The 57203-nt window shown below is 41.8% G+C and carries 60 protein-coding genes, 2 pseudogenes and 2 other annotated features (1 of these 64 running past the window's edge); of the genes and pseudogenes, 56 read left to right on the top strand and 6 right to left on the bottom strand.

Annotated features, from left to right (window positions below):
- Positions 1-21: 21 nt before the first annotated feature.
- Positions 22-399 (top strand): YwiB family protein, encoded by a 378-nt coding sequence (locus SOR_RS06055; RefSeq protein WP_002875584.1) that lies wholly within the window; start codon positions 22-24, stop codon positions 397-399.
- A gap of 24 nt (positions 400-423) precedes the next feature.
- Here the strand turns inward: SOR_RS06055 and SOR_RS06050 are convergent, their stop codons facing one another.
- Together SOR_RS06050 and SOR_RS06045 are read right to left on the bottom strand one after the other, a co-directional pair.
- Entirely contained in the window at positions 424-1506 is a 1083-nt protein-coding gene (locus SOR_RS06050; protein ID WP_000850571.1) for a DEAD/DEAH box helicase, read from the bottom strand.
- The gene (locus tag SOR_RS06045; RefSeq protein ID WP_000915869.1) at positions 1503-2480 is read right to left on the bottom strand and encodes a Gfo/Idh/MocA family protein; all 978 of its coding nucleotides are present in this window, start codon (positions 2478-2480) and stop codon (positions 1503-1505) included. Before SOR_RS06045 ends, SOR_RS06050 begins: the two co-directional genes overlap by 4 nt.
- A gap of 156 nt (positions 2481-2636) precedes the next feature.
- On the opposite strand from SOR_RS06045, the gene SOR_RS06040 reads away from it, so the two are divergent.
- From SOR_RS06040 to rpmA, 4 genes are all read left to right on the top strand, one after another.
- Complete coding sequence (locus SOR_RS06040; RefSeq protein ID WP_001238357.1) at positions 2637-3323, top strand: YoaK family protein; 687 nt, start codon at positions 2637-2639, stop codon at positions 3321-3323.
- 64 nt (positions 3324-3387) lie between these two features.
- Positions 3388-3508: a sequence feature (ribosomal protein L21 leader region), on the top strand.
- Positions 3509-3542: 34 nt separating this feature from the next.
- Positions 3543-3857, top strand: coding sequence for a 50S ribosomal protein L21 (gene rplU / locus SOR_RS06035; protein ID WP_000109141.1), 315 nt, complete (start codon positions 3543-3545; stop codon positions 3855-3857).
- A gap of 15 nt (positions 3858-3872) precedes the next feature.
- Positions 3873-4217 (top strand): ribosomal-processing cysteine protease Prp, encoded by a 345-nt coding sequence (locus SOR_RS06030; protein WP_000613703.1) that lies wholly within the window; start codon positions 3873-3875, stop codon positions 4215-4217.
- 16 nt (positions 4218-4233) lie between these two features.
- Entirely contained in the window at positions 4234-4527 is a 294-nt protein-coding gene (gene rpmA, locus SOR_RS06025; protein WP_000916509.1) for a 50S ribosomal protein L27, read from the top strand.
- A gap of 145 nt (positions 4528-4672) precedes the next feature.
- On the opposite strand, the pseudogene SOR_RS10350 reads toward rpmA, so the two are convergent.
- A pseudogene (locus SOR_RS10350) lies at positions 4673-4768 on the bottom strand (AraC family transcriptional regulator); the annotation flags it as partial.
- Between SOR_RS10350 and SOR_RS06020 the strand changes: the two are divergent.
- The 16 genes from SOR_RS06020 to SOR_RS05945 all read left to right on the top strand — a co-directional run bounded on the left by SOR_RS06020 (position 4761) and on the right by SOR_RS05945 (position 18348).
- The gene (locus SOR_RS06020) at positions 4761-5669 is read left to right on the top strand and encodes a LysR family transcriptional regulator (protein ID WP_001025727.1); all 909 of its coding nucleotides are present in this window, start codon (positions 4761-4763) and stop codon (positions 5667-5669) included. The pseudogene SOR_RS10350 and the gene SOR_RS06020 overlap by 8 nt on opposite strands.
- The gene (lspA, locus tag SOR_RS06015; RefSeq protein ID WP_000745689.1) at positions 5666-6133 is read left to right on the top strand and encodes a signal peptidase II; all 468 of its coding nucleotides are present in this window, start codon (positions 5666-5668) and stop codon (positions 6131-6133) included. Before SOR_RS06020 ends, lspA begins: the two co-directional genes overlap by 4 nt.
- Positions 6117-7016, top strand: coding sequence for an RluA family pseudouridine synthase (locus SOR_RS06010; protein ID WP_000403232.1), 900 nt, complete (start codon positions 6117-6119; stop codon positions 7014-7016). The genes lspA and SOR_RS06010 overlap by 17 nt, the downstream gene beginning before the upstream one ends.
- 100 nt (positions 7017-7116) lie before the next feature.
- Complete coding sequence (proB, locus tag SOR_RS06005; RefSeq protein ID WP_000875727.1) at positions 7117-8226, top strand: glutamate 5-kinase; 1110 nt, start codon at positions 7117-7119, stop codon at positions 8224-8226.
- A gap of 9 nt (positions 8227-8235) precedes the next feature.
- Positions 8236-9498, top strand: coding sequence for a glutamate-5-semialdehyde dehydrogenase (locus tag SOR_RS06000; RefSeq protein WP_000255288.1), 1263 nt, complete (start codon positions 8236-8238; stop codon positions 9496-9498).
- A 3-nt stretch (positions 9499-9501) separates the two neighbouring features.
- On the top strand, positions 9502-10299 hold the full coding sequence (gene proC, locus SOR_RS05995; protein WP_000689687.1) for a pyrroline-5-carboxylate reductase: 798 nt from the start codon (positions 9502-9504) through the stop codon (positions 10297-10299).
- Between the two features lie 120 nt (positions 10300-10419).
- The gene (tmk, locus tag SOR_RS05990; RefSeq protein WP_000033369.1) at positions 10420-11058 is read left to right on the top strand and encodes a dTMP kinase; all 639 of its coding nucleotides are present in this window, start codon (positions 10420-10422) and stop codon (positions 11056-11058) included.
- The gene (locus SOR_RS05985; RefSeq protein ID WP_000808197.1) at positions 11055-11945 is read left to right on the top strand and encodes a DNA polymerase III subunit delta'; all 891 of its coding nucleotides are present in this window, start codon (positions 11055-11057) and stop codon (positions 11943-11945) included. The genes tmk and SOR_RS05985 overlap by 4 nt, the downstream gene beginning before the upstream one ends.
- A gap of 145 nt (positions 11946-12090) precedes the next feature.
- Positions 12091-12408, top strand: a complete 318-nt coding sequence (gene yabA, locus SOR_RS05980) for a DNA replication initiation control protein YabA (protein ID WP_000358229.1) — start codon at positions 12091-12093, stop codon at positions 12406-12408.
- 2 nt (positions 12409-12410) lie between these two features.
- Positions 12411-13289 (top strand): 16S rRNA (cytidine(1402)-2'-O)-methyltransferase, encoded by an 879-nt coding sequence (gene rsmI, locus SOR_RS05975; RefSeq protein ID WP_001166864.1) that lies wholly within the window; start codon positions 12411-12413, stop codon positions 13287-13289.
- 133 nt (positions 13290-13422) lie between these two features.
- A complete protein-coding gene (gene trmFO / locus SOR_RS05970; RefSeq protein ID WP_000083710.1) occupies positions 13423-14757 on the top strand; it encodes a methylenetetrahydrofolate--tRNA-(uracil(54)-C(5))-methyltransferase (FADH(2)-oxidizing) TrmFO in 1335 nt (444 codons plus the stop codon).
- Between the two features lie 83 nt (positions 14758-14840).
- Positions 14841-15578, top strand: a complete 738-nt coding sequence (gene pyrH, locus SOR_RS05965; RefSeq protein WP_000002996.1) for a UMP kinase — start codon at positions 14841-14843, stop codon at positions 15576-15578.
- A 7-nt stretch (positions 15579-15585) separates the two neighbouring features.
- Positions 15586-16143 carry a ribosome recycling factor gene (gene frr / locus SOR_RS05960; RefSeq protein ID WP_001262235.1) on the top strand — a complete coding sequence of 186 codons (558 nt, stop codon included), beginning with the start codon at positions 15586-15588 and terminating at the stop codon, positions 16141-16143.
- Between the two features lie 59 nt (positions 16144-16202).
- A complete protein-coding gene (gene cvfB / locus SOR_RS05955) occupies positions 16203-17057 on the top strand; it encodes an RNA-binding virulence regulatory protein CvfB (RefSeq protein WP_001095427.1) in 855 nt (284 codons plus the stop codon).
- A gap of 8 nt (positions 17058-17065) precedes the next feature.
- Positions 17066-17281, top strand: a complete 216-nt coding sequence (locus SOR_RS05950; RefSeq protein WP_001232089.1) for a YozE family protein — start codon at positions 17066-17068, stop codon at positions 17279-17281.
- Between the two features lie 80 nt (positions 17282-17361).
- Positions 17362-18348, top strand: coding sequence for a PhoH family protein (locus tag SOR_RS05945; protein WP_000658194.1), 987 nt, complete (start codon positions 17362-17364; stop codon positions 18346-18348).
- A gap of 44 nt (positions 18349-18392) precedes the next feature.
- On the opposite strand, the gene ald is transcribed toward SOR_RS05945, so the two are convergent.
- Entirely contained in the window at positions 18393-19511 is a 1119-nt protein-coding gene (ald, locus tag SOR_RS05940; RefSeq protein WP_000904695.1) for an alanine dehydrogenase, read from the bottom strand.
- A 176-nt stretch (positions 19512-19687) separates the two neighbouring features.
- Between ald and SOR_RS05935 the strand changes: the two genes are divergently transcribed.
- From SOR_RS05935 to SOR_RS05830, 22 genes are all read left to right on the top strand, one after another.
- Entirely contained in the window at positions 19688-20257 is a 570-nt protein-coding gene (locus tag SOR_RS05935) for a GNAT family N-acetyltransferase (RefSeq protein ID WP_000443901.1), read from the top strand.
- A gap of 66 nt (positions 20258-20323) precedes the next feature.
- Positions 20324-20974, top strand: a complete 651-nt coding sequence (locus SOR_RS05930) for a helix-hairpin-helix domain-containing protein (RefSeq protein ID WP_000387358.1) — start codon at positions 20324-20326, stop codon at positions 20972-20974.
- Positions 20958-23198: a DNA internalization-related competence protein ComEC/Rec2 gene (locus tag SOR_RS05925; protein WP_000942376.1), complete on the top strand. Its 2241-nt coding sequence runs from the start codon at positions 20958-20960 to the stop codon at positions 23196-23198. The genes SOR_RS05930 and SOR_RS05925 overlap by 17 nt, the downstream gene beginning before the upstream one ends.
- A gap of 72 nt (positions 23199-23270) precedes the next feature.
- Positions 23271-23402: a sequence feature (ribosomal protein L20 leader region), on the top strand.
- A 15-nt stretch (positions 23403-23417) separates the two neighbouring features.
- Positions 23418-23948: a translation initiation factor IF-3 gene (gene infC, locus SOR_RS05920; protein WP_000848184.1), complete on the top strand. Its 531-nt coding sequence runs from the start codon at positions 23418-23420 to the stop codon at positions 23946-23948.
- A 32-nt stretch (positions 23949-23980) separates the two neighbouring features.
- The gene (gene rpmI / locus SOR_RS05915; protein ID WP_001125942.1) at positions 23981-24181 is read left to right on the top strand and encodes a 50S ribosomal protein L35; all 201 of its coding nucleotides are present in this window, start codon (positions 23981-23983) and stop codon (positions 24179-24181) included.
- A 51-nt stretch (positions 24182-24232) separates the two neighbouring features.
- Complete coding sequence (gene rplT / locus SOR_RS05910) at positions 24233-24592, top strand: 50S ribosomal protein L20 (protein WP_000124830.1); 360 nt, start codon at positions 24233-24235, stop codon at positions 24590-24592.
- Positions 24593-24767: 175 nt separating this feature from the next.
- Complete coding sequence (locus tag SOR_RS05905; protein WP_000635030.1) at positions 24768-26432, top strand: molecular chaperone HscC; 1665 nt, start codon at positions 24768-24770, stop codon at positions 26430-26432.
- 13 nt (positions 26433-26445) lie between these two features.
- Positions 26446-29217 (top strand): J domain-containing protein, encoded by a 2772-nt coding sequence (locus SOR_RS05900; RefSeq protein ID WP_001028662.1) that lies wholly within the window; start codon positions 26446-26448, stop codon positions 29215-29217.
- Between the two features lie 97 nt (positions 29218-29314).
- The gene (gloA, locus tag SOR_RS05895; protein ID WP_000157150.1) at positions 29315-29695 is read left to right on the top strand and encodes a lactoylglutathione lyase; all 381 of its coding nucleotides are present in this window, start codon (positions 29315-29317) and stop codon (positions 29693-29695) included.
- Positions 29696-29941: 246 nt separating this feature from the next.
- Positions 29942-30742 carry a dihydroorotate dehydrogenase electron transfer subunit gene (locus SOR_RS05890; protein WP_013670242.1) on the top strand — a complete coding sequence of 267 codons (801 nt, stop codon included), beginning with the start codon at positions 29942-29944 and terminating at the stop codon, positions 30740-30742.
- On the top strand, positions 30705-31691 hold the full coding sequence (locus tag SOR_RS05885; RefSeq protein WP_162097466.1) for a dihydroorotate dehydrogenase: 987 nt from the start codon (positions 30705-30707) through the stop codon (positions 31689-31691). Before SOR_RS05890 ends, SOR_RS05885 begins: the two co-directional genes overlap by 38 nt.
- Before the next feature lie 110 nt (positions 31692-31801).
- Positions 31802-34054: a glucosaminidase domain-containing protein gene (locus SOR_RS05880; RefSeq protein ID WP_000832912.1), complete on the top strand. Its 2253-nt coding sequence runs from the start codon at positions 31802-31804 to the stop codon at positions 34052-34054.
- A 168-nt stretch (positions 34055-34222) separates the two neighbouring features.
- Positions 34223-35257, top strand: a complete 1035-nt coding sequence (locus tag SOR_RS05875; RefSeq protein ID WP_000735444.1) for a DNA/RNA non-specific endonuclease — start codon at positions 34223-34225, stop codon at positions 35255-35257.
- Between the two features lie 94 nt (positions 35258-35351).
- Entirely contained in the window at positions 35352-36278 is a 927-nt protein-coding gene (locus SOR_RS05870; protein WP_001269449.1) for an aldo/keto reductase, read from the top strand.
- Positions 36279-36377: 99 nt separating this feature from the next.
- Positions 36378-36614 carry a DUF2829 domain-containing protein gene (locus SOR_RS05865; RefSeq protein ID WP_000141913.1) on the top strand — a complete coding sequence of 79 codons (237 nt, stop codon included), beginning with the start codon at positions 36378-36380 and terminating at the stop codon, positions 36612-36614.
- Positions 36607-37305: a 3-oxoacyl-ACP reductase gene (locus SOR_RS05860; protein ID WP_000167099.1), complete on the top strand. Its 699-nt coding sequence runs from the start codon at positions 36607-36609 to the stop codon at positions 37303-37305. The genes SOR_RS05865 and SOR_RS05860 overlap by 8 nt, the downstream gene beginning before the upstream one ends.
- A 10-nt stretch (positions 37306-37315) precedes the next feature.
- Positions 37316-37816: an NUDIX hydrolase gene (locus SOR_RS05855; RefSeq protein ID WP_000403330.1), complete on the top strand. Its 501-nt coding sequence runs from the start codon at positions 37316-37318 to the stop codon at positions 37814-37816.
- Positions 37794-38696, top strand: coding sequence for a putative PEP-binding protein (locus tag SOR_RS05850; protein WP_001245873.1), 903 nt, complete (start codon positions 37794-37796; stop codon positions 38694-38696). Before SOR_RS05855 ends, SOR_RS05850 begins: the two co-directional genes overlap by 23 nt.
- Positions 38638-39078, top strand: coding sequence for an ASCH domain-containing protein (locus tag SOR_RS05845; RefSeq protein ID WP_013670241.1), 441 nt, complete (start codon positions 38638-38640; stop codon positions 39076-39078). Before SOR_RS05850 ends, SOR_RS05845 begins: the two co-directional genes overlap by 59 nt.
- A gap of 120 nt (positions 39079-39198) precedes the next feature.
- Positions 39199-41745, top strand: coding sequence for a M1 family metallopeptidase (locus tag SOR_RS05840; RefSeq protein ID WP_001149134.1), 2547 nt, complete (start codon positions 39199-39201; stop codon positions 41743-41745).
- Between the two features lie 109 nt (positions 41746-41854).
- On the top strand, positions 41855-42529 hold the full coding sequence (gene ciaR, locus SOR_RS05835) for a two-component system response regulator CiaR (protein ID WP_000590641.1): 675 nt from the start codon (positions 41855-41857) through the stop codon (positions 42527-42529).
- Positions 42519-43856, top strand: a complete 1338-nt coding sequence (locus SOR_RS05830; protein WP_013670240.1) for a sensor histidine kinase — start codon at positions 42519-42521, stop codon at positions 43854-43856. The genes ciaR and SOR_RS05830 overlap by 11 nt, the downstream gene beginning before the upstream one ends.
- A 64-nt stretch (positions 43857-43920) precedes the next feature.
- On the opposite strand, the gene SOR_RS05825 is transcribed toward SOR_RS05830, so the two are convergent.
- Positions 43921-44205, bottom strand: a complete 285-nt coding sequence (locus SOR_RS05825) for a DUF3270 domain-containing protein (protein ID WP_001276163.1) — start codon at positions 44203-44205, stop codon at positions 43921-43923.
- A gap of 384 nt (positions 44206-44589) precedes the next feature.
- On the opposite strand from SOR_RS05825, the gene SOR_RS05820 reads away from it, so the two are divergent.
- From SOR_RS05820 to deoD, 9 genes and pseudogenes are all read left to right on the top strand, one after another.
- Positions 44590-45645 (top strand): ABC transporter permease, encoded by a 1056-nt coding sequence (locus SOR_RS05820; RefSeq protein WP_000280276.1) that lies wholly within the window; start codon positions 44590-44592, stop codon positions 45643-45645.
- Positions 45646-45658: 13 nt separating this feature from the next.
- Positions 45659-46339, top strand: coding sequence for an ABC transporter ATP-binding protein (locus SOR_RS05815; protein WP_000209233.1), 681 nt, complete (start codon positions 45659-45661; stop codon positions 46337-46339).
- Positions 46340-46464: 125 nt separating this feature from the next.
- The gene (locus SOR_RS05810; RefSeq protein WP_000411175.1) at positions 46465-47394 is read left to right on the top strand and encodes a peptidase U32 family protein; all 930 of its coding nucleotides are present in this window, start codon (positions 46465-46467) and stop codon (positions 47392-47394) included.
- A 105-nt stretch (positions 47395-47499) separates the two neighbouring features.
- Positions 47500-48183 carry a ribose-5-phosphate isomerase RpiA gene (gene rpiA / locus SOR_RS05805; RefSeq protein WP_000429270.1) on the top strand — a complete coding sequence of 228 codons (684 nt, stop codon included), beginning with the start codon at positions 47500-47502 and terminating at the stop codon, positions 48181-48183.
- 23 nt (positions 48184-48206) lie between these two features.
- Complete coding sequence (locus SOR_RS05800; RefSeq protein ID WP_000033125.1) at positions 48207-49418, top strand: phosphopentomutase; 1212 nt, start codon at positions 48207-48209, stop codon at positions 49416-49418.
- A gap of 1 nt (position 49419) precedes the next feature.
- Positions 49420-49975: pseudogene (locus SOR_RS05795) on the top strand (DUF1697 domain-containing protein); the annotation flags it as partial.
- The gene (locus tag SOR_RS05790; protein WP_000143359.1) at positions 49976-50785 is read left to right on the top strand and encodes a purine-nucleoside phosphorylase; all 810 of its coding nucleotides are present in this window, start codon (positions 49976-49978) and stop codon (positions 50783-50785) included.
- Positions 50786-50787: 2 nt separating this feature from the next.
- Complete coding sequence (locus tag SOR_RS05785) at positions 50788-52071, top strand: chloride channel protein (RefSeq protein WP_000904386.1); 1284 nt, start codon at positions 50788-50790, stop codon at positions 52069-52071.
- Positions 52072-52466: 395 nt separating this feature from the next.
- Positions 52467-53177, top strand: coding sequence for a purine-nucleoside phosphorylase (deoD, locus tag SOR_RS05780; RefSeq protein WP_000022091.1), 711 nt, complete (start codon positions 52467-52469; stop codon positions 53175-53177).
- A gap of 32 nt (positions 53178-53209) precedes the next feature.
- On the opposite strand, the gene pavA is transcribed toward deoD, so the two are convergent.
- Positions 53210-54865 carry an Rqc2 family fibronectin-binding protein PavA gene (pavA, locus tag SOR_RS05775; protein WP_000006759.1) on the bottom strand — a complete coding sequence of 552 codons (1656 nt, stop codon included), beginning with the start codon at positions 54863-54865 and terminating at the stop codon, positions 53210-53212.
- A 104-nt stretch (positions 54866-54969) separates the two neighbouring features.
- Here pavA and ybeY point away from each other — a divergent pair, with 104 nt between their 5' ends.
- The 4 genes in view from ybeY to mutM are tightly spaced (at most 48 nt apart) and all read left to right on the top strand, a layout consistent with a single transcriptional unit that may run on beyond the window.
- Positions 54970-55467 carry an rRNA maturation RNase YbeY gene (gene ybeY / locus SOR_RS05770; RefSeq protein WP_000275165.1) on the top strand — a complete coding sequence of 166 codons (498 nt, stop codon included), beginning with the start codon at positions 54970-54972 and terminating at the stop codon, positions 55465-55467.
- Entirely contained in the window at positions 55448-55843 is a 396-nt protein-coding gene (locus tag SOR_RS05765; RefSeq protein WP_000378179.1) for a diacylglycerol kinase family protein, read from the top strand. The genes ybeY and SOR_RS05765 overlap by 20 nt, the downstream gene beginning before the upstream one ends.
- Positions 55844-55859: 16 nt before the next feature.
- Positions 55860-56759: a GTPase Era gene (gene era / locus SOR_RS05760; RefSeq protein ID WP_000143281.1), complete on the top strand. Its 900-nt coding sequence runs from the start codon at positions 55860-55862 to the stop codon at positions 56757-56759.
- A gap of 48 nt (positions 56760-56807) precedes the next feature.
- Positions 56808-57203 carry the 5' end (the start) of a DNA-formamidopyrimidine glycosylase gene (gene mutM, locus SOR_RS05755; RefSeq protein ID WP_001114614.1) on the top strand. The gene runs 429 nt beyond the window's last position, so 396 of the gene's 825 nt are visible here — the first part of the coding sequence; it begins with the start codon at positions 56808-56810; its stop codon lies off the right edge, out of view.

Raw genomic sequence — 57203 nt, 5'->3', positions numbered from 1 at the left:
AGACAAGAAAGAGGATTTGATGTGAAGATTCGGATGCGCAATACGATTCAGTTTGATGAACAGTTGGAAGTCATAGACCAACTTTATGACGTGGAAGTGCGTGAAAAGGGCGATTATAGCTATCTGCTTTTCTACAATGAGGAGAAGGAAAAAGTGGTTCTCAAGTTTCATGAAGAAGAACTGGTGATGACCCGTTTCTCGAGTCCCAAAACTATCATGCGTTTTCTAAAGGATAGCGATAGTTTAGCCTATATTCCTACACCTATGGGCATGCAGGAATTTATCATTCAAACGAATCACTATGAACTGGATGGGCAAAAGATTGAATTAGCCTATCAACTGCAAAACCAAGAGGGACACCCCTTTGCCAGCTATCAATTAGAAATTACTTGGGGATAAGAAAAAGGTTGGCGGTAGCCAACCTTATTTGATATAGAGTTCTTTATTTTTTAGGACAATTTCACGCACGCTTGCAAATTTTTTGAGTTTTTTAAGTTCTTCAGGATGGGTTACCAGAGTGATAACATAGCCTTCTTTACCCATGCGACCTGTACGGCCAGCACGGTGGGTATAGGTTTCCATATCTCTAGGGACGTCGAAGTTGACAACACATTCCAAGCTATCAATGTCAATACCACGAGCCAGAAGGTCAGTTGCAAGGAGCAGGGTTAGCTGCTTATCTTTAAACTTTTCTAAGATAACTTTTCTAAATTTCACATTGACATCGCTAGCGAGGGAAACAGCTAAGATATCGCGATACTGTAGTTTTTCCTCCGCACTTCCAAGATCTGATAGGCTATTAAAGAAAACTAGTCCTCGGAAATCCTCTACATGAGCCAATTTTCGTAGCATATCAACGCGGTGACGTTGGTCTACCTGCATGTAGAAATGTTGAATGTTGTCTAACTTTTGGTCAGAGAGATCAATGGTGCGCGTGTTTGGTGCAATCTTTTCTTGGTCAAACTTGGTCGTCGCACTCATGTAGATGAGTTGGTGGTCACGAGGTGCGTAGTGGGTGATTTTCTCAACAAAGTGAATCTGAGAATCATCGAGCAATTGGTCAAATTCATCCAGAATGATGGTTTCTACATTCATCATCTTGATCTTTTTCAATTTAATCAACTCAAAGATACGGCCAGGAGTACCGATTAGAATTTCTGGTCCTTTTTTGAGGCGTTCAATCTGGCGTTTCTGACTCGAACCTGATAAGAAGAGCTGAGCAGTTAAGCCGATAGCCTCTGACCACGTTTTACATACATCAAAAATCTGTCCAGCTAGTTCTGTATTTGGTGCTAGGATCAAGAGTTGCTGGGCTTTTTTCTTTTGTAGTCTGAGAAGACTTGGCAGGAGGTAAGCTAGGGTCTTACCAGTTCCTGTTGGGCTCACTCCTAGGAGGTTTTCTCCAGCTAGTATAGGCTCAAATAGTTGAGTTTGAATGGGGGTAAATTCTTGGAAACCGAGTTGGTCACTCAATTCCTGCCATTCAGTCGGTAGTTTGGTTTTCATTTTTCTGCCTCAAATCTAATGCCAGCAGTCTGGCGCATGGTATACAGTAAATCATGAACAGAGCCTGCATCATCCAGCCAGTTCTGGTAAAGTGTCTGGTCTGGTTGCTGGATCATCTGAGCAAACGCAGCAACTTCCTCAGTCATCGTATGAGAAGCCTGTTGGATAGGGAGCTGAACTTGATTTCCTTGGTGGTTGGTAAAAATAGCTGAACGGATATGCTCAATCGTGTTGAGGGTCAAGGTTCCATCTGCTGTATAAATCTCGCAAGGAAGATTGGAAGTGATGTTTTTCCCAGCCTTGATATGAACTTGATAGTCTGGGTAGAAGAGGATACCATCTCCATTTAGGTCAATGCTATTGTCAAGCTGTTGAGCCTGATAGGTCGCGTCCTGAGCTTTTCCAAAGAGGCGAATGGCAGCGTAGAGGGGATAAATCCCCAAGTCCATAAGGGCTCCACCAGCAAAACGATCTGAAAAGACATTTGGCGTCTGTCCAGCCAATAAGTCAGGCATCTTGGAAGAATACTTGGCATAATTGAAATCTGCTCCCAACACTTGCTTGTCTGCTAAAAAGTTTTTGATAGTAGTAAAAGCTTCCTCGTGGTAGTTTCGTGCTGCTTCAAAGATAAAACAATTATTTTTCTCAGCTGTCTGTCTCAAATCCAGCCACTCTTGTGGCTGAGTGACAGCTGGTTTTTCAAGAATGACATGCTTGCCAGCAGACAAGGCAGCCTTTGCTTGAACAAAATGCAAGGAGTTTGGACTGGCGATATAGACCACATCAAAAGAAGATTTAAAGAAGTCTTCTACTTGATCAAAGAGTTGGATATCCTGATAGCGGGAAGCAAAGGTTGCGGCTGTTTCTAGTTTTCTAGAATAGACAGCGACCAGCTGGTATTCTCCGCTGGCATGGGCTGCTTCTATGAAATGATAGCTGATAGCTCCTGTTGCGATAACACCTAATTTAAGCATAAATACTCCTTTTCCGACTTCAAATCCTTCCTTCATTATAACATAGAAAAGAAGGACTATCCAACAGATGGTAAAAATTTTCAAATGGGCTACGCATTTTTAGGAGAAAGTGGTACAATATTGAAATGAGTAAATGAAACTGAATTGGGAGAGAAAATGAGATTATTACCAATAAGAAAAATATCACGTCAGTCTAAGCGACTAGCGCTTTTTTTGACTTTTTGTGCAGGATATGTCGATGCTTATACCTTTATCGTGCGAGGGAACACCCTTGTCGCTGGACAGACTGGGAATGTGGTTTTTCTTTCTGTAGGACTTATTCAACAAAATGTATCGGACGCCAGTGCCAAAGTAATGACCTTGTTTTCCTTTATGATGGGTGTCTTTTTTCTGACATTGTATAAGGAAAAACTACGAATTGTTAAAAAGCCGATTTTGTCCTTGATTCCACTTGCAGTCTTGTCCCTAATTATAGGCTTTGTGCCGCAAACGGTTGATAATATCTATCTCGTACCGCCCTTGGCCTTTTGTATGGGACTGGTGACAACTGCTTTTGGAGAAGTGTCAGGGATTGCCTATAATAATGCCTTTATGACAGGGAATATCAAACGTACCATGTTGGCTTTTGGAGATTATTTTCGGACCAAGCATACGCCTTTTCTACGAGAGGGCTTGATTTTTGTTAGCTTGCTTAGCAGTTTTGTCTTCGGAGTTGTTTTTTCAGCTTATTTGACGATTTACTATCAGGAGAAGACAATTCTAGGTGTTCCTTTTATGATGAGTATCTTTTACTTCAGCATGCTTTTTGCTTTTTGGAGGAAAAAAGGGAAAGAAAAAGCTTAATTTTAATTGATTTCACTTGTAAGAAAAAAGAAGATATGCTATACTTGAAGAGTTGACTATGCACAGTCCTGTGCAACCGCACGAACATCGTTTGCTCGTTGTATAACAAATTTAAATTTTGTTATACTTAGAGCTCTTCTTTTAAGTGGTTCGTCCCACGATGCTAGGCGAGTCTTCACAATAATACGGGGAAACCCTAAAAATCATAGGAGGTGCATAATGAGCACATACGCAATTATCAAAACTGGCGGAAAACAAGTTAAAGTTGAAGTTGGTCAAGCAGTTTACGTTGAAAAATTGAACGTTGAAGCTGGTCAAGAAGTTACTTTTAACGAAGTTGTTCTTGTTGGTGGTGAAAACACTGTTGTCGGAACTCCACTTGTTGCTGGAGCTACTGTAGTTGGAACTGTTGAAAAACAAGGAAAACAAAAGAAAGTTGTTACTTACAAGTACAAACCTAAAAAAGGTAGCCACCGTAAACAAGGTCACCGTCAACCATATACAAAAGTTGTCATCAACGCGATCAACGCTTAATTTTAAGGAGAACACATGATACAAGCAGTCTTTGAGAGAGCCGAAGATGGCGAGCTGAGGAGTGCGGAAATTACTGGACACGCCGAAAGTGGCGAATACGGCTTAGATGTCGTGTGTGCATCGGTTTCTACGCTTGCCATTAACTTTGTCAATTCCATTGAGAAATTTGCAGGCTATGAACCAATCTTTGAATTAAACGAAGATGAAGGCGGCTATCTAAAGGTTGAAATACCAGCGGATCTTCCTTCACACCAGAGAGAAATGACCCAGTTATTCTTCGAATCATTTTTCTTAGGTATGGCAAACTTATCGGAGAACTCTTCTGAGTTCGTCCAAACCAGAGTTATCACAGAAAACTAACACGGAGGAAAACATTATGTTAAAAATGACTCTTAACAACTTGCAACTTTTCGCCCACAAAAAAGGTGGAGGTTCTACATCAAACGGACGTGATTCACAAGCGAAACGTCTTGGAGCTAAAGCAGCTGACGGACAAACTGTAACAGGTGGATCAATCCTTTACCGTCAACGTGGTACACACATCTATCCAGGTGTAAACGTTGGACGTGGTGGAGACGATACTTTGTTCGCTAAAGTTGAAGGCGTAGTACGCTTTGAACGTAAAGGTCGCGACAAGAAACAAGTTTCTGTTTACCCAATCGCTAAATAAAAAGGTCCAGTGAACCTTTTTATCCCGAGCCTTGAAATGAGAAGGCGAGGAAGCTAGAAGTAGCATTAAATAAGGCTTTCCGAGTTTTCGGAGAGCCTATTTTTTTGTTTTGATACCCATTTTGAATTTAATAGAGAATAGTTAGATTTAAACTTGCGATGGACACTTTTTTCTTTTTTGGAAAAATTCTGAAATATGGTATAATGAACAGATAGAGAAGTTGGGGGTAAAAGATGAACATTCAACAATTACGCTATGTTGTTGCTATTGCGAATAGTGGTACTTTCCGTGAAGCTGCTGAAAAGATGTATGTTAGTCAGCCGAGTCTGTCTATTTCTGTGCGCGATTTGGAAAAAGAGTTAGGCTTTAAAATTTTCCGTCGGACGAGTTCGGGAACGTTTTTGACCCGTCGTGGTATGGAATTTTATGAGAAAGCGCAAGAATTGGTCAAAGGATTTGATGTTTTTCAAAATCAATATGCCAATCCTGAGGAAGAAAAGGATGAATTTTCTATTGCCAGCCAGCACTATGACTTCTTGCCACCAACCATTACGGCCTATTCGGAACGTTATCCTGATTATAAGAACTTTCGTATTTTTGAGTCTACTACAGTTCAAATATTAGACGAAGTAGCCCAAGGGCATAGTGAGATTGGAATTATCTACCTCAACAATCAAAATAAAAAGGGCATCATGCAACGGGTTGAAAAGCTTGGTTTAGAAGTTATTGAACTAATTCCTTTCCAGACTCACATTTATCTTCGTGAAGGACATCCTTTAGCAGAGAAAGAAGAACTGGTCATGGAGGATTTGGCTGATTTACCAACCGTTCGTTTCACTCAAGAAAAGGATGAGTACCTTTACTATTCAGAGAACTTTGTCGATACCAGTGCTAGCTCCCAGATGTTCAATGTGACCGACCGTGCTACTTTGAATGGTATTTTGGAGCGGACGGATGCTTATGCGACTGGGTCTGGATTTTTGGATAGTGACAGTGTTAATGGCATCACAGTTATTCGTCTCAAGGATAATCTAGATAACCGCATGGTCTACGTCAAACGTGAGGAAGTGGAGCTTAGCCAAGCTGGGACTCTTTTCGTTGAGGTTATGCAAGAATATTTTGATCAGAAGAGGAAATCATGAAAAAAAGAGGAATAGTGGCAGTCATTGTACTGCTTTTGATTGGGCTGGATCAGTGGGTTAAAGCCTATGTTCTCCAGCAGATTCCACTGGGTGAAGTGCGTTCGTGGATCCCCAATCTCGTTAGCTTGACCTATCTACAAAATAGAGGAGCAGCCTTCTCTATGTTACAAGACCAGCAGTGGTTTTTTGCTATCATTACCTTGGTTGTCATGGCAGGTGCCATATGGTATCTACATAAGCACATGGAGGACTCTCTCTGGCTGGTTTTTGGACTGACTTTGATCATCGCGGGAGGCCTGGGTAACTTTATTGACAGAATGAGTCAAGGTTTTGTGGTGGATATGTTTCACCTAGACTTTATCAACTTTGCGATTTTCAATGTTGCTGACAGCTATTTGACAGTTGGTGTCATTGTTTTATTGATTGCAATGCTTAAAGAGGAAGTAAATGGAAATAAAAATTGAAACTGGTGGGCAACGTTTAGACAAGGCCTTGTCAGAACTGACAGAATTGTCACGCAGTCTCGCTAATGAACAAATTAAGGCTGGACAAGTCTTGGTGAATGGGCAAGCCAAGAAAGCCAAATACACTGTCCAAGAGGGGGATATCGTCACCTACCATGTGCCAGAACCAGAGGTTTTAGAGTATGTGGCTGAGGATATTCCGCTCGAAATTATCTACCAAGATGAGGATGTAGCCGTCGTCAACAAACCTCAAGGGATGGTGGTCCATCCGAGTGCCGGTCATACTAGCGGAACCTTGGTCAATGCCCTCATGTACCATATCAAGGACTTGTCAGGTATCAATGGAGTTCTCCGACCGGGCATTGTTCACCGCATTGACAAGGATACGTCAGGTCTCCTCATGATTGCTAAGAATGACGAGGCACACTTGGCACTTGCCCAAGAGCTAAAAGATAAGAAGTCTCTACGTAAATACTGGGCAATTGTTCACGGTAATCTGCCAAATGATCGTGGTGTCATTGAAGCACCGATTGGTCGGAGCGAAAAAGACCGTAAGAAACAGGCTGTGACTGCTAAAGGGAAGCCAGCTGTGACCCGTTTTCAAGTCTTGGAACGCTTTGGAGATTATAGTTTGTTAGAGTTGCAACTAGAGACAGGACGTACCCACCAAATCCGTGTCCATATGGCTTATATCGGTCATCCAGTCGCTGGTGATGAGGTCTATGGTCCTCGTAAGACACTTAAGGGACATGGGCAATTTCTCCATGCTAAAACTCTAGGTTTTACCCATCCGAGAACAGGTGAAACCTTGGAGTTCACAGCAGATATTCCAGAGATTTTTAAAGAAACGCTGGAAAGATTGCGTAAAACTGAGAATAGATAAAAGAGTTGAGATGCCTTGTCTCAACCTTTTTATTTCAAGTCTTTTCTATTTTAAAGCATTCGTGTTATAATGGATAAATATGAAGAATCGGAGTGAGAATATGAAGTACAAACGAATCGTCTTTAAGGTGGGGACTTCGTCGTTGACAAATGAAGACGGGAGTTTATCAAGAAGTAAAGTAAAGGCAATTACCCAACAATTGGCTATGTTGCATGAGGCTGGACATGAGTTGATTTTGGTGTCATCTGGGGCAGTTGCCGCTGGATTTGGTGCTTTAGGTTTTAAAAAACGGCCGACCAAGATTGCAGATAAGCAGGCCTCGGCCGCAGTAGGACAAGGTTTGCTCCTAGAAGAATACACAACCAACCTCCTCATGCGCCAAATCGTCTCCGCACAAATCTTGCTGACTCAGGATGATTTTGTAGATAAACGTCGTTATAAGAATGCCCATCAGGCCTTATCTGTATTGCTTCATCGTGGTGCCATTCCCATCATCAATGAGAACGACAGTGTCGTTATTGATGAGCTCAAGGTTGGGGACAATGATACTCTGAGTGCTCAGGTAGCGGCTATGGTGCAGGCAGACCTTTTGGTTCTCTTGACGGATGTGGACGGTCTCTATACTGGAAATCCCAACTCAGATCCAACAGCTAAACGTCTTGAGAAAATCGAGACTATCAATCGTGAGATTATTGATATGGCTGGTGGAGCAGGTTCGTCAAACGGTACTGGGGGCATGCTGACAAAAATCAAAGCTGCAACTATTGCGACGGAGTCAGGGGTGCCAGTCTATATCTGCTCGTCCCTGAAATCAGATGCCTTGATTGAGGCGGCGGACGAGACCAAGGATGGTTCCTTCTTTGTTGCGCAAGAGAAGGGTCTTCGTACCCAGAAACAATGGCTGGCCTTCTATGCTCAAAGTCAGGGAACGATTTGGGTAGATGGTGGAGCTGCAGAAGCACTTTCAGAAAACGGAAAAAGTCTCCTTTTATCAGGTGTGGTAGAAGTGGAAGGGAACTTCTCTTACCATGATATTGTTACAGTAGCAGATAAAGAAACAGGTCAATCTCTTGGAAAGGGACGTGTCCAATTTGGTGTCTCAGCCCTAGAAGATATGCTCCGTTCTCAAAAAGCTAAGGGAGTCTTGATTCACCGTGATGACTGGATTTCCATCACTCCTGAAATCCAGCTGCTCTTTACAGAATTTTAGAGGTGAAAAATGGTAAGTACACAAGAACAATTTGAACAAGTACAGGCTGTTAAAAAGTCAATCAACACTGCTAGTGAAACTGTGAAAAACCAAGCCTTGCTAGCCATGGCTGATCAGTTATTGGCAGCTACTGAGGAAATTTTAGAGGCAAATGCCCTTGATATGGAAGCGGCCAAGGGGAAAATCTCAGATGTTATGCTAGATCGTCTTTATTTGGATGCAGGGCGAATCCAAGCTATGGCAAGAGGAATTCGTGAAGTGGTTGCTTTACCAGATCCCATTGGTGAAGTCTTAGAAACAAGTCATCTTGAAAATGGCTTGCTTATCACCAAGAAACGTGTGGCTATGGGTGTTATCGGTATTATCTATGAAAGCCGTCCAAATGTGACGTCGGATGCAGCTGCCTTGGCTCTCAAGAGTGGAAATGCAGTCGTTCTTCGTAGTGGCAAGGACGCCTATCAAACTGCCCATGCTATTGTCACAGCCTTGAAGAAGGGCTTGGAGACGACTACCATTCATCCAGAGGTGATTCAACTAGTGGAAGACACCAGCCGTGAAAGTAGCTATGCTATGATGAAGGCCAAGGGCTATCTAGACCTTCTCATTCCTCGTGGAGGGGCTGGCTTGATTAATGCCGTGGTTGAAAATGCTATCGTGCCCGTTATCGAGACAGGAACTGGAATTGTCCATGTCTATGTGGACAAGGATGCCGATGAAGACAAGGCTTTATCTATCATCAACAATGCTAAGACCAGTCGTCCTTCTGTCTGCAATGCTATGGAGGTTCTGCTGGTTCATGAAGACAAGGCAGCAGATTTCCTTCCTCGCTTGGAGCAAGTTCTGGTTGAGAATCGAAAAGAAGCTGGGTTGGAACCAATTCAATTCCGTTTGGATAGCACGGCAAGTCAGTTTGTTTCAGGTCGAGCAGCTGAGGTCCAAGACTTTGACACAGAGTTTTTAGACTATGTTCTCGCTGTTAAGGTTGTGAGCAGTTTAGAAGAAGCGGTTGCGCATATTGAAGCCCACAGTACCCATCATTCGGATGCCATTGTGACTGAAAATGCTGAAGCTGCAGCTTACTTTACAGATCAAGTGGACTCAGCAGCGGTTTATGTCAATGCCTCAACGCGTTTCACTGATGGAGGCCAATTTGGTCTTGGATGTGAGATGGGGATTTCTACTCAGAAACTGCATGCGCGTGGGCCTATGGGCTTGAAAGAGTTGACCAGCTACAAGTATGTGGTTACTGGTAACGGACAGATAAGGGAGTAAGAGATGAAGATTGGATTTATCGGTTTGGGGAATATGGGAGCTAGCTTGGCTAAGGCTGTTGTGCAGGCCAAGACGGGTGCTCAGATTCTCCTTGCCAATCGTAGTCAAGCAAAAGTAGATGCTTTCATTACCAACTTTGGTGGTCAGGCTTCCAGCAATGACGAAATCTTCGCAGAAGCAGATGTGATTTTTCTAGGAGTTAAGCCTGCTCAGTTCTCAGACTTGCTTTCTCAATACCAGACCATCCTTGAAAATAGAGAGAGTCTTCTTTTGATTTCCATGGCGGCTGGATTGACTTTGGAAAAACTAGCCAAATTTTTACCGAGTCACCACCGAATTATTCGCATCATGCCCAATACTCCAGTGGCTATCGGCCAAGGAGTGATTAGTTATGCCATGTCAGCAAATTGTCGTGCTGAGGACAGGGAACTCTTTTGTCAGCTTCTAGTCAAGGCTGGTCTCTTGGTTGAACTTGGGGATGGCTTAATAGATGCTGCGACAGGTCTTGCAGGTTGTGGACCAGCTTTTGTCTATCTCTTTATCGAGGCTTTGGCAGATGCGGGTGTACAGACAGGATTGCCACGAGAAATGGCTTTGAAAATGGCAGCTCAAACAGTAGTTGGCGCTGGACAAATGGTCCTTGAAAGTCAGCAACATCCTGGAGTATTGAAAGACCAAGTTTGTAGCCCAGGAGGTTCGACTATCGCGGGTGTAGCAAGTCTGGAAGAACATGCCTTTAGAGGTACCGTCATGGACGCAGTTCATCAAGCCTACAAACGAACACAAGAATTAGGTAAATAAGAGGTTGGATGACTCCCAGCCTCTTTTATGCTCTTTTGAAATCAGAAGACGCAAAAAGATTGTCACAAAAACCTATTTTTTTGATAGAATAGAAAGTAGAAAAAAAGAAATGAGTTAGACATGTCAAAAGGATTTTTAGTCTCTCTTGAGGGACCAGAGGGAGCAGGAAAGACCAGTGTTTTAGAGGCTCTACTCCCAATTTTAGAGGAAAAAGGAGTAGAGGTGTTGACGACCCGTGAGCCAGGTGGAGTCTTGATTGGAGAGAAGATTCGGGAAGTGATTTTAGATCCAAGTCATACTCAGATGGATCCTAAAACAGAGCTTCTTCTCTATATCGCCAGTCGCAGACAGCATTTGGTAGAAAAAGTTCTTCCAGCTCTTGGAGCTGGTAAGTTGGTCATTATGGACCGTTTCATCGATAGTTCTGTTGCCTATCAGGGATTTGGTCGTGGCTTGGATATTGAAGCTATTGATTGGCTCAACCATTTTGCGACAGATGGCCTCAAACCCGATTTGACGCTCTATTTTGACATTGAGGTGGAAGAAGGGCTGGCTCGCATTGCTGCGAATAGCAATCGCGAGGTCAATCGTTTGGACTTGGAAGGCTTAGACTTGCACAAAAAAGTCCGTCAAGGCTACCTTTCTCTTCTGGACAAAGAAGGAAATCGCATTGTCAAGATTGATGCCAGTCTTCCCTTGGAGCAAGTTGTGGATACAACCAAGGCGGTCTTGTTTGACAGAATGGGATTGGCAAAATGAAACAAGAACAACTAAAGGCTTTGCAACCAGAGCAGTTTGACCGCTTTATCTGTATCCTAGAACAAGACCAGCTCAATCACGCCTATCTCTTTTCAGGTTTCTTTGGAAGTTTGGAAATGGCGCAATTTTTGGCTAAAAGTCTTTTCTGTACGGATAAAGTAGGCGTTTTACCATGTGAGAACTGCCGAAACTGCAAGCTGATTGAACAGGAAGAATTTCCCGATGTTACCTTGATTAAGCCAGTCAATCAGGTCATTAAGACAGAACGCATTCGGGAATTGGTGGGCCAGTTTTCCCAAACAGGGATTGAAAGCCAGCAACAGGTCTTTATTATCGAGCAGGCGGAAAAAATGCATCCCAACGCAGCCAATTCTCTGCTTAAGGTCATCGAAGAACCTCAGAGTGAAGTTTATATTTTCTTCTTAACCAGTGATGAGGAAAAAATCTTGCCGACAATCCGTAGTCGGACCCAGATTTTCAACTTTAAAAAGCAAGAAGAAAAGCTCATCCATCAATTAGAACAAGCAGGTCTGGTCAAGAAAAAAGCGACTCTCTTAGCCCAGTTTTGTCAATCACGAGCTGAAGCTGAAAAGTTGGTCAATCAAGCAAGTTTTTGGACCTTGGTGGATGAAAGTGAGCGCCTGCTGACTTGGTTAGTAGCCAAGAAAACAGAGAGTTATTTGCAGGTAGCCAAATTAGCTAGTTTGGCAGATGACAAGGAAAAACAAGATCAGGTCTTGCGAATCCTCGAAGTGCTCTGTGGACAGGATCTCTTGCAAGCAAGAATTCGACAGATTCTGCAAGATTTGCTAGAAGCTAGAAAAATGTGGCAAGCCAATGTTAGCTTTCAAAATGCCATGGAATATCTGGTCTTGAAAGAAATATAAACTCATACTCTTCGAAAATCAAATTCAAACCACGTCAACGTCGCCTTGCCGTACTCAAGTACAGCCTGCGGCTAGTTTCCTAGTTTGCTCTTTGATTTTCATTGAGTATTAAAAATGAACGATATAGAAAGGAAAGGGCTGGTTTATGGATAAAAAAGAATTATTTGACGCGCTGGACGATTTTTCCCAACAGTTACTGGTGACCTTGGCCGATGTGGAAGCCATCAAGAAAAATCTCAAGAGCCTGGTAGAGGAAAATACAGCTCTTCGCTTGGAAAATAGTAAGTTGCGCGAACGCTTGGGCGAGGTGGAAGCAGATACTCCCGTCAAGGCTAAGCATGTTCGTGAAAGTGTCCGCCGAATCTATAAGGACGGGTTTCACGTTTGTAATGATTTTTATGGACAACGCCGAGAGCAGGACGAGGAATGTATGTTCTGTGATGAGTTGTTATATAGGGAGTAAGCATGCAGATTCAAAAAAGTTTTAAGGGACAATCTCCCTATGGCAAACTTTACCTAGTAGCAACGCCGATTGGCAATCTAGATGATATGACCTTTCGTGCCATCCAGACTTTGAAAGAGGTGGACTGGATTGCGGCTGAGGACACGCGCAATACAGGGCTTTTGCTCAAACATTTTGACATTTCCACCAAGCAGATTAGTTTTCATGAGCACAATGCCAAGGAAAAAATTCCTGATTTGATTGGTTTCTTGAAAGCAGGGCAAAGTATTGCTCAGGTTTCTGACGCGGGTCTGCCTAGCATCTCGGACCCTGGTCATGATTTGGTCAAGGCAGCTATTGAGGAAGAAATCGCAGTTGTTACCGTTCCAGGTGCCTCTGCAGGGATTTCGGCCTTGATTGCCAGTGGATTGGCGCCACAACCACATATCTTTTATGGTTTCTTACCGAGAAAATCAGGTCAGCAAAAGCTATTTTTCGACTCGAAAAAAGATTATCCAGAAACTCAAATTTTCTACGAATCGCCCCACCGTGTAGCGGATACGCTGGAAAATATGCTAGCAGTTTACGGCGACCGCTCGGTGGTCTTGGTTAGAGAATTAACCAAAATCTATGAAGAATACCAACGAGGAAAGATCTCTGAATTGCTAGTAAGCATCGCTGAAACGCCACTCAAGGGCGAATGCCTTCTCATCGTTGAAGGTGCAAATCAGGATGTGGAGGAAAAGGACGAGGAGGACTTGTTCTTAGAAATTCAAACCCGTATCCAGCAAGGCATGAAGAAAAATCAAGCCATAAAGGAAGTTGCAAAACTCTACCAGTGGAATAAGAGTCAGCTCTACGCTGCCTACCACGAATGGGAAGAAAATCAAGAAAATGACTAAACAGGGAAGTTTGCCTTCTTCCCTTTTTTTGTTATACTAGTAAAAGAAAAATTAGAAAGATTTGTGGGTGTCAAACAGTCTAGTAGCTTGTTTTTATTTGGACTTAGTTTCCACCCAAAGAGGTATTAGTGTCGTGTCTCAATCTTATATCAATGTTATCGGAGCAGGTTTGGCAGGTTCTGAAGCAGCCTACCAAATCGCAGAACGTGGTATTCCAGTTAAACTCTATGAAATGCGTGGTGTCAAGTCAACACCCCAACACAAAACAGACAATTTTGCTGAATTGGTTTGTTCCAATTCCTTACGTGGGGATGCTTTGACCAATGCAGTTGGGCTTCTCAAGGAAGAAATGCGTCGCTTGGGTTCTGTTATCTTGGAATCTGCTGAAGCTACACGTGTTCCTGCGGGCGGTGCCCTTGCGGTGGACCGTGACGGTTTCTCCCAAATGGTGACCGAAAAAGTAGCCAATCATCCTTTGATTGAAGTGGTTCGCGATGAAATTACAGAACTGCCAACTGATGTTATTACAGTTGTGGCTACTGGTCCTTTGACTAGCGATGCTCTAGCTGAAAAGATTCATGCCCTTAATGACGGTGATGGTTTCTATTTCTACGATGCGGCAGCACCTATTATCGATGTCAACACCATCGATATGAGTAAGGTCTATCTCAAATCTCGTTATGACAAGGGAGAAGCGGCCTACCTCAATGCCCCTATGACCAAGCAAGAGTTTATGGATTTCCATGAAGCCTTGGTCAATGCAGAAGAAGCACCGCTCAATTCTTTCGAAAAAGAAAAGTACTTTGAAGGTTGTATGCCGATCGAAGTCATGGCTAAGCGTGGTATTAAAACCATGCTTTATGGTCCTATGAAACCAGTCGGTCTGGAGTATCCAGATGATTACACAGGCCCTCGTGACGGAGAATTTAAAACACCGTATGCTGTTGTCCAGCTTCGTCAGGATAATGCGGCTGGTAGCCTCTACAATATCGTCGGTTTCCAGACCCACCTCAAATGGGGAGAACAAAAACGTGTCTTCCAAATGATTCCAGGTCTTGAAAATGCTGAGTTTGTCCGTTATGGGGTCATGCATCGTAATTCTTACATGGATTCACCAAATCTTCTGGAGCAAACCTATCGTTCTAAGAAACAGCCAAATCTCTTCTTTGCTGGTCAAATGACGGGTGTGGAAGGCTATGTTGAGTCAGCAGCATCAGGCTTAGTTGCGGGGATTAACGCTGCTCGCCTCTTTAAGGGTGAAAGTGAAGCTATCTTCCCAGAGACCACAGCGATTGGAAGTCTGGCTCATTACATCACCCATGCGGACAGCAAACATTTCCAACCAATGAATGTCAATTTTGGGATTATCAAGGAATTGGAAGGCGAGCGTATCCGTGATAAAAAAGCTCGTTATGAAAAAATTGCAGAGCGTGCTCTTACCGACTTAGAAGAATTTTTAACGGTCTAATTTTTTTCAAAGAATTGCTCATGATACTATAAAAATCTTAGAAATTGTGATAAAATAGGTAGGATAAAAAAAGGAGAGTAAAAATGGCGAATCCCAAGTATAAACGTATTTTAATCAAGTTATCAGGTGAAGCCCTTGCCGGTGAACGTGGCGTAGGGATTGATATCCAAACAGTTCAAACAATCGCAAAAGAGATTCAAGAAGTTCATAGCTTAGGTATCGAAATTGCCCTTGTTATTGGTGGAGGAAATCTCTGGCGCGGGGAACCTGCTGCAGAAGCAGGAATGGACCGTGTTCAGGCAGATTACACTGGAATGCTTGGGACTGTTATGAATGCTCTTGTGATGGCAGATTCATTGCAACAAGTTGGTGTCGATACGCGTGTACAAACAGCCATTGCCATGCAACAAGTGGCAGAACCTTATGTACGTGGACGTGCTCTTCGCCACCTTGAAAAAGGCCGTATCGTTATCTTTGGTGCCGGAATTGGTTCGCCTTACTTCTCAACCGATACAACAGCGGCCCTTCGTGCAGCTGAAATCGAAGCGGATGCCATCCTTATGGCTAAAAATGGCGTAGATGGTGTTTACAATGCCGATCCTAAGAAAGACAAGACAGCCGTTAAGTTTGAAGAATTGACCCACCGTGACGTTATCAACAAAGGTCTTCGTATCATGGACTCAACAGCTTCAACCCTCTCTATGGACAACGACATTGACTTGGTTGTCTTTAACATGAACCAACCAGGAAACATTAAACGTGTCGTATTTGGTGAAAATATCGGAACAACAGTTTCAAACAATATCGAAGAAAAGGAATAAGAAAATTATGGCTAATGCAATTGTAGAAAAAGCTAAAGAGAGAATGACCCAGTCTCACCAATCACTTGCTCGTGAATTTGGTGGTATCCGTGCAGGTCGTGCCAATGCAAGCTTACTAGACCGTATCCACGTAGAATACTATGGAGTAGAAACTCCTCTTAACCAAATCGCTTCAATTACCATTCCAGAAGCGCGTGTCTTGTTGGTAACACCATTTGACAAGTCTTCATTGAAAGACATCGAACGTGCCTTGAACGCTTCTGATCTTGGTATTACACCAGCTAATGACGGTTCTGTGATCCGCTTGGTTATCCCAGCTCTTACAGAAGAGACTCGTCGTGACCTTGCCAAAGAAGTGAAGAAGGTCGGTGAGAATGCTAAAGTGGCTGTCCGCAATATCCGCCGTGATGCTATGGATGAAGCTAAAAAACAAGAAAAAGCAAAAGAAATCACTGAAGACGAATTGAAGACTCTTGAAAAAGATATTCAAAAAGTAACAGACGACGCTGTGAAACACATCGACGACATGACTGCCAATAAAGAAAAAGAAATCTTGGAAGTCTAAAAATAAACAGAAAAACTCAGTTGGCATTGCTGGCTGAGTTTTATTCGAAAGAAGGAAATATGAATACAAATCTTGCAAGTTTTATCGTTGGACTCATCATCGATGAAAATGACCGTTTTTACTTTGTGCAAAAGGATGGTCAGAGTTACGCCCTTGCCAAGGAAGAAGGTCAACATACAGTAGGGGATACGGTCAAAGGTTTTGCCTATACAGATATGAAGCAAAAACTCCGCTTGACAACCTTAGAAGTGACTGCCACTCAGGACCAATTTGGCTGGGGAACCGTAACAGAAGTTCGTAAGGACTTGGGTGTCTTTGTCGATACCGGTCTACCTGACAAGGAGATTGTAGTGTCACTCGATATCCTCCCTGAGCTCAAGGAACTCTGGCCTAAGAAAGGTGACAAACTCTACATCCGTCTTGAAGTGGACAAGAAAGACCGAATATGGGGACTCTTGGCATATCAAGAAGATTTCCAACGTCTGGCTCGTCCTGCCTACAACAACATGCAGAACCAAAACTGGCCAGCTATTGTTTACCGTCTCAAGCTGTCAGGGACCTTTGTCTATCTGCCAGAGAATAATATGCTTGGTTTCATTCACCCAAGTGAGCGCTACGCAGAGCCACGTTTGGGGCAAGTGTTAGATGCGCGTGTTATCGGTTTCCGTGAGGTGGATCGTACCTTGAACCTCTCCCTCAAGCCACGTTCCTTTGAAATGTTGGAAAATGATGCCCAGATGATTTTGACTTACTTGGAAAGCAATGGCGGTTTCATGACCTTGAATGATAAGTCGTCTCCTGAGGACATCAAGGCAACCTTTGGTATCTCTAAAGGTCAGTTCAAGAAAGCACTCGGTGGCTTGATGAAGGCTGGCAAAATCAAGCAAGACCAGTTTGGTACAGAGTTGATTTAGGGAGGCTTATGAGAAAATCATTTTACACTTGGCTCATGACCGAGCGCAATCCTAAAAGTAATAGCCCAAAAGCCATCTTGGCAGACCTCGCTTTTGAGGAGTCATCTTTTCCAAAACACACGGATGATTTTGATGAGGTGAGTCGCTTTTTGGAGGAGCATGCCAGTTTCTCTTTTAACCTAGGAGACTTTGACGCCATCTGGCAAGAATACTTAGAACACTAGAGACAATGAGATGAGGCTAGTATTTTATTGTTCTCTTTGCTATAATAAAAAGAAATAAACGGATTAGAGAGGTTCTTTATTTGAAGGAACATTCAATAGACATTCAACTAAGTCATCCAGATGACTTGTTCCATCTTTTTGGTTCCAATGAACGCCATCTTCGTTTGATGGAAGAAGAGCTTGATGTGGTGATTCATGCTCGTACGGAGATTGTCCAGGTTTTGGGAGAAGAGACTGCCTGTGAGGAAGCCCGTCAGGTTATCCAGGCTTTGATGGTCTTGGTGAATCGGGGGATGAGCGTTGGCACGCCAGATGTGGTGACTGCGATTAGCATGGTCAAAAACGATGAAATCGACAAGTTTGTCGCCCTTTACGAAGAAGAAATCATCAAAGACAACACTGGGAAGCCTATCCGTGTCAAAACCTTGGGTCAAAAGCTTTATGTGGACAGTGTTAAACAGCATGATGTGACCTTTGGAATTGGGCCAGCAGGGACAGGGAAGACCTTTCTTGCAGTGACCTTGGCAGTGACTGCCCTTAAACGTGGTCAAGTCAAGCGAATTATCCTCACTCGTCCAGCAGTGGAGGCAGGTGAGAGTCTAGGATTTCTTCCAGGTGATCTTAAGGAGAAGGTGGATCCTTATCTTCGACCTGTTTATGATGCCTTGTATCAGATTTTAGGAAAAGACCAGACCACCCGTCTCATGGAGCGTGAAATCATTGAAATCGCGCCCCTTGCCTATATGCGTGGACGGACCTTGGATGATGCTTTTGTCATTCTCGATGAGGCGCAAAATACGACCATCATGCAGATGAAGATGTTCTTGACGCGTTTAGGATTTAATTCGAAGATGATTGTCAATGGAGATATCAGTCAGATTGACCTGCCGCGTAATGTTAAGTCCGGTTTGATTGATGCCCAAGAAAAGCTTAAGAACATTCACCAAATCGACTTTGTTCATTTTTCAGCTAAGGATGTGGTTCGTCATCCAGTTGTCGCTCAGATTATCCGGGCTTATGAACCAGCTCCAGTTAAGGTTGAAGAAAAGAACCAAGAAACAGAATAACAAAAAAAGCAGTTCAGATGTGAACTGCTCTTTTTAATGAGTGTCTAGTTATAAACAAGTTCGTCGATAGAAGTATGATCTTTATCGAGGCCTTGAGCAACTGGGAGGCTGGTCAAGTAACCTTGATAAGTGGTAACACCTTGACGCAAGCCCTCATCTTCAGCAATTGCTTGTGCGAATCCTTTGTCAGCCAATGCTTCGATATAAGGAAGAGTGACATTGGTTAGGGCGATAGTAGAAGTACGGGCGACCGCACCAGGGATATTGGCAACGGCATAGTGGAGAACGCCGTATTTTTCATAGACAGGTTCATCGTGCGTTGTCACACGGTCAGCTGTTTCAATAACACCACCTTGGTCAACGGCAACGTCAACGATGACAGAGCCTGGACGCATTTGTTTGACCATCTCATCTGTCACCAATTTCGGAGCCTTGGCACCAGGGATGAGAACTGCACCAATCACCACATCAGCATCTCTCACACTTGCTTCGATGTTGAATGAATTAGACATAAGAGTTTGAATTTGGTTTCCAAAGACTTCTTCTAGTACCGAGAGACGCTTCGCACTGATATCTAAAATAGTCACTTGAGCACCAAGACCAAGGGCGATGCGGGCAGCATGTGTACCGACGACACCACCACCGATGATGGTTACTTTTCCTTTTGGAACACCTGGTACACCACCAAGTAAAACACCAGAGCCACCAGCTTGCTTAGTAAGGAAGTGAGCTCCGATTTGAACAGCCATACGACCTGCAACCTCACTCATAGGAACGAGGAGCGGTAGTTGTCCTTGATTGTCACGAACAGTTTCATAGGCAATTCCTGTTGTTTTTGCTGTTAACATAGCATCTGCTAATTCTGGTGTAGCGGCCATGTGCAAGTAGGTGAAGAGGAGAAGATCGTCGCGCAAATAACCGTATTCAGAAGCTAGTGGTTCTTTTACTTTCACGACTAACTCGGCAGCCCATGCTTCTGCAGCAGTAGCGACAATCTCAGCTCCTTGCTTTTGATAGTCCGCATCAGTAAATCCTGAACCGAGACCAGCATTTGATTCGATGAGGACACGATGCCCGCGACTGACTAAACTATGGACGCCAGCAGGAGTGAGGGCAACACGGTTTTCATTATTTTTAATTTCTTTTGGGATTCCGATTAACATAGAGATAACCTACCTTTCAATTGACAATCTTGTTTTGGTTGTCACATTCCAGTTCATAAATCAAAAATGTGATGGTTTTATTGTATATGAAACCGCTTCAAAAATCAAGAAAAACTTGTCATTCAAATTTATTTATGCTAGACTAGTGAGAATCAAGCTCTAATGGAGGGAAAAGTATGGAATCAATACTTGTGAATTTTGCCCAGTATCTATCTATAGAAACGGAGCGTTTATTGCTCCGACCTGTAACCTTGGATGATGCGGAAGCTATGTTTGAGTATGCATCAGACAGAGAAAATACACGCTACACTTTTCCAACAAATCAAAGCCTAGAAGAAACCAAGAACAACATCGCTCAGTTCTACTTGGCTAATCCCTTGGGACGGTGGGGGATGGAACTAAAAAGTAATGGCCAGTTTATTGGAACTATTGATTTGCACAAGATTGACCCCATTCTCAAAAAAGCAGCTATTGGCTACATTATCAATAAAAAATATTGGAATCAAGGATTGACGACAGAAGCCAATCGCGCCGTGATTGAGCTCGCTTTTGAGAAGATTGGAATGAACAAGTTGACCGCTCTTCACGATAAAGACAATCCCGCATCAGGAAAGGTCATGGAGAAATCAGGTATGCGTTTTTCCCACGAAGAATCCTATGCCAGAATGGATAATAAAGAACCAGGTCGAATTATCACAAGGGTTCATTATGTCTTGACTAAGGAAGACTTTTTTGCAAATAAATAAGCAGTTGAAAAGATTTTTCAGCTGTTTTTTTCTTTCTCTTGCGAATAACTTAAGAGAGGAGAAAATATGGAAGCAATTATCAAGAAAATAAAAGAGTATAAAATCATTGTCATCTGTGCTGTTTTAGGTTTGGCCTTGGGCGGATTTTTCCTACTAAAGCCAACTTCACAAACACCTGTCAAGGAAACGAATTTGCAGGCTGAAGTCGCAGCTGTTTCAAAGGATTCATCATCTGAAAAAGAAGTGAACAAGGAAGAAAAGGAAGAATCTACTGAACAAGATCTAATCACAGTAGATGTCAAGGGTGCCGTTAAATCACCCGGGATTTACGATTTGCCAGTAGGAAGTCGGGTTCACGATGCAGTTCAGAAAGCTGGTGGATTGACAGAGGAAGCAGACAGCAAGTCGCTTAATCTCGCTCAGAAAGTCAGTGACGAGGCTCTTGTCTATGTTCCAACCAAGGGAGAAGAAATAGCTAGTCAGCAGGCTACCTCTGGAACGTCTCCTTCGACAAGTAAAGATAAGAAGGTCAATCTCAATAAAGCTAGTCTGGAAGAACTCAAGCAGGTCAAAGGCTTGGGAGGAAAACGAGCTCAGGATATTATCGACCATCGCGAGGCAAATGGCAAATTCAAGTCGGTAGATGAATTAAAGAAAGTCTCTGGCATTGGCGCTAAGACCATAGAAAAGTTAAAAGACTATGTTACAGTGGATTAAGAATTTCCCTATCCCCCTAATCTATCTGAGCTTTCTGTTACTCTGGCTTTACTATGCCATTTTTGGAGCGTCCTATCTCGCACTGCTAGGTTTTGTTTTTTTGCTTGTCTGTCTCTTTTTCCAATTTCCTTGGAAATCGGCTGGTAAAGTTTTAGCGATTTGTGGAGTCTTTGGCTTTTGGTTTTTGTTTCAAAATTGGCAACAGACACAAGCTAATCAAAACCTAGTGGATTCTGTTGAAAGGGTACGGATTTTACCAGATACTATCAAGGTCAATGGAGATAGTCTGTCCTTTCGGGGCAAGGCTGACGGTCGTACCTTCCAAGTTTACTATAAACTCCAGTCCGAGGAGGAGAAAGAGCACTTTCAAGCCTTGACAGACCTTTATGAGATTGAACTAGAAGGAAAACTTTCCGAGCCAGAAGGCCAGAGAAATTTTGGTGGATTTGACTACCAAGCCTATCTGAAGACTCAGGGGATTTACCAGACACTGACTATTAAGAGCATCCAGTCACTTAAACAGGTTAGCAGTTGGGATATAGGTGAAAACCTATCGAGTCTACGTAGAAAGGCTATTGTTTGGATTAAGAGCCATTTTCCCGACCCTATGCGTAACTACATGACGGGGCTCTTGCTGGGACATTTGGACACGGACTTTGAGGAGATGAATGAGCTCTATTCCAGTCTTGGAATTATTCATCTTTTTGCCTTGTCGGGTATGCAGGTGGGCTTTTTCATGGATGCCTTTAAGAAACTTCTCTTACGATTGGGCTTGACCCAAGAAAAGTTGAAGTGGCTGACTTATCCCTTTTCTCTTATTTATGCTGGTCTGACAGGATTTTCAGCATCGGTCATTCGCAGTCTCTTGCAAAAGTTACTGGCCCAACATGGCTACAAGGGTTTGGATAATTTTGCCTTGACGGTCCTTGTCCTCTTTATCATCATGCCCAACTTTTTCTTGACAGCAGGAGGAGTCTTGTCTTGCGCTTATGCTTTTATCTTGACCATGACTAGCAAAGAAGGCGATGGGATCAAGGCTGTTGCCAGAGAAAGTTTGGTCATTTCTTTGGGAATATTGCCCATTCTATCCTTTTATTTTGCAGAATTTCAGCCTTGGTCTATTCTTTTGACCTTTGTCTTTTCCTTTCTGTTTGATGTAGTATTCTTACCACTTTTGTCTATCTTATTCATTCTGTCTTTTGTTTACCCAGTCACTCAGCTTAACCTTGTCTTTGAATGGTTGGAGGGCATCATTCGCTTGGTATCGCAGCTGGCAAGCAGACCACTGGTCTTTGGTCAACCCACCGCATGGCTTTTGATTCTTCTCTTAGTTTCATTAGCCTTGGTCTATGACATGAGGAAAAATGTCAAAAGACTAGCAGGATTCAGTCTCTTTATCGTGGGTCTCTTTTTCTTGACCAAGCATCCACTTGAAAATGAAATCACCATGCTAGATGTGGGGCAAGGTGAAAGTATTTTCCTACGGGATGTGACTGGTAAAATCATTCTCATAGATGTCGGTGGCAGGGCAGAGTCTGATAAGAAAATCGAAAAATGGCAAGAAAAGGCGACGACCAGCAATGCTCAGCGCACCTTGATTCCCTATCTAAAAAGTCGAGGAGTAGATAAGATTGATCAGCTGATTTTGACCAACACAGATAAAGAACATGTTGGAGATTTGCTGGAGGTGACCAAGGCTTTCCATGTCGGGGAGATTTTAGTATCAAAAGGAAGTCTGACACAGAAGGAATTTGTAGCGGAACTAGAAGCAAGTCAAAACATGGTACGTAGTGTGACAGCTGGGGAGAATTTCTCGATTTTTGGGAGTCAGTTAGAAGTCCTATCTCCAAGGAAAATTGGAGATGGGGATCGTGATGCTTCCCTGATTCTTTATGGAAAACTTTTGGATAAGCACTTTCTCTTTACTGGAAATTTGAAAGCGAAGGGAGAGAAGGACTTGATGAAGCACTATCCTGACCTAGAGGTGGATGTCTTGAAAGCAGGCCAACATGGTGCTAAAACCTCATCAAATCCAGCTTTCCTAGAACAGCTCAAACCAGAAATTACTCTCATCTCAGTTGGAAAAAACAATCGAGCAAAACTCCCTCATCAGGAAACCTTGACACAACTGGAAAATATCAAGAGTAAGATTTACCGAACTGACCAGCAAGGAGCTATCCGCTTTAAAGGATGGAATAGTTGGAGAATTGAAACGGTTCGATAAAATAGACAAACTTTTCGAAAAATTGACTTTTTATCTTGACAAGGGATAGAAAACTTGGTATCATATAAAAGTTGAGAAAAGCAGAAGTGAGAGCTTCTCGCCTTGTGACATCAAGTTGCCTGGCCCTACGGATGAAAAGTTTCTAAGAAACGCTATCATAACGTGCGGGCTTGTATCATTACGAGTCCGCTATTGTTTTTCTCTAATAATAAAAAAGAGGTGAAAACCATAGCAAAGCAAGACTTATTCATCAATGATGAAATTCGTGTACGTGAAGTTCGCTTGATCGGTCTTGAGGGAGAACAGCTAGGCATCAAGCCACTCAGCGAAGCGCAAGCATTGGCTGATAGTGCAAATGTTGACTTAGTATTGATTCAACCCCAAGCAAAACCACCTGTTGCTAAAATTATGGACTACGGTAAGTTCAAATTTGAGTATCAGAAAAAGCAAAAAGAACAACGTAAAAAACAAAGTGTTGTTACTGTGAAAGAAGTTCGTCTGAGTCCAACTATTGACAAGGGTGACTTTGACACAAAACTTCGCAATGCACGCAAGTTCCTTGAAAAAGGAAATAAAGTTAAGGTATCTATTCGCTTTAAGGGTCGTATGATTACCCATAAAGAGATTGGTGCAAAAGTTTTAGCTGAGTTTGCTGAAGCAACACAAGATATTGCGATCATCGAACAACGAGCTAAGATGGATGGACGCCAAATGTTCATGCAGTTGGCGCCAGCAACTGACAAAAAATAATTGTCAGAAAGTTAAATAAAGGAGAAAAAATCATGCCAAAACAAAAAACACACCGCGCATCAGCTAAACGTTTCAAACGTACAGGTTCTGGTGGACTTAAACGTTTCCGTGCTTACACTTCTCACCGTTTCCACGGAAAAACTAAGAAACAACGTCGTCATCTTCGTAAAGCATCTATGGTGCATTCAGGAGATTTCAAACGTATCAAAGCAATGCTTACTCGCTTGAAATAATAGCCTGACAGTAAGTAAACAATTCTAGGAAATATTTGGAGGAAATAAAACATGGCACGTGTTAAAGGTGGCGTTGTATCACGCAAACGTCGTAAACGTATTCTTAAATTAGCAAAAGGTTACTATGGAGCTAAACACATCTTGTTCCGTACTGCAAAAGAACAAGTAATGAACTCTTACTACTATGCATACCGTGACCGTCGTCAGAAAAAACGTGACTTCCGTAAATTGTGGATCACTCGTATCAATGCGGCAGCTCGTTTGAACGGACTTTCATACTCACAATTGATGCATGGTTTGAAATTGGCTGAAATCGAAGTTAACCGTAAAATGCTTGCTGACTTGGCTGTTAACGATGCAGCAGCTTTCACAGCTCTTGCAGATGCAGCTAAAGCAAAACTTGGTAAATAATGACAAACTGTTTCATTCTTACTCTCGTGGTTTTTACCGCAAGAGTAGGGTGAAACTTTTTTATTTTCCTTAAACGATTTTCTATTTTAGAGAGTAAATCACAGATTTTTTCAAAGAAAATAGGATATTTCCTGTATAATAGGTATATCTAAAAAAGATTTGGAGTTAGAAGAAGATGATAGTAGGTATTGATTTAGGAACGACTAATTCTTTAGTAGGGGTTTATCAAGATGGTCAGGTCAAGTTGATTCCCAATGCTTTTGGTGAGTATTTGACTCCTTCTGTTGTGGCTTTAGATGACAATGATGAGATTATAGTTGGAAAAATTGCTAAGGAACGCTTGGTGACCTACCCAGATAAGACGGTTTCTCAGTTCAAGCGTTTTATGGGGACCAAACATGAGTTAACGCTAGGAAATCGAGCATATAAGGCTGAAGAATTAAGCTCCTTTATCATTCGAAAGTTGGTAGACGATGCAGAAACCTATCTTGGAGAAAAGGTTGAGGAAGTGATTGTCAGTGTACCAGCCTATTTCAACGATGCTCAACGCTATGCGACCAAACTAGCAGGGAAATTTGCAGGCGTTCAGATTGATCGGATTATCAATGAACCTTCCGCAGCGGCTCTTGCTAAAAGATCTATGGTAAACCAAGAAGATCAATCTTTTATTGTAGTCGATTTTGGTGGTGGGACTCTAGACATTTCAGTTGTAGAGCTTTTTGATAATATCGTCGAAATCGTGTCGATTGCAGGGGACAATCGATTGGGAGGAGAAGACTTTACTGCGGCTATTGCTGAGGAATTTTTAGCCTCCAATCAATTAACCAAGGATACGATTTCCCGAGAATTTTATAGTAAGATTCTGGTACAGGCTGAAAAGACAAAGCTAGAACTCAATGATAAAGAAGAAGTGAAGATGACAGTTCTGGACCAAGAACAAGAATACACTTTAGACTTGAGCTACCAACGCTTTTATGAGCTTTGTCAACCTCTGCTAGCACGTGTTAAGGCTGTTTTGGACCGTGCCTTGATGGATGCGCGCTATAGCTATGTATCATCAGATAACTTTGTTCTTGTTGGGGGGACTTCGAAACTCCGCTTGGTTCAGGACTTTTTATCCTACTGTATCAATCAAGTGGTGCAGGTTTCGGATGATCCCGATCGGATGATTGCGAGAGGTTGTGCCCTTTTAGCAGGAATAAAAGAGCGGCAAGGTGAGATACGAGATTTATTACTGTCTGATATTTGTCCTTTTACACTGGGGATAGAAATAGTTGGCGACCGCTTTTCGCCGATTATTGAGAGAAATTCTACCCTCCCTGCTTCACGCATCGAGCAGTACTATACGGCTGAATTGGGACAGAGTCAGGTCAAGATAAAGGTCTATCAAGGTGAGATGATGAAGGCATCACAAAATCTGTTTCTAGGAGAATTAGAAGTTCCCGTCCCTGTGAATACTCGAGTAAATGAAAGTTTCACAGTTCGATTTACCTATGATTTAAATGGGATTTTGGATGTCGAAGTGAAAATTGATTCAACACAGGAAGTCTTTAGTCATGTTATTCTCCAAGATAGTGTTACTCTGACAGAAAAGGAAATCAAGGCTAAGCAAGCAGAGTTGACTCGCTATAAGATCAATGCTCAAGAAACAGAGGTTTATCGCTTCTTGATTGAAAAAGCGAATCGCGTGTACAGTATGCTCTTGGGGAGAAGAAGAGATGAGCTAATGGCTGAAACTAGACGATTTGAAGAAGAGGTCAGCCAAGCATCTATGTATCATTTGCCAAAACTCTATCAATCATTTTCAAACTATCTAGACTTCCTAGAGCGAGGACTGTAAAAGAGGAGACCTTATGAATATATGGGAAACTTTAGGGATAGAGCCAACGACTGACGTCAAGCTTATTAGAAGGCGTTATGCTGAACTGGTTCGGCTCTATCACCCAGAAGACCAACCAGAAATTTACCAAGAAATTGTTGAAGCTTACCAAAAAGCCTTGACTTATGCGAGGTCTAGAAACACAAGACCAGAAAATAGCCTAAGAAAAGCGAGTGACTCTCAAGAAGCTACTGAACTTGAAGAAGAGGCGAATGGAAAGCCTAACTCTAGTCTCAACTTTGAAAACTTAACTGAAGAAACGAAGACTGAGAACGAAGAGTCTGAAAGATCTAGTCTTGATTTTAGTGATTATCAGCAATCAACTGATAAAACAAGCAATTCCTTTAACTTTGAAACCTTTAAAGCGGAAGAGGATGAGCAAAAGTCCACCCTTGACTTTAGTGACTATGATGAGGAAGTTCAGCTAAATGGAGATTCTGAAGAAAGAGCTACGAATCCCCTCAATTTTGAAACGTTTGATAATGAAGAGAACCAGGGGCAAGAAGGATTAACAAGGTCTACTCTTGACTTTAGCGGTTATAATGAAGAAACTTATCTGATCCGAAATGCGATTGAAAGTATTGTTAAAAATGATGATTACAGTCCAGAAGAACAAGAGCATCTATGGCGTCAGTTCTTTCATCAGTATCAGTATGATATGGACATTGTTCAATCCGTTTTAGAGGAAATGGATGTTTATATTTTTAACAAACCGGAGCAATTCTCTATCCTCATTCCCTTGCTAGAAGGCTATATACCTGACTTTAAGTACTGGAGCTATTACTATAAACTGAAGTATTGGAAAGTTAAAAGAGCTATAGCAGAAGAGGAAGGCAGTTCGCTTGAAAGCGCCCATGAAGCCACTGAAGAATTCTATTATTCTTATAAACTTTGCCAAGAAATTCTCCATGATTTTAACAAAGCAAATCAATTGAGCTCTTGGATAGAATTTTTCAAGCACCCCTATCTGAGCTTTATGGTCTTGGATCAAGTAAATCAGAATCGTCAAATAATCAAGAGCGTTCCTGTTTTAAGCTATATCCTTGAAAAAAACCGACAAGTCATATTTGAAGAGGATTATCCACTCTTGAATGACTTGGCTGATTACTTAGAAGAAGTAAAAGAGGAGCTGGGAGAAAACGTTGACTTTAGTCACTACTCTCTAGATAATCCAGATGAAGTTGAGGCAGCCTTCTATGAGTTGCTCCATGCTCGCTATCAAGACGAGTACAAACTGTTACGTGATTGGCAATATCTTTTTGAAACAGTTAAGGATCATACTCTCCTACTTGATTTATTAGAAAAGGTGGATGTCTATCCTTTAACCAATGCGAAAGTGTTAGCACTCGTTCTCCAATTTGTGGAGCGTTACAGCGATGAGGAATCAAATCCTTACCTGAAAAAACTCCATTTCTGGAAGAGTATCCATTCCTATCCTTCAGTGGTAGAGGAGTATGAACTAGACAAAAAGGAAAATTTTGATTACTGGTACAATGAAGGTTATCTTTATATGGATAAGCTCACCAAGAGCGATGAAGATATCAATGATTGGGAAAAGTGGAGAAGCTACTTTAAAGGAAGACCACGCATTCTAACGATTTTGCTTCAACAAATCTATAAGGAGTACCATCGATTTACAGATGGCGATCTCCTGAGATATGTTTTAGCTCCTTTTCCTACTTCTAAAATGGCTCCCCAAATGATGACGGAGGAGACAGACCAGAAACTAGAAGAGATGACAGTTTATGCTTATGAACTTAGTCATCCAAAGGCCAAGCTCTCTTATTTGGATTGGAAAAAAAGACAGGTCTTTAAAAATAAGTTTCTTCAGATTGTCTTTGGTCTATTTTCGATTGTGAGTTTGATACTCAGTGTTCTAGAGCAACCTATTGATAATTTATGGGTCCATGCTGGTATGTTTTCTCTCTTTTACGTCTATATGCTAAAATTGAGGAAAACACCGATTGAGGAAGGAGTGACTGCTAGGGGAGAAAAACGAAAATTCTACTACAGTCCTCATCCATGGTTCCTACTAATCTTGTTATTAACCCTCGTCATTCCATCCTTACCATTTGGTCTCATTGGTGCCCTTATGTTCATTACATTTTTCAGCTTCATCGATGGTTTTCAAGTGAGTCAGGGGCTGAAGTGGGATTATTCTTTGGAGAAGCTGATTCCTGTTGGTATCTTTCTTTCTGCTGGTTTTCTTTCTGCTTTGGTAAATCAAAGCCAGACTATTTCAGGAGTTGCCATAGCTTACTTCCATATTTTTGCAATCCTTGTGATTTGCTTATCTTTTACAAGATTTAGTCCTGGATTTCCACCATCTCTGAAGAAAATTTTCATACCAGCAATCTTGGGAATCTTACTCTTTCAAACGTTGCCCTACATTCACAGCCGTTTAGACATCTTTGATCCAACTATTCTACGAAATGAAACTCTGGCCATAACGGTTATTCTCTTGTTAAATGGAATTGCTTTGTCTTATTTTACAAAGGAACAAGGTTTCATGATTGGTGTGAAGAAGGTCTTTATGATTTATGGCTTGCAGATCTTTATTTTCCTAAGAAGACTGTTGCGAATCCTATTTGCACCAAATTCAGTTTTCGGTAACAAATATTTTAACAGAGATTTACTAATCTTGAATAGCGAATTTGCTTTCTACTTCCTAGAGGGACTTTTTGTCCTTATCCTGCTTTTCCTTATTCGCAATATACGCAAGGAAAATCGTAAAAGTTCTGCATAGAATGATAACCTAGAGAAGATGACTCTGGTTCAAGTTCCTAGTAAATTTTCCTGAATAAAGGTATAATAGAACTATTCAAATGAAAGAGGTAATGAAAATGGCTTCAAAAATGCTACACACTTGCTTGCGAGTAGAAAACCTTGAAAAATCAATCGCATTCTATCAAGATGCTTTTGGTTTTAAAGAATTGCGTCGCAGAGATTTTCCAGATCATGCCTTCACGATTGTCTATCTAGGACTTGAGGGTGATGACTACGAGTTGGAATTGACCTATAACTATGACCACGGTCCTTACGTGGTAGGAGATGGCTTCGCCCATATCGCCCTCAGTACACCTGATCTTGAGGCGCTACATCAAGAACATAGCGCTAAAGGCTATGAGGTGACAGCCCCTAATGGACTTCCAGGAACTCAACCAAACTATTACTTTGTCAAGGATCCTGATGGCTACAAGGTCGAAGTGATTCGTGAAAAATAATCCAGTACAGTCAAGTAGAATGTTCGTTTTCTACTTGACTTTTTTACTTTGAAAGAGTATACTAATACAAATTTAACCTTTAAGGGGAGTCCAGAGAGACTCACAAGGTGTCAGATAAAAGGGATAGGGGACTCTCTGTGGAGACTTTTTAAGTGTGCGCATGAGTTCTAGCCTAACCTAACTGAGACCTTGCTATTGCAAGGTCTTTTCTTTATCTGGTCCCCTTAAAATTTAAGGAGGAAAATCATGAATCCCACATGTAAGAAGCGTATGGGTGCGATTCGTTTGGAAAGCATGAAGGTGGTCGCACAAGAGGAAATTGCGCCAGCAATCTTTGAATTAGTCCTAGAAGGGGAAATGGTTGAAGCCATGCGAGCAGGCCAATTTCTCCATCTGCGCGTGCCTGATGATGCCCATCTCTTGCGTCGTCCTATTTCAATTTCGTCTATTGACAAGGCAAACAAGCAATGTCATCTCATTTATCGGATTGAGGGGGCTGGGACCGCTATTTTTTCAACATTAAGTCAGGGTGATACACTTGATGTGATGGGGCCTCAGGGGAATGGTTTTGACTTGTCTGATTTAGACAATCAGAGTCAAGCTCTCCTCGTTGGCGGTGGGATTGGTGTTCCACCCTTGCTTGAGGTAGCCAAGGAATTGCATGCGCGTGGGGTGAAACTAGTAACAGTCCTCGGTTTTGCCAACAAGGATGCTGTTATTCTTGAAACCGAATTGGCCCAATATGGTCAGGTCTTTGTAACGACAGATGATGGTTCTTATGGCATTAAGGGAAATGTGTCAGTCGTCATCAATGACTTAGACAGTCAATTTGATGCTGTTTACTCATGTGGAGCGCCTGGAATGATGAAGTATATCAATCAAAGATTTTATGACCACCCAAGAGCCTATCTATCTCTAGAATCTCGTATGGCTTGCGGGATGGGGGCCTGCTATGCCTGTGTTCTAAAAGTACCAGATAGTGAGACTGTCAGTCAACGTGTCTGTGAAGATGGTCCTGTTTTCCGTACAGGAACAGTTGTATTATAAGGAGAAAGTCATGACTACAAATCGTTTACAAGTTTCTCTACCAGGCTTGGACTTGAAAAATCCTATCATACCAGCATCAGGCTGTTTTGGTTTTGGCCAAGAGTATGCCAAGTACTATGATTTAGACCTTTTAGGCTCTATTATGATTAAGGCAACGACTCTAGAACCCCGTTTTGGCAATCCTACTCCAAGAGTTGCAGAGACGCCTGCTGGTATGCTCAATGCAATCGGCTTGCAAAATCCTGGCTTAGAAGCTGTTTTAGCTGAAAAGTTGCCTTGGCTGGAAAGAGAGTATCCTACGCTTCCCATCATCGCAAATGTTGCAGGCTTTTCAAAACAAGAGTACGCTGCCGTTTCTCGAGGAATTTCCAAGGCGGCTAATGTAAAAGCGATCGAGCTCAATATCTCTTGTCCGAATGTGGATCACGGCAATCATGGACTTTTGATTGGGCAAGATCCGGATCTAGCTTATGAAGTGGTAAAAGCGGCTGTGGAAGCCTCTGATGTGCCAGTTTATGTTAAGTTAACCCCTAGTGTAACGGATGTTGTCACTATTGCTAAAGCCGCAGAAGATGCAGGAGCAAGTGGCTTAACCATGATCAATACCCTTGTCGGTATGCGCTTTGACCTCAAAACTAGAAAACCAATCCTAGCCAATGGTACAGGTGGAATGTCAGGTCCAGCAGTTTTTCCAGTAGCCCTCAAACTCATCCGACAAGTAGCTCAAACAACAGACCTGCCCATTATTGGAATGGGGGGAGTGGATTCGGCTGAAGCAGCGCTAGAAATGTATCTGGCTGGGGCATCTGCCATCGGAGTTGGAACAGCCAATTTTACCAATCCTTATGCCTGTCCTGATATCATCGAACATCTACCAAAGGTCATGGACAAATATGGCATTAGCAGTTTGGAAGATCTCCGTCAGGAAGTCAAAGCCAGTCTGAGATAAGCTAGACCTTCCTTATTGTCAACAAGAAATAGAATCTTCATCAATTTGTAATATTTCCGTCTATTAACTATGTTACAATAGGGTTTAGAAAACGTTATTGGAGCATTTAAATGAAACGATGGAAAGTGGCCCTAGTAAGTGCTGGCTTATTGGGGTGTTTTTTTACTGTAGTGGAGACAGCAAGAGCTGAAGAAGGTACATGGCAAGGAAAGACCTACCTCAAAGCAGATGGGAAGCCAGCAACCAACCAATGGATCTTTGACCAAACGCAACAGGCTTGGTTTTATTTAACAGCTGATGGAAATCGTGCTGAGAACGGCTGGTTGACTGTTGCTGGTAAGGATTACTATTTTAATGAAGCTGGGAAATTAGCTACGAAAACGTGGATTGACCAGTACTATGTGACTGAAAGTGGTGCTAAAGCCAAGGAACAGTGGGTATTTAATCAGGAACAAGAATCCTGGTATTATCTCAAGTCTAATGGTCAGAAAGCTCAAAACGAATGGATTCAGCAAGGTCAGGAAAAATATTACCTTAAAGCAGATGGAAAAATGGCCAAAGATGAGTGGATCACTCAAGGTGAGAACCAGTACTACATCAATTCACAAGGTAAAATGCTGAAGAATGCTTGGCTTGGTAAGAATTATATATCAGAAAATGGTAATAAGGTTAAACAAGCCTGGATTTATGATGACAACTATAGTAGTTGGTTCTACCTCCAACAAGATGGTACCTATGCTGAAAATGGCTGGTTAACTATAGATGGGAAGGACTACCATTTTAAATCAGGCGGTTATCTTTCAACTGAGCGTTGGATTGACCGCTTCTATGTTGCTAAAAGTGGAGCTAAATTGAAATCGGAATGGCTCTTTGATAAGAATTATGATTCTTGGTTTTACTTGAAAGCTGATGGTAGCTATGCCGAAAAAGGCTGGGAAACGATAAAAGAAAAAGATTACCATTTCAAACCGGGAGGTTATCTTTCAACTGAGCGCTGGATTGACCGCTTCTATGTTGCTAAAAGTGGAGCTAAATTGAAATCGGAATGGCTCTTTGACAAGAATTATAATTCATGGTTTTACTTGAAAGCTGACGGAACCTATGCTGAGAAAGGTTGGCAAACCATCAAAGGCAAGGATTACCATTTCAAATCAGGTGGCTACCTTTCTACGGAAACTTGGATTGACCGTAGCTATGTGACGAGTAGTGGAGCAAAAGCTGGCAAAGGTTGGCTCTTTGACAAGAATTTTAACTCTTGGTTCTATATTAACTCTGATGGAAATTATGCTAATAAAGAATGGCTCTGGGATAATGGTTACTACTATCTCAAATCTGGTGGTTATATGGCCACGAATGAGTGGGTATGGTACAAGAACAATTGGTTCTACCTCAAGTCAAATGGAAAGATGGCTGAGAAAGAATTAATCTACGATTCATCTGACCAATCATGGTACTACCTTAAATCAGGCGGTTATATGGCAAGAAATGAGACCGTGGATGGTCATACCTTGGATGCTTCTGGTCGATGGCATGTTGCGGATAAAACCAAATATTACAAAGTTAAACCAATCACAGCCTATGTCTACAGTGCATCTGGAGAAATCTTGAGTTACATTAACCAAGGAAGCATCGTTTCACTAGATAGCTCAACGCGAAAAGGCGGCCGACTTGCAGTTTCGATTTCTGGCTTGTCTGGCTATATGAATCAAAGTGATTTGACAGCAGTGGATGAAGGAAGCGAGTTTATCCCTCATTATACTAGTGATGGGAAATTCCTCTACCATGAACTCTCTCCATACACGAGTATCAAAGTAGCTCCACACACATCTGCTATGGTTATTGGTAAGAAGTACTACTCGACTGATGGAGAGCATTTTGATGGCTTTACCATTAAGAATCCTTTCCTTTATAAAAACTTGAGAGAACCAAGTAATTATAGTGCAGCTGAGTTGGATAAACTGTATTCGATGATGAACTTGCAGGATAGTCCTCTCGCAGGTAAAGGAGCGACTTTCAAAGAAGCTGAGGAACGCTACGGTGTCAATGCCCTTTACTTGATGGCACATAGTGCCCTTGAAAGTGCTTGGGGTCGCAGTCAAATTGCCAGAGATAAGAACAACTTCTTTGGTATTGCTGCTTATGATACGAGCCCATATCTCTCAGCCAAGAGTTTTGATAATGTGGATAAAGGAATCCTTGGAGCGGCCAAGTGGATTCGTGAGAATTACATCGACTATGGCAGAGACCACCTTGGAAATAAAGCAACCGGAATGAATGTTCGCTATGCTTCTGATCCTTACTGGGGTGAGAAGATAGCCAGCATCATGATGACCATCAACAGTAGACTTGGTGGGAAAGACTAATCAAAAGAAATCAACGGTAACTACTGAAAAAGTGGTTATCGTTTTTGTTTTAAACATTGGGGGAGAAATAGTATAATAACAGCCTCTTTATTCTTGAACAATTAACAAAATGATAGTAAAATGTAATAGGAGATATTAATCTAATTACTATATAAAAAGGAGACTTTTATGAAAAAGCTACTATCCTTCTCAATTGCCTTGCTTTCAATCACAACACTAGTTGCTTGTTCTGGACATAAGGCGGAATCAAAGGTCCCAGAAGAAAAAATTGAACAGAAGCAAATCAAGTTCGATGAAAAGTTGTTTAAAGAAGCTGGACTCTTACCTTTTAAAAATGAGAAACAACTAGAACTTGGGGAATTGGATTCTAAATCACGCGCAACGGGTGCTCATATTCAACTTAAGGACAGTGATGAACCAACAGAGAAGAGAGAGCCTAAGATAAGTTATAACCCAGTTGGTTGGCACAACTATAATTTTTATTATGGAGATGGCTCTAAAAAGGCTTGGTTGATGAATCGTGGTCATTTGATTGGGTACCAGTTTAGTGGATTAAACGATGAAAAGAGAAACTTGGTCCCTATGACGAACTGGCTCAATGCTGGAACTTACTATGGTACAGATAATACTAATCAAGAAAGCATGCTTTACTATGAAAATCGATTGGACTCTTGGTTGGCCAATCACCCAAACTATTATCTTGACTACAAGGTGACCCCAATCTATCAAAAGGACGAATTGATCCCTAGACAGATTGAGTTGCAGTATGTGGGAATTGATGAAAATGGCAAACTCTTGGAGATCAAGTTGGGTGGTAGTAAAGAAAAGGTTGATCAGTATTCTGTGACGCATGTTATTCTAGACAATGTTTCAGCTAATGCGGAAATCAATTATTTGGATGGTACTGCTAAAAATACAGTTGAAGATGCAAAGATAAAAGAAGAGAAAGAAAAGGCTAAGAAGGAAGCTGAGGAAAAAGCCAAGAAAGAGGCTGAAGAAAAAGAAGCAGCTGAAAAGAAAGCAAAAGAAGAAGAACAGGAAAAAGCACGTCAGGCCGCACAAGAAAAGGAAGAAAGCCAAGAATCAAACTCGCAATCAACTAATTCAGGTGGCTACTTTAGAGATAAAAACGGAAGATGGCACAGACCAAATGGTAAATTTGCTTCTAAGAAAGAAATTAGAGAAGCCGGATTGCAGTGGTAGGATGAATTTAGTAGATATACAGTCAAAAAGCCGTTGGAAAACGGTTTTTTGTTATAATTAAACTAAGAATTTAGAATTAAAGGAGAAAAATTTGATGAGATACATAACTCTTGGTCAAGATGACAAAGAATTATCAGAAATTGTTCTCGGAATGATGAGAATAAAAGATAAGTCTGTAAAAGAAGTTGAAGAGCTTGTAGAAACAGCACTTTCTGTTGGAATCAATGCTTTTGACTTGGCTGATATTTATGGTCGTGGTCGTTGTGAAGAACTGTTAGGTATTGTCCTAAAAAATCGTCCAGATTTAAGAGAAAAGATGTGGATTCAGTCCAAATGTGGCATTCGCATTGAAGAATTTACCTATTTTGATTTTTCTAAGGACTATATTATAAAATCAGTCGACGGAATTTTGCAAAGATTGAAGATTGATCATCTAGATAGCTTGCTTCTTCATCGACCAGATGCTTTGATGGAATCTGACCAAGTAGCAGAAGCCTTTGATCTTCTTTATAAACAAGGTAAGGTCCGAGATTTTGGAGTTTCTAATCAAAATCCTATGATGATGGAGTTGCTTAAAAAAGATGTCAAGCAGCCGTTAGCTGTTAATCAGCTACAATTGAGTGCGGCTTTTACTCCAGGATTCGAATCAGGTTTTCATGTTAATATGGAAGATAGTCAAGCAACTATGCGAGATGGCAGCGTTTTTGAATATTGCAAATTACACGATGTGGTCATTCAAGCATGGTCTGTCTTACAATTCGGGTATTTTAAAGGGAACTTTGTTGGTAATGAGAAATTTCAAGCTTTGAATCAAGTACTTGATCGTCTAGCTTTTAAATATGGAGTAACCCCTTCAACTATTGCCATTTCTTGGATATTGCGTTATCCAGCAAAAATGCAGGCAGTCGTAGGTACAACAAATCCTAAGCATTTGAGAGAAGTTAGCCAAGCGGCAAACTTTAGCTTAACAAGAAAAGAATGGTATGAAATTTATCTTGCAGCAGGGAATAATTTGCCGTAAGTAGAAGCAGATTTAAATAAATCACAGTCAAAAAGCCGTTGTAAAGTGGTTTTTTTGTTATAATGAAGGGGAGAATTATTGATATTAAAGGAGAAAAACATGACATTTGAAGAGATCCTGCCTGGATTAAAGGCCAAGAAAAAATATGTACGAACTGGTTGGGGAGGGGCTGAAAACTATGTCCAACTCTTTGACACTATCGAGCAAAACGGGGTTGCGCTTGAAGTGACGCCTTATTTCCTAATCAACGTGTCTGGAGAAGGGGAAGGGTTCTCCATGTGGAGCCCGACACCATGTGATGTTTTGGCAACGGACTGGGTAGAAGTGCATGACTAAACGTGTACTCATTACAGGAGTGAGTTCAGGTATCGGACTTGCTCAAGCTTGCCTCTTTTTAGAGAATGGCTATCAAGTTTATGGAGTTGACCAAGGTGAAAATCCACTCTTAGAGGGTGATTTTCATTTTTTACAGAGAGATTTGACCTTGGACTTGGAGCCTATTTTTGACTGGTGTCCTTATGTGGATGTTTTGTGCAATACTGCTGGAGTTTTGGATGAATACAAACCACTGTTGGAACAATCAGCCCAGGAAATTCAAGAGATTTTTGAAATCAACTATGTGACTCCTGTTGAGTTGACTCGGCATTATTTGACACAAATGTTGGAAAATAAAAAAGGAATCATCATCAATATGTGTTCTATTGCTTCAACTCTAGCGGGAGGTGGTGGTCACGCCTATACTTCCTCTAAGCATGCCTTGGCTGGATTTACCAAGCAGTTGGCTCTAGACTATGCTGAAGCTGGGATTCAGGTATTTGGAATTGCTCCAGGGGCAGTCAAGACAGCCATGACTGCTGCCGACTTTGAGCCAGGTGGATTGGCTGACTGGGTGGCTAGTGAAACGCCAATCAAGCGCTGGATCGAGCCAGAGGAAGTAGCAGAAATTAGCCTTTTCTTAGCAAGTGGAAAAGCGAGCGCCATGCAAGGACAAATCTTGACAATAGATGGTGGCTGGTCTTTGAAGTAGGAGGAGTTGGATGGAAATCAAAAAACACTTTGGAGTCTATGCTGTTTGCTTTGAAAATGGGAAGTTACTCTGCATTGAAAAAACGAGGGGCCCTTATCAACATCGTTATGATCTACCTGGTGGTAGTCAGCAACTTGGTGAAGGATTGACGGAAACGCTGATTAGAGAAGTGATGGAAGAGACAGGATTTACTGTTAGAAGCTATTCCAATCCTCGAATCTACGATGTTTTCGTCAGGGAAGAGTTAACAAATTTTACGGTTCACCATATCATGGCATTTTATGATATTGAGATAAACAAGAAGAAAGCTCAAGTCACGATTTCGGAAGATGTCTCTGATGGTGCGAATGATTCACTCGGATATGTTTGGATGGATATTCAGAAAATCACAGAAGAAAACGCATCGCCACTAGTCTTGAAAGTTAAGTCTGAATTATTAGGATTTCCAGAACTGGACAAGACTTCTTACATGAATTGGAAGGTGAATGATGAGAAACCAACTTGTCCTTAGTGGAGAACAAATTGTTGAAAAAGTTTATCCTCAGTTATTGCACCACGTCGGTATGATTCGTGGAGAATACTTACTGAGAGAGCTTAATCAAAACATCCTATTAGCAAGTTGCCAGCAATTTGTAAAAGATTATCTAGACACCATTTGCTCCTTGTACTCAGATGAAGAGGTTTGGTATCGTTTTTCAGAGTTAACAAATACAGAAGCTAATTGTTTAGAGGGGACTAAAGAGCATTTTGATGAAAATCATCCCTTGTTTGGTTATAGAGGAACTAGGCGCTTGCTGGCGTGTCCTGATGAATTTCAGGATGAAGCACATGTCGTTACAGATGTTTATCAAACCAATCCCAATCTGTCTGTTATCTTTCCTTTTGTCAATGATGCTAAGCAGTTAAAGCAAGCTATTAGAGTATTACGTCAGCATGGTTTTACTGGAAAAGTCGGCACAATGATTGAATTACCGTCAGCTTATTTTGACTTGGATAGGATACTGGAAACTGGTATTTCAAAGATTATAGTTGGAATGAATGATTTGACTTCTTTTGTTTTTGCGACTGTGAGAAATAGTCAATGGCATGATATAGAAAGTCCCATTATGTTGGATATGCTGAGAGATATGCAGGATAAAGCAAGGGCGGAAAAAATTGACTTTGCTGTAGCAGGCTATCTGAATGCTTCTTTCATACAAAAAATGAATCAGATGGATATCAAATGCATTATCCACTACAGTTCTATTCCAGAGATTTTTAATTTAGAGATTGATCATCCAGACCATCTCAAACGTATAAAAGAAGTAAGTAAAAAATTACAAAGGAGCACACATGACACCGCAAGAAATGTGGAATGCATACAAGAAAATCAATCCCTCGATCGGAGATGAGATCGATGCTTGGGCTTTTGGAGTGGAAGCCGATCTCTTGGCAGATTTGGTTTTAAAAGGCGAAAAGACTGCAACTGCCTCAGCCTACGACCTCTACTCACTAGAAGACGAACCCCTTCCACAAGAAGGGACCTTCGATGTCATTTTAGACAGTCAAGATCGGGCTGTCTGCATTGTTGAAATTACAAAGGTTTCCGTTCAGCCCTTTCATCAAGTTTCTGCTGAACATGCCTTTAAGGAAGGGGAAGGTGACAAATCCCTAGCCTATTGGCGTCGGGTTCATGAGGACTGTTTTGCCGAGTGGCTGAGAGAGGCAGGACTAGCTTTTACGCCTGACAGCAAGGTTGTTTTAGAAGAATTTCGCAAGGTTTATCCACAGTAAACTATAGTAGAAAGAAAGTTTTGGAAATCACCGTCCAATCCTTTTTTCTTAAGCAAAACATGATATAATAAGTTTGTTTGAATAAGAGTAAAACTCTTAAACTTAGAATAGGAGAAAACTATGCAAGCAGTAGAACATTTTATTACCCAATTTGTTCCTGAACATTATGATTTATTTCTAGATTTGAGTCGTGAGACCAAGACCTTTTCTGGGAAGGTGACCATCACTGGTCAAGCCAAGAGTGACCGTATTTCCCTTCACCGAAAGGACTTGGAAATCGCTTCTGTAGAAGTTGCGGGTCAAGCTCGTCCATTTACAGTTGATCATGAAAATGAAGCCCTTCATATCGAATTGGCTGAGGGTGGTCAAGTTGAATTAGTCATCGCTTTTTCAGGAAAAATCACAGACAACATGACAGGGATTTACCCTTCTTACTACACAGTGGATGGTGTCAAGAAGGAAGTCTTGTCTACTCAGTTCGAGAGCCATTTTGCGCGTGAAGCCTTTCCGTGTGTAGATGAGCCAGAAGCCAAGGCTACTTTTGACCTCGCTCTCCGTTTTGACCAAGCAGAAGGTGAGTTGGCCTTGTCAAACATGCCTGAGATTGATGTGGAAAACCGCAAGGAAACAGGCATCTGGAAGTTTGAGACAACACCTCGCATGTCTTCTTACTTGTTAGCTTTTGTTGCAGGTGATTTGCAAGGGGTGACCGCTAAAACTAAAAATGGTACCCTCGTAGGTGTTTACTCAACCAAAGCTCACCCACTATCTAACCTTGATTTCTCACTGGACATCGCTGTTCGCTCAATCGAGTTTTACGAAGATTACTACGGAGTCAAGTATCCAATCCCTCAATCACTTCACATCGCCCTTCCTGACTTCTCAGCAGGTGCCATGGAAAACTGGGGTCTTGTCACTTACCGGGAAGTTTGCCTAATTGTAGATGAAAACTCTACATTTGCCAGTCGTCAACAAGTTGCCCTTGTAGTGGCACATGAGTTGGCCCACCAATGGTTTGGAAACCTCGTGACTATGAAATGGTGGGATGACCTCTGGCTTAATGAAAGCTTCGCCAACATGATGGAATACGTCTGTGTGGATGCCATCGAACCAAGCTGGAATATTTTTGAAGACTTCCAAACAGGTGGAGTGCCTCACGCTCTTGAACGTGACGCGACTGATGGCGTACAGTCTGTTCACGTCGAAGTCAAACACCCAGATGAAATCAATACGCTCTTTGATGGTGCTATCGTCTATGCCAAAGGAAGCCGTCTCATGCACATGCTTCGTCGTTGGCTCGGTGATGCGGATTTTGCTAAGGGCTTGCATGCCTACTTTGAAAAACACCAATATGGAAACACCATTGGTCGTGACCTTTGGAATGCCCTCGGACAAGCGTCAGGACGTGATGTTGCAGCCTTCATGGATTCTTGGTTGGAGCAACCTGGTTATCCAGTTCTCACTGTCAAAGTTGAAAATGATGTCTTGAAGATTTCACAAAAACAATTCTTTATCGGTGAGCACGAAGACAAGAACCGTCTCTGGGTGGTGCCACTCAACAGCAACTGGAAAGGCTTGCCAGATACACTCGAAACTGAAAGTATCGAAATCCCTGGCTACGCAGCTCTTCTTGCTGAAAATAAAACAGCTCTTCGTCTCAACACTGAAAATACTGCCCACTATATTACCGACTATCAAGGAGACTTGTTAGAGGCCGTTCTTGCTGAGCTAGAGACACTTGATAACACAAGCAAACTGCAAATTGTTCAAGAACGTCGTTTGTTGGCTGAGGCAGGGCACATTTCTTATGCAGACTTGCTTCCAGTCCTTGATAAACTTGCTAAGGAAGAGTCTTATCTGGTGGTTTCAGCTGTTTCTCAAGTGATTGCTGCCCTTGAGCGCTTTATCGATGAAGGAACAGAAACTGAGAAAGCTTTTAATACACTCGTTGCTAAATTAGCCCGCCACAACTATGACCGTCTTGGTTTTGAAGCCAAAGAGGGAGAATCAGATGAGGATGAATTGGTTCGTCAGTTGGCTGTTTCTATGATGATTCGTTCCAATGATGCAGAAGCTAGTCAAGTTGCTAGTCAAATCTTTGCAGCTCACAAGGATAATCTTGCAGGACTTCCTGCAGCCGTCCGAACTCAAGTTCTCATCAATGAAATGAAACACCATGAGACCAAGGACTTGGTCGCAACTTATCTGGACCTCTACACTCATGCCACAGATGCTGTCTTCAAGCGTCAGTTGGCAGCTGCTCTAGCCTACAGTACAGATGCTGATAATATCCAAACCTTGATTCGTTCATGGAAGGATAAGTTTGTTGTGAAACCACAAGACTTGTCTGCTTGGTATTACCAGTTCCTTGCTCATCAAACAACTCAAGAAACTGTTTGGGTATGGGCGCGTGAAAACTGGGATTGGATTAAGGCGGCTCTTGGTGGAGACATGAGCTTTGATAGCTTTGTTATCCTACCTGCCCATGTATTTAAGACTGAGCAACGCTTGGCAGAGTACAAGGAATTCTTTGAGCCACAACTCTCTGACCTTGCTCTTAGCCGTAACATTCGTATGGGTATCAAGGATATCGCAGCACGTGTTGACTTGATTAAGCGTGAAAAAGCAGCAGTCGAAGCTGTTGTAGCCCAATATGCTAAAGCTTAATTCGTTCAAAATGTAAACAAAAACTCAACTTTCTATCTGAAAACGAGAGAGAGTTGAGTTTTTTTTAAGGCAATTTTGGTATAATAATCATAACAAGGAGGAGTTTCTGATGATAAAAATCTTATTAGTAGAAGATGACCTGGGTCTGTCAAACTCAGTATTTGACTTTTTAGATAATTTTGCAGATGTCATGCAGGTCTTTGATGGAGAAGAAGGTCTCTACGAAGCAGAAAGTGGCGTTTATGACTTGATTCTGCTTGACCTGATGTTGCCTGAAAAAAATGGCTTCCAAGTTTTGAAAGAATTGCGTGAAAAAGGAATTACGACACCAGTCCTTATCATGACCGCTAAGGAAAGTTTGGATGACAAGGGACATGGTTTTGAGTTAGGAGCGGATGACTACCTCACCAAACCTTTCTACCTAGAAGAACTTAAAATGCGGATTCAAGCCCTTCTCAAACGTTCAGGTAAGTTTAATGAAAACACCTTGACCTATGGGGATGTTATCGTCAATCTTTCAACGAATGAAGTAAAAGTGGAAGATACTCCTGTGGAACTGCTCGGAAAAGAGTTTGAGTTATTGGTTTACTTCCTTCAAAATCAAAATGTCATTCTTCCCAAGACACAGATTTTTGACCGTCTATGGGGATTTGATAGCGATACGACGATTTCCGTTGTAGAAGTCTATGTCTCAAAAGTTCGTAAGAAATTGAAGGGAACAGCCTTTGCTGAAAATCTTCAAACCTTGCGTAGTGTCGGGTATATTTTAAAAGATGTTCAATAAACTAAAAAAAACATGGTATGCAGATGATTTCAGCTATTTCATTCGAAACTTTGGAGTGTTCACACTGATTTTCTCTACTATGACCTTGATTATCCTACAGGTCATGCACTCCAGTCTCTATACTTCTGTAGATGAAAAACTACAAGCCCTTAGTAGTAGTCCTCAAGCGGTCATTCAGTTAGCCCTGAATCGGGCAACTGAGGAAGTCAAAGATATTCAACCCGCAACTGCGGATGCCAGCAAGGCTGAAATCAAGCCCAATGTTAGCTCCAATACAGAAGTTTTGCTTTTTGACAAGGATTTTAACCAACTCTTACTGGGTAATCGCTTTTTAGGCTTGGACAAGATCAAGCTGGACAAGAAAGAGTTGAATCATATTCGGCAAATCCAAGTTGTCAACAGCTATGGTCTGGAAGAAACCTATCGAATTGTCTTGATGGAAACCAACTCTTCCACCGTATCAAGTAATGTCAAATATGCGGCGGTTCTAATCAATACCAGCCAGCTTGAGCAAATCAGCCAAAAACACGAGCATTTAATTGTTGTAGTGATGGCTAGTTTCTGGCTCCTCTCTTTAATTGCCAGTGTTTACCTGGCACGTGTCAGTGTCAAACCGCTACTGGAAAGCATGCAAAAGCAGAAGTCTTTTGTTGAAAATGCGAGTCATGAACTGAGAACGCCTTTGGCCGTTTTACAAAATCGTTTAGAGAATCTCTTTCGAAAACCAGAGGCAACAATCATGGAATCCAGCGAAAGTATCGCTTCCAGTCTTGAAGAGGTTCGCAATATGCGTTTCCTCACGACCAATCTTCTCAACCTTGCACGTCGAGATGATGGAATCAAACCAGAAATAGCAGAAGTTTCTCCACAATTCTTTAAAACAACCTTTGCCAACTATGAGTTGATTGCTTATGAAAATGATCGTTTTTTCAACTATGAAAATCGAATTTATCGTCCATTCATGACCGATCAGTTGCTCTTAAAACAACTCATGACTATCTTGTTTGACAATGCCATCAAGTATACCGAAGAAGATGGCAAGATTGAGTTTGTAGTCTATGCTACAGATCGCCACCTCTATCTTACAGTAACGGATAACGGAATTGGAATTTCAGCTGCTGACAAGAAGAAAATCTTTGACCGCTTTTACCGTGTGGACAAGGCGAGAACCCGTCAGAAAGGTGGCTTTGGTCTTGGACTATCTTTGGCCAAGCAGATCGTAGATGCCTTACGAGGAACGATTAGCGTAAAAGATAACAAACCTAGAGGAACAATTTTTGAAGTTAAGATCGCTATTCAATCTCCTTCAAAACGTAAGAATAAATAAAAAAGACAGTTATCTAACTGTCTTTTTTGATAACTAGAAAAGAGGTTGGTAGTAGTACCAACCTTTATTTTGAAAATTTTCGTTTCATTATCTTTCGTTGAAGTTGTAAAAGGGCGAAACTAAGACCCATTGCAGCGATAAAGGATAAAGCTGTGTTCAATTTTAAGGCTAAAAAGATAAAACTAAACAGTGCCATAAAAATACAGAAACAAGCGATATTTACAAAAAATAAAATCTCTTTTAGGTTAGGGCCGACTGGGGCTTCAGGTGTGTAATCTTGGTAAAGCGGAGTTTGTTTCGATTCGGGAGCTTGTTCAAACTCATAAGCTTCTAGTTTTCTTGCGGACATGATTCTCTCCTTAACAGTACATAACTATTTTATCATTTTTTATGCAAAGAATTATTACAGGATTGTTACAAAACTACTAAAGTCTCTTATCATCCTCTAAGTCGCTCTCTTGACACCTACAAGGGAAAATGGTAGCATGGATGTTACACTTAGAACAGATGACCTGACCTTCTCTTTTATAAATATACTGAGAAAGGAAAGGATAACTTATATAAATTGATAGCAAGCTGAGGCTTTTTCCTAAGATGATTTGTTGAGTTGCTACCTGGATACTTTTGAAGAGTATTGGTAGGAGTTGTTTTGAATGGATGATAAGACAGCGATTCTGTCTATTGGACTGGGTGGCTTTTAAACTACCTCTGGGAAATGTTAAAGGAGACAAGCATGTATCTTGCTATCAAAGAGATATTACGAAACAAACTTCGATATAGTTTGATTCTAACTACCATTTTTCTTATCGCTTTTATGGTCTTTTTTATGACCAGTCTAGCTCTTGGTCTTGTGCGAAACAACCGAGCCGCTATTGATAACTGGCAAGCGACGGGAGTGGTTTTATCTGACTACGCAAATGATAATTTGACGGCATCTTTTATTCCTGAAAAGGACTACAAGGATAAGAGTTCTGAAGAGGCTGCTCCATTGGGCTATATGTTTGCTGTAACCAATCTAGTCGATGGTAGTGAAAAGGTCAATGTTTCCATTTTTGCTCAAGACTGGGACTCTTTTATCTCTCCTAGTTTGACGGAGGGTCGTTATCCTGAAGGAGATGATGAGGTTGTCGTGGATCAGTCTTTTGAGAACTATGGGATGAAGCTAGGTGATGCCATTCAGCTCAATGGAAGCGATTCAAGTTACAAGATTGTAGGCCTGACTCAAGGAAATAAATTTTTCACCGAGCCTGTTGTTTTTACGAGTCTGACAACTTATTGGACCTTACAAGGAACCTTGAAAGCCAATCGTTCCATCTCTGCCTTAGTATTGAAAAATGACATAGAAGTGACTGGCGATGGACTGAAACAGATTTCCATTCCAAAAATGATATCGAAAATTCCTGGTTACACACCTCAGGTTAATGTATTTTCAGGGATGATTCTCGCTATGATTGTCATCACAGGCTTGATTGTGGGTATTTTTGTCTATATCATTACCATCCAAAAACTAGGACTTTATGGAATAATGCGAGCTCAAGGAATACAGATCAAAACCATTGTATGGTCTCTGTTCTGTCAAATCTTCCTCCTAGCTGGTATGGGGATTGCTTTAGCCTTGCTGGCAATCGGAGGAGTGATTTTAGTCTTACCAGCTACCTTCTTTTTCTATCCGAGTTGGATAGCTTACTCTGTCCTAAGTTTGGTAATTTCCTTGATGGCCCTTCTAGGTGGTGTCATTTCACTTCCACGCTTGCTAAAGGTGGATCCGATTACTGCGATTGCAGAATGATAAGGAGAATAGTATGACAACATTGATTGAAATGACTCAAGTGACAAAAACCTACGGGGAAGGAAAGATGAAAGTCGTTGCCCTGCATGAGACGAATTTTCAGCTAAATACGGGAGAGTTCGTAACTATTGTTGGGCCTTCTGGCTCTGGCAAGACAACCTTTCTAACAACTCTAGGACAACTTCAGGAAGCATCGAGTGGAAAGATTCTAGTCAAGGGGAAGGAAACAGGCAGTTTGACGGAGAAGGAAAAAACAGATCTCCGTTTTAGAGAGTTTGGTTTCATTCTCCAGGCTTCAAACTTAATTCCTTTTCTAACGGTCAAGGAACAGCTGGATTTGATAGACAGACTAGATAAGGGAAAAAATAGTAAAAGTGATCGAAAAGAGCTGTTTGACTTGTTGGATTTGGAAAAAGTTCAAAATCATTATCCCAAAGCTCTATCGGGTGGCGAACGTCAGCGTGCCGCGATTGCTAGAGCGCTCTATAACAATCCAAGCATTGTGCTTGCAGATGAGCCGACAGCCAGTCTTGACACTGAGCGTGCCTACCAAGTAACGGAGATGTTGGCTGCCATTGCCCATGAACAAGGCAGAGGAGTTGTCATGATCACTCATGATACACGCCTTCTTGATAAGGTTGACCGTATTTATGTTATGAACGATGGCCACCTAGTTGAAGAAACACATGCATAAAATAGAATGAATGGTACAAGTTACTGTTCACTTTTTTGATTGGGAAAGATAGAAACAAGTTTAACTTTTTGTGAAACTCTCAGTATTCATAGCTGATTTTTGAGAAATGTGGTATAATTTTTCTTATGGAAAAGATTATCATTACAGCAACTGCTGAAAGTATTGAACAAGTTGAACAACTACTCGAAGCTGGCGTAGACCGTATCTACGTTGGTGAGAAAGATTTTGGACTTCGTCTGCCAACAACCTTTAGTTATGACCAATTGCGTGAGATTGCTAAGTTGGTTCATGAAGCAGGCAAAGAATTGATCGTCGCAGTTAATGCCCTCATGCACCAAGATATGATGGATCGTATCAAGCCCTTCCTAGACTTTTTGGAAGAAATCAAGACAGACTACATCACTATTGGCGATGCAGGTGTCTTTTACGTAGTCAACCGTGATGGCTATTCCTTTAAGACTATCTACGATGCTTCAACCATGGTGACAAGCAGTCGTCAGATTAACTTCTGGGGTCAAAAGGCTGGCGCATCTGAGGCGGTTTTGGCGCGTGAAATTCCATCTGCTGAGCTCTTCAAGATGCCTGAGATTTTGGAAATTCCTGCTGAAGTGTTGGTTTACGGAGCTAGTGTCATTCACCATTCTAAGCGACCACTTTTGCAAAACTACTATAACTTTACGCATATTGATGATGAAAAAACGCGTAAACGTGACCTCTTCTTGGCTGAACCAAGTGATCCAGAGAGCCATTACTCTATCTTTGAAGACAATCATGGTACCCACATCTTTGCTAACAATGACCTTGATTTGATGACCAAATTGACAGAATTGGTAGAGCATGGTTTCACTCACTGGAAGCTAGAGGGGCTCTACACACCTGGTCAGAATTTTGTAGAGATTGCTAAACTCTTTGTCCAAGCACGCAGCTTGATTCAAGAGGGCAAATTCAGCCATGACCAAGCTTTCTTGTTAGATGAGGAAGTGCGCAAGTTACACCCTAAAAACCGTTTCCTCGACACAGGATTCTATGATTACGATCCTGACATGGTTAAATAGGACATAAAAACCCGAAATAAAAATGTTCGGGTTTTTCCAGTGTATCCATGAAATAAAAACGGATACATGTTATAATAAAAATAGCTCTTTAATGGAGGTGTTTGAGTGGAAAATCTGAAGAAAATGGCAGGTATCAAGGCTGCTGAGTTTGTCAAGGATGGCATGGTAGTCGGACTTGGAACGGGCTCTACTGCCTACTATTTCGTAGAAGAAATCGGTCGTCGGATTAAGGAAGAAGGTTTGCAGATTACAGCTGTAACGACTTCCAGTGTGACCAGTAAACAGGCTGAAGGTCTTAACATCCCGCTCAAGTCGATTGATCAAGTAGACTTTGTCGATGTGACGGTTGACGGGGCGGATGAAGTAGATAGCCAGTTCAACGGGATCAAAGGCGGTGGTGGGGCCCTTCTGATGGAGAAGGTTGTCGCAACGCCCTCAAAAGAATACATTTGGGTGGTAGATGAAAGCAAACTGGTAGAGAAACTAGGTGCTTTTAAATTGCCAGTAGAAGTGGTTCAGTATGGTGCAGAACAGGTTTTTCGTCGATTTGAGCGAGCTGGCTATAAACCAAGTTTCCGTGAAAAAGACGGCCAACGTTTTGTGACCGATATGCGGAACTTTATCATTGACCTAGCCTTGGATGTCATTGAAGATCCAATTGCCTTCGGGCAAGAATTGGACCATGTCGTTGGTGTCGTTGAGCATGGCTTGTTCAACCAAATGGTAGATAAGGTCATCGTTGCTGGACGAGACGGGGTTCAGATTTTAACTTCAACAAAAGCAAACTAATCAACATAATAAGGAGATACACTATGTCAAAATTTAATCGGATTCACTTGGTGGTACTGGATTCTGTGGGAATCGGTGCTGCACCAGATGCCAATAACTTTGTCAATGCAGGGGTTCCAGACGGTGCTTCTGACACACTAGGACACATTTCCAAAACCGTTGGTTTGAATGTGCCCAACATGGCTAAAATCGGTCTAGGAAATATTCCTCGTGAAACGCCTCTGAAGACTGTACCAGCTGAAAGCAATCCAACAGGATATGCAACAAAATTGGAAGAAGTATCGCGCGGTAAAGATACCATGACTGGACACTGGGAAATCATGGGACTCAACATTACTGAGCCTTTCGATACTTTCTGGAACGGATTTCCAGAAGAAATCTTGACAAAGATTGAAGAATTTTCAGGACGTAAGGTCATTCGTGAAGCCAACAAACCTTACTCAGGAACAGCTGTTATCGATGATTTTGGACCACGCCAGATGGAAACTGGGGAGTTGATTATCTATACTTCAGCTGACCCTGTTTTGCAAATTGCTGCCCACGAAGACATCATTCCTTTAGATGAATTGTATCGTATTTGTGAATACGCGCGCTCGATTACCCTTGAGCGTCCTGCCCTTCTAGGTCGTATCATTGCCCGTCCTTATGTAGGTGAGCCTGGTAACTTCACTCGTACGGCAAATCGTCGTGACTTGGCCGTATCTCCATTTGCACCAACCGTTTTGGATAAATTGAACGAGGCTGGTATCGATACTTACGCTGTTGGAAAAATCAACGATATCTTTAACGGTGCGGGTATCAACCACGACATGGGCCACAACAAGTCAAACAGCCACGGAATTGATACATTATTGAAGACCATGGGACTTGCTGAGTTTGAAAAAGGATTCTCCTTTACTAACTTGGTAGACTTCGATGCACTATATGGCCACCGTCGCAATGCTCATGGTTACCGTGATTGCTTGCATGAGTTCGATGAACGCTTACCTGAAATTATCGCAGCTATGAGAGAAAATGATCTTCTCTTGATCACTGCGGACCATGGAAATGACCCAACCTATGCAGGAACAGACCATACTCGTGAATATATTCCACTTTTGGCCTACAGCCCTGCTTTTAAAGGAAATGGTGTCATTCCAGTTGGACATTTTGCAGATATCTCAGCGACAGTTGCGGATAACTTTGGTGTGGAAACTGCCATGATTGGGGAAAGTTTCTTAGATAAATTGGTATAAGATGACGAGATATGCTTTACTTGTTCGGGGCATTAATGTCGGTGGGAAAAATAAAGTTGTCATGGCGCAACTTCGTCAAGAACTGACAGAGTTGGGACTGGAAAAGGTTGAAACCTACATCAACAGTGGCAACATTTTCTTTACTTCGACAGCTCCCAAAGCCCAATTGGTTGAAAAGTTAGAGGCTTTCTTTGAAATCCATTATCCATTTATTCAGAGCTTTTCTTTGCTGAGTCAGGAAGACTATGAAGCAGAGCTGGAGAATCTGCCAGATTGGTGGACCAAAGACCTGGCACGAAAAGATGTGCTCTTCTACACGGAGAGCTTGGATGTGGATCAAGTGATCGAGAAAGTGAACAGTTTGGAACTGGAAGATGAAGTCGTTCATTTTGGAAGACTTGGGATTTTCTGGGGGAAATTCTCTGAAGAATCATACTACGAAACAGCCTATCACAAATACTTACTCAAGATGCCTTTCTACCGCCAAATCACCATTCGTAATGCTAAAACTTTTGACAAAATCGGTCAAATGCTAAAAAAATAATAAAGGAGACACAATGACTTTTTTAGATAAAATCAAGGAAACAGCTGCTTTCTTGAAAGAAAAGGGTATCCAAGCGCCTGAGTTCGGTCTAATCCTTGGATCAGGACTTGGAGAATTGGCAGAGGAAATTGAAAATCCTGTTGTAGTAGACTATGCAGATATTCCCAACTGGGGCCGTTCGACAGTAGTCGGTCACGCTGGTAAATTGGTATATGGTGACCTTGCAGGTCGCAAGGTCTTGGCTCTTCAAGGTCGTTTCCATTTCTATGAAGGAAATCCTCTTGAAGTCGTGACTTTCCCAGTTCGTGTGATGAAAGTTCTCGGATGCGAAGGTGTCATTGTAACCAATGCAGCTGGAGGTATTGGATTTGGTCCTGGTACCTTGATGGCTATCTCAGACCATATCAATATGACGGGGCAGAACCCATTGATGGGTGAAAATTTGGATGATTTTGGTCCACGTTTCCCAGATATGTCTAAAGCCTACACTCCAGAATACCGTGCTACTGCCCATGAAGTAGCTAAGAAACTTGGTATCAAGCTTGATGAAGGTGTCTATATTGGTGTAACAGGTCCGACTTATGAAACCCCAGCAGAGATTCGTGCCTATAAGACACTTGGAGCAGATGCAGTTGGTATGTCTACAGTTCCTGAAGTTATTGTGGCAGCCCACTCTGGCTTGAAAGTTCTCGGTATTTCATGTATTACTAACCATGCTGCAGGCTTCCAAGAAGAACTCAACCACGAAGAAGTTGTAGAAGTGACTGAACATGTTAAAGGCGACTTCAAAGGCTTGCTTAAAGCGATTCTTGCTGAATTGTAATCATGTTAATAGAATTGAGGAGTATTTTTCGAAAAATCCCTTATAATTTTAGATTATTCATAGCAGTAATTCTGCAAGGAATAGTTTCGGGTTTATCTGGTATATTTCTCCATTATCTTTTAGAGATGGTGGAGGGACTAGCTTTTGGTCAGTCAGAGCACCATAGTGGATTTTTGACAGATGGAGTTTCCTCCTCACGGATAGGACTAAGTTTAATAATCGTGGGTCTTAGCTCGTCCTTAGTCTGGTACTTCTTGCAAAAAGGGTCGAAGATTTATTCCATCAAAGCTCAGATGAAGGATGAGACTTCACAATACAAGCTTCATTTTTTAAGACAGCTATTTCATTCAATTTGGCAGATTATTGCAGTTGGAGGGGGAGCGCCTATTGGAAAAGAAGCTGCGCCACGAGAGATTGGAACTCTATTTGCAGGGCCAATTGGAAAAATATGTATACTGTCTATGAAGGATCGCATCTTTCTCCTTGCTTGTGGTGCTGGTGCTGGTTTAGCGGCTGTTTATCAGGTTCCATTAACAAGTGTTTTCTTCGTTTTTGAGACTCTAGGAATTACTTTATCTATCAAGCGATTTGTCTTTGTCGGTTTGACTACCTATGTGTCAACCTATACAGCAGGATTGGTTATTTCAGATCATGCTCTCTACCAGATTCCAGCTATTGCATGGTCATTAAAGGAAGTGTGGATTGTTCCTTTATTACTTCTTTTCTTAACCCCCCTAGCTTGGCTTTTTGGTCGTTCGAGTAAAGAAGTGTCTTCAAACAGGATAAAAGATAAACGAATACTTCTCACATTGCCTTCAGCTTTTCTTTTTCTTGTTGGTCTAGCAAGTTACTTTCCGCATCTACTTGGCAATGGACGCATGATGGCTCAGGAAATTTTAAATGGTAGCAGTGGTCACACAGTGCTTCTCATGTTTTTCCTAAAAGCAGTGCTCGTTCTTATTATCCTTTGGGCAGGGGCCTATGGTGGTACTCTTACGCCATCTTTTGCCTTGGGGATGGCTGGAGCTGCTCTCTTAGCCATGATTCTAGGTTTGGACAGTCAGCCAACCGTTTTACTTTTGGGATCTGTTTGCTTTTTATCTGTGACCTTGAGGGCGCCCATTTCTGCAACCGGATTAGTTATAGGTTTCACTGGGCTAGGTTTAGATTCTCTTCCGTATCTCTTAGTAACTGCTTTCCTAGCTTATGGTTTTGCAAAGGTGTTAGACCGTTTTCCTTGGGCTAGCATACTGTGTCAGAAGTCAAAGAATAAAGTAATTAGGTAGGAAATGCCCGTTTCTTCTAATCAAGGATTTATCTTAAAAGATTAAAAACTATTGTTAGTTTATCAATAACTGTTTTAAATAAAAATGTAGTAGGCTTATCGGAGTCATGATTGAATACGATTTTTCCTAGTTATGAAATATAAAAAAAAGAAAGGTAGAGCGTGTGTTCAAATTTGAACACGAGCGGAAACTTTTCTAGAAATTCAGAAAGGAAGGGGAGTTCGGTTTTGAATTGAACTCGGACTGTTCTCTTCTATATCATAAAAATTAAGAAAGAAAGGAATTGAACCCACCCTAAAAGCAGTGGGAAAAAGATAGTTGGTCTAGCGAGCATCGCTCACTGCACCAAACTCCTATTTTCCCTTCGCTTTTTGACGGGTTTGGTATCTTATATTATGTCTATCCATATTGCTGCTCAGCAGGGTGAAATTGCTGATAAAATTCTTCTTCCTGGGGATCCTCTTCGTGCTAAGTTTATTGCGGAGAATTTCCTTGAAGATGCTGTTTGTTTTAACGAAGTGCGTAACATGTTTGGCTACACTGGTACGTACAAGGGTCACCGTGTATCGGTCATGGGAACTGGGATGGGAATGCCGTCCATTTCTATCTATGCCCGTGAGTTGATTGTAGACTACGGAGTGAAGAAATTGATTCGTGTGGGAACTGCGGGTTCATTAAATGAAGATGTTCATGTCCGTGAATTGGTTTTGGCGCAAGCAGCTGCAACCAACTCAAACATCATCCGCAATGACTGGCCACAGTATGATTTCCCACAAATCGCTAGCTTTGATTTGCTTGACAAGGCCTACCATATCGCTAAAGAACTCGGTATGACAACCCACGTTGGGAACGTCTTGTCATCTGATGTCTTTTACTCAAACTACTTTGAAAAGAACATTGAGCTTGGTAAATGGGGAGTTAAAGCTGTAGAAATGGAAGCAGCAGCACTTTACTATCTTGCTGCCCAACACCACGTTGATGCGCTAGCTATCATGACAATCTCTGATAGCTTGGTCAATCCAGATGAAGATACTACTGCAGAAGAACGCCAAAATACCTTCACCGATATGATGAAGGTCGGATTGGAAACCTTGATTGCAGAGTAAAATGTAAAAGAAAATCCTGATTTCAAGTGTAATCAGGATTTTTTCATAGATGCGATTTTTTCGGGGTCTGGTGTAACGCGGAGGGTCTTTTGTCCTGTGTAGGTTACAAAGCCAGGTTTTCCACCAGTTGGTTTGTTGAGTTTTTTAACTTCAATCATATCCACTTGCACGAGATTTGACAAGCGCCCTTTGGAGAAGTAGGCAGCTAGTTCGGCCGCATCTGTCTTGACTTCGTCAGAAGGATTGAGATTGCCTGAGATGACGACATGGCTTCCAGGGATGTCCTTGGCATGGAACCAAAGTTCCTCCTTGCGAGCCATTTTAAAGGTTAGCTCTTCATTTTGTAAGTTGTTTCGACCAACATAAATGATGGTTTTGCCATCGCTTGCTAGATACTGTTCTGGTTTTTTGCGCTTGTGAATTTTCTCTCGCTGTCTTCTACGGATAAAGCCTGTTTGGATTAATTCTTCACGGATTTCAGCGATTTCTTCCAGTCCAGCTTGGTTGAGAACGGTCTCCACGCTTTCTAGATAGAGAATGGTAGCCTTGGTTTCTTCGATCAGTTCAGTCAGGTATTTGACAGCTTCTTTAAGTTTCTGGTAACGTTTAAAATAGCGTTGAGCATTCTGACTGGGAGTCAGGGCCTTATCAAGAGCAATGGTGATAGGTTGATTGGTGTAGTAGTTGTCTAAGGTAACCTGATCTTGGTCATTAGGCACTTGGTGGAGAAAGGTTGTCAGTAATTCGCCCTTTTGGCGAAACTCCTCAGCGTTGTCTGTCGCCAGTAATTCTTTTTCTTGTTTTTTGAGTTTGTGGCGATTTTTCTGAAGCTCATTTTCAACGCGGCGAATGAGTTCGCTGGCTTGCTGTTTGACACGGTCGCGCTCGGCTTTATCCTTATAATAGGTATCTAAGAGATCCGAAAGGCTGAGAAAAGGCTCTCCTACACGATTGGCAAAAGGAACTGGGCTGAAAGAAGTCTCTGTCAAAAATGGCTTGCTTGCTTGACTGAAAAAGTTACGGAAAGTGGAAAGTTTTTCACTAACCAGTATGCTTTCCAATTCATTTGCCGTATCGCGTCCCAGACCTTGAAAGAGACTTTGAAGATTTTTTGCTGTTAGTTCTTGGGTTTGTAGAATTTCAAAGAGTTTTTCATCCTTGACAGTAAAAGGATTGAGAGACTCAGTACTTGGTGGAGCGATATAGCTTGACCCTGGGAGCAAGGTGCGGTAGCTGTTTTGTGAAAAACCAACGTGTTTGATGACTTCGAGGATTTTATGGCTACTTTTATCCACGAGGAGAATATTACTGTGTTTGCCCATAATCTCGATAATCAAGGTAGCCTGAATATGGTCTCCAATCTCGTTTTTATTGGAAACTGTAATTTCCACAATACGGTCATTTTCCACCTGCTCAATCGACTCAATCACGGCGCCTTGTAAATACTTTCTCAAAACCATGATAAAAGTAGAAGGTTGGGCTGGATTTTCAAAGGTCGTTTGGGTCAGCTGGATGCGACCAAAAACGGGATGAGCAGAGAGGAGCAAGCGATGGCTTTGGCGATTGCTGCGGATTTGCAAGACCAATTCTTGTTCAAAAGGTTGATTGATCTTCTGAATGCGACCGTTGACCAACTCGCTTCGCAATTCCTCAACCATGTGGTGTAAAAAAAATCCGTCAAATGACATCGTTCTCTCCTTGTGATTGTATTCCATAGTATTATATCAAAAAGGTAGAATAAAATCATGGAAATATGGTATAATAAAGCCAAGTAAAGAGAATCGAGAAGTACATGTATATTGAAATGGTAGATGAAACTGGTCAAGTTTCACAAGAAATCTTGCACCAAACCCAAGAAATTTTGGAATTTGCAGCCCAAAAAATAGGAAAAGAAGACAAGGAGATGGCAGTGACCTTTGTGACTAACGAGCGTAGCCACGAACTCAATCTCGAGTACCGTGATACGGATCGTCCGACAGATGTTATCAGCCTTGAGTATAAACCAGAGTTGGACATTGCCTTTGATGAAGAAGATTTGCTTGAAAATCCAGAATTAGCAGAGATGATGTCTGAGTTTGATGCCTATATTGGGGAACTGTTCATCTCTATCGATAAGGCTCATGAGCAGGCTGAGGAATACGGTCACAGCTTTGAGCGTGAGATGGGCTTCTTGGCAGTACACGGCTTTTTACACATTAACGGCTACGATCACTACACTCCGGAAGAAGAAGCGGAGATGTTCGGTTTACAAGAAGAAATTTTGACAGCCTATGGACTCACAAGACAATAAACGAAAATGGAAAAATCGTGACCTTGTATCCAGTTTAGAATTTGCTCTCACAGGAATTCTGACTGCTTTCAAGGAAGAACGCAATATGCGAAAACATGCAGTGACGGCTCTAGTGGTCATCCTTGCAGGTTTTGTTTTTCAGGTGTCACGGATCGAATGGCTCTTTCTCCTAATGAACATTTTCTTGGTAGTAGCCTTTGAGATTATTAACTCTGCTATCGAAAATGTGGTGGATCTAGCCAGTCACTATCACTTTTCTATGTTGGCAAAGAAAGCCAAGGACATGGCGGCAGGAGCCGTGCTTGTGGTTTCCCTTCTTGCTGCAGTGATTGGTGCACTTATCTTTCTCCCACGCATTTGGGATTTACTATTTTAAACAATAAGAGGAAATTATGACATTTAAATCAGGCTTTGTAGCCATTTTAGGACGTCCCAATGTTGGGAAGTCAACCTTTTTGAATCACGTCATGGGGCAAAAGATTGCTATCATGAGTGACAAGGCGCAGACAACGCGCAATAAAATCATGGGGATTTACACCACAGATAAGGAGCAAATCGTCTTTATCGATACACCTGGGATTCACAAGCCAAAAACAGCTCTTGGAGATTTCATGGTGGAATCTGCTTATAGCACCCTTCGTGAAGTAGATACTGTTCTATTCATGGTGCCAGCTGATGAGCCACGTGGTAAGGGTGACGATATGATTATCGAGCGTCTGAAAGCTGCCAAGGTTCCTGTGATTCTGGTGGTGAATAAGATTGACAAGGTCCACCCAGATCAGCTTTTGTCTCAGATTGATGACTTCCGTAACCAGATGGACTTTAAGGAGATTGTTCCGATCTCAGCCCTTCAGGGAAATAACGTTTCTCGACTAATCGATATTTTGAGTGAAAATCTAGAGGAAGGTTTCCAGTATTTCCCATCTGATCAAATCACAGATCATCCTGAGCGTTTTTTGGTTTCAGAAATGATTCGTGAGAAAGTCTTGCACCTAACGCGTGAAGAAATCCCTCACTCAGTTGCAGTAGTGGTTGACTCTATGAAGCGTGATGAAGAGACCGACAAGGTTCATATCCGAGCTACTATTATGGTTGAGCGTGATAGCCAAAAGGGTATCATCATCGGAAAAGGTGGCGCCATGCTCAAGAAAATTGGGACCATGGCTCGTCGTGATATCGAACTCATGCTAGGAGACAAGGTCTTCCTAGAAACTTGGGTCAAGGTCAAGAAAAACTGGCGTGATAAAAAGCTAGATTTGGCTGACTTTGGCTATAATGAAAAAGAATACTAAGTAGAGGTGGGCTCATGCCTGCTTCTTGTTTTTACAGAAGGAGGATTTATGCCTGAATTACCAGAGGTTGAAACCGTTCGTCGTGGCTTAGAAAAATTGATTTTGGGAAAGAAGATTTCGAGTATAGAGATTGCTTATCCTAAGATGATCAAGACAGATTTGGATGAGTTTCAAAGGGAAGTGCCTGGCCAAGTAATTGAGTCCGTGGGGCGCCGTGGAAAATATTTGCTTTTTTACCTAACAAACAAGGTCTTGATTTCTCATTTGCGGATGGAGGGCAAGTATTTTTACTATCCAGACCAAGTTCCAGAACGTAAACACGCCCATGTTTTCTTCCATTTTGAGGATGGCGGCACTCTTGTATATGAGGACGTACGCAAGTTTGGTACTATGGAACTGCTGGCACCCGACCTTTTGGACGCCTACTTTATTTCTAAGAAACTA

Origin of the sequence: Streptococcus oralis Uo5 (genome assembly GCF_000253155.1) — a bacterium.
GTDB classification, from domain to species: domain Bacteria; phylum Bacillota; class Bacilli; order Lactobacillales; family Streptococcaceae; genus Streptococcus; species Streptococcus oralis_L.
Note: the sequence above shows the minus strand (reverse complement) of the source record. Positions and strands in the feature narration are given on the sequence as shown.

Coding starts and splice junctions, on each gene's coding strand:
- proB (WP_000875727.1), top strand. CDS start 7,117: ATGAAGTACAAACGAATCGTCTTTAAGGTGGGGACTTCGTCGTTGACA.
- SOR_RS05900 (WP_001028662.1), top strand. CDS start 26,446: ATGAATATATGGGAAACTTTAGGGATAGAGCCAACGACTGACGTCAAG.
- rplU (WP_000109141.1), top strand. CDS start 3,543: ATGAGCACATACGCAATTATCAAAACTGGCGGAAAACAAGTTAAAGTT.
- cvfB (WP_001095427.1), top strand. CDS start 16,203: ATGAATACAAATCTTGCAAGTTTTATCGTTGGACTCATCATCGATGAA.
- SOR_RS05925 (WP_000942376.1), top strand. CDS start 20,958: ATGTTACAGTGGATTAAGAATTTCCCTATCCCCCTAATCTATCTGAGC.
- rpmI (WP_001125942.1), top strand. CDS start 23,981: ATGCCAAAACAAAAAACACACCGCGCATCAGCTAAACGTTTCAAACGT.
- SOR_RS05880 (WP_000832912.1), top strand. CDS start 31,802: ATGAAACGATGGAAAGTGGCCCTAGTAAGTGCTGGCTTATTGGGGTGT.
- SOR_RS05985 (WP_000808197.1), top strand. CDS start 11,055: ATGAAACAAGAACAACTAAAGGCTTTGCAACCAGAGCAGTTTGACCGC.
- deoD (WP_000022091.1), top strand. CDS start 52,467: ATGTCTATCCATATTGCTGCTCAGCAGGGTGAAATTGCTGATAAAATT.
- SOR_RS05870 (WP_001269449.1), top strand. CDS start 35,352: ATGAGATACATAACTCTTGGTCAAGATGACAAAGAATTATCAGAAATT.
- SOR_RS05930 (WP_000387358.1), top strand. CDS start 20,324: ATGGAAGCAATTATCAAGAAAATAAAAGAGTATAAAATCATTGTCATC.
- SOR_RS06000 (WP_000255288.1), top strand. CDS start 8,236: ATGGTAAGTACACAAGAACAATTTGAACAAGTACAGGCTGTTAAAAAG.
- proC (WP_000689687.1), top strand. CDS start 9,502: ATGAAGATTGGATTTATCGGTTTGGGGAATATGGGAGCTAGCTTGGCT.
- SOR_RS06020 (WP_001025727.1), top strand. CDS start 4,761: ATGAACATTCAACAATTACGCTATGTTGTTGCTATTGCGAATAGTGGT.
- SOR_RS05790 (WP_000143359.1), top strand. CDS start 49,976: ATGACTTTTTTAGATAAAATCAAGGAAACAGCTGCTTTCTTGAAAGAA.
- SOR_RS06040 (WP_001238357.1), top strand. CDS start 2,637: ATGAGATTATTACCAATAAGAAAAATATCACGTCAGTCTAAGCGACTA.
- era (WP_000143281.1), top strand. CDS start 55,860: ATGACATTTAAATCAGGCTTTGTAGCCATTTTAGGACGTCCCAATGTT.
- ald (WP_000904695.1), bottom strand. CDS start 19,511: ATGTTAATCGGAATCCCAAAAGAAATTAAAAATAATGAAAACCGTGTT.
- SOR_RS05875 (WP_000735444.1), top strand. CDS start 34,223: ATGAAAAAGCTACTATCCTTCTCAATTGCCTTGCTTTCAATCACAACA.
- rsmI (WP_001166864.1), top strand. CDS start 12,411: ATGCAGATTCAAAAAAGTTTTAAGGGACAATCTCCCTATGGCAAACTT.
- SOR_RS05765 (WP_000378179.1), top strand. CDS start 55,448: ATGGACTCACAAGACAATAAACGAAAATGGAAAAATCGTGACCTTGTA.
- SOR_RS05810 (WP_000411175.1), top strand. CDS start 46,465: ATGGAAAAGATTATCATTACAGCAACTGCTGAAAGTATTGAACAAGTT.
- SOR_RS05905 (WP_000635030.1), top strand. CDS start 24,768: ATGATAGTAGGTATTGATTTAGGAACGACTAATTCTTTAGTAGGGGTT.
- SOR_RS06045 (WP_000915869.1), bottom strand. CDS start 2,480: ATGCTTAAATTAGGTGTTATCGCAACAGGAGCTATCAGCTATCATTTC.
- SOR_RS05885 (WP_162097466.1), top strand. CDS start 30,705: ATGGTCCTGTTTTCCGTACAGGAACAGTTGTATTATAAGGAGAAAGTC.
- SOR_RS05855 (WP_000403330.1), top strand. CDS start 37,316: ATGGAAATCAAAAAACACTTTGGAGTCTATGCTGTTTGCTTTGAAAAT.
- SOR_RS05935 (WP_000443901.1), top strand. CDS start 19,688: ATGGAATCAATACTTGTGAATTTTGCCCAGTATCTATCTATAGAAACG.
- SOR_RS05785 (WP_000904386.1), top strand. CDS start 50,788: ATGTTAATAGAATTGAGGAGTATTTTTCGAAAAATCCCTTATAATTTT.
- SOR_RS05820 (WP_000280276.1), top strand. CDS start 44,590: ATGTATCTTGCTATCAAAGAGATATTACGAAACAAACTTCGATATAGT.
- SOR_RS06050 (WP_000850571.1), bottom strand. CDS start 1,506: ATGAAAACCAAACTACCGACTGAATGGCAGGAATTGAGTGACCAACTC.
- rplT (WP_000124830.1), top strand. CDS start 24,233: ATGGCACGTGTTAAAGGTGGCGTTGTATCACGCAAACGTCGTAAACGT.
- SOR_RS06030 (WP_000613703.1), top strand. CDS start 3,873: ATGATACAAGCAGTCTTTGAGAGAGCCGAAGATGGCGAGCTGAGGAGT.
- frr (WP_001262235.1), top strand. CDS start 15,586: ATGGCTAATGCAATTGTAGAAAAAGCTAAAGAGAGAATGACCCAGTCT.
- pavA (WP_000006759.1), bottom strand. CDS start 54,865: ATGTCATTTGACGGATTTTTTTTACACCACATGGTTGAGGAATTGCGA.
- SOR_RS05890 (WP_013670242.1), top strand. CDS start 29,942: ATGAATCCCACATGTAAGAAGCGTATGGGTGCGATTCGTTTGGAAAGC.
- gloA (WP_000157150.1), top strand. CDS start 29,315: ATGGCTTCAAAAATGCTACACACTTGCTTGCGAGTAGAAAACCTTGAA.
- ybeY (WP_000275165.1), top strand. CDS start 54,970: ATGTATATTGAAATGGTAGATGAAACTGGTCAAGTTTCACAAGAAATC.
- SOR_RS05840 (WP_001149134.1), top strand. CDS start 39,199: ATGCAAGCAGTAGAACATTTTATTACCCAATTTGTTCCTGAACATTAT.
- lspA (WP_000745689.1), top strand. CDS start 5,666: ATGAAAAAAAGAGGAATAGTGGCAGTCATTGTACTGCTTTTGATTGGG.
- SOR_RS05845 (WP_013670241.1), top strand. CDS start 38,638: ATGACACCGCAAGAAATGTGGAATGCATACAAGAAAATCAATCCCTCG.
- ciaR (WP_000590641.1), top strand. CDS start 41,855: ATGATAAAAATCTTATTAGTAGAAGATGACCTGGGTCTGTCAAACTCA.
- SOR_RS05830 (WP_013670240.1), top strand. CDS start 42,519: ATGTTCAATAAACTAAAAAAAACATGGTATGCAGATGATTTCAGCTAT.
- SOR_RS06010 (WP_000403232.1), top strand. CDS start 6,117: ATGGAAATAAAAATTGAAACTGGTGGGCAACGTTTAGACAAGGCCTTG.
- SOR_RS05850 (WP_001245873.1), top strand. CDS start 37,794: ATGAGAAACCAACTTGTCCTTAGTGGAGAACAAATTGTTGAAAAAGTT.
- SOR_RS05950 (WP_001232089.1), top strand. CDS start 17,066: ATGAGAAAATCATTTTACACTTGGCTCATGACCGAGCGCAATCCTAAA.
- SOR_RS05815 (WP_000209233.1), top strand. CDS start 45,659: ATGACAACATTGATTGAAATGACTCAAGTGACAAAAACCTACGGGGAA.
- yabA (WP_000358229.1), top strand. CDS start 12,091: ATGGATAAAAAAGAATTATTTGACGCGCTGGACGATTTTTCCCAACAG.
- SOR_RS05865 (WP_000141913.1), top strand. CDS start 36,378: ATGACATTTGAAGAGATCCTGCCTGGATTAAAGGCCAAGAAAAAATAT.
- pyrH (WP_000002996.1), top strand. CDS start 14,841: ATGGCGAATCCCAAGTATAAACGTATTTTAATCAAGTTATCAGGTGAA.
- tmk (WP_000033369.1), top strand. CDS start 10,420: ATGTCAAAAGGATTTTTAGTCTCTCTTGAGGGACCAGAGGGAGCAGGA.
- rpmA (WP_000916509.1), top strand. CDS start 4,234: ATGTTAAAAATGACTCTTAACAACTTGCAACTTTTCGCCCACAAAAAA.
- SOR_RS05860 (WP_000167099.1), top strand. CDS start 36,607: ATGACTAAACGTGTACTCATTACAGGAGTGAGTTCAGGTATCGGACTT.
- SOR_RS05825 (WP_001276163.1), bottom strand. CDS start 44,205: ATGTCCGCAAGAAAACTAGAAGCTTATGAGTTTGAACAAGCTCCCGAA.
- SOR_RS05800 (WP_000033125.1), top strand. CDS start 48,207: ATGTCAAAATTTAATCGGATTCACTTGGTGGTACTGGATTCTGTGGGA.